Genomic DNA, 56,442 nt, shown 5'->3' on the forward strand with positions numbered 1-56,442 from the left:
CTCCGCTCCGGCGGGCGGTGGCTCGGAGCCGGGCCCAATCACCGGGCGATCGGGCACGGCTCCAAACCGTCTTCGACCTAGCTGCCGAACTTGTAGTTCAGCCCCACGCGGCCCAGCACGCCCTCGTTCTGGAAGCGCGTGACGTAGGCGCCCTGGCCGCGGCCGACCGCCGGCAGCAGCAGGGTGCTGCGGCCGAGATTGTAATATAGCGCCTCGGCCTTCACCGTCACGGCGTTGGAATGGAAGACGTTCAGGAACGAGTCGGTCGGCAGGGCGTACTCGACGCCACCGCCAGCCGCGTAGCCGGTATCGACGCGCGCGCGGCTTCCGAAGAAGACGGCATCGCCCTGCGGCGCCTGGAACGCGGCCTGATCCCTGACGGACGCATAGGCGAAGCCGCCGGTCCCGTAGACCAGGACGCGGTCGAAGGCGTAGCCGACGCGGCCGCGCACGGTGCCGAGGAAGTCGCCCGACTGCCGATAGGCGCTGATGCCGCCCTGCTGGCCGACGACGCGGCGGGTGCGGTTCAGATCGGTGTAGTTCGCGTTGATCTCGGCGCCGACCACGAAGCCGGAGCCCGGGGTGAACTGGTAGTTGTAGCCGAGCTGCCCGCCGCCGGTGAAACCATCCTGCGGCAGGGGCAGGGCCCCGGGGCGGTTCCCAGTCCGGACGCCGGTGTTGCCCGGGAAGACGCCCGCGGTCCGCACCGTGTCCTGGGTGGTCGTGATGTAGCCGGCGTTGATGCCGAAATACGCGCCCGTCCAGGTGAAGATCGGTACCGGGATCGGCGCGGGCGGGAGCGCGCGGCGGGGCAGATCGGCGGCCGAAGCCGCAACCGTCAAGCTCGCGAATGCCGCCGCAGAGAGGATAGCCTTAATCATGTGGACCGTTCCAGGGATGAGAACCTGGAACGGATGTAACAATGGGCCGGCTTCGACGCTGTGATTGAGCGGCAACAGTTTAGGTCAGAGCATATTGAACAAATATCTGCCAAGCACAAGAATGTATTGGCTCTATATCGCGATTAAATCTCGGTTTCTGCTTGCATTTCGAGGCATACGACCTGGCTTCAAAGAAAGGACGATTTCGAAATACGGCCTCGTTTTCGCAGGGGGGGCGAGCGGACGCCGAGCCCCACGGGCCACCCGAGACGCGAACGGCGCCCGATCGGGCGCCGTTCCGCATGCTGGATGTCCCTGCTTCGGCGCTACGCACCGCGTCGACCTGCTGTACGTCCCTTGGGAGCGCTCCCCGTTGAAGCCGATCCGGCTCGGCCAAGACCGCAGGTCACGACACAGGCTTAGGGGCGCGACCGGACCCGTTGCACGCGGGTACGGCCCTAATGACCGTGGCCGCAGCCCGGGCCATGCACGTGACCGTGGTCATGGCCGTGGTCATGGCCGTGATCGTGGTCGTGCGTGTGAGCGTGGTGATCGTGGCCATGATCGTGATCATGCCCATGACCGTGGTCGTGGGCTCCGTGGTCGTGGGCTCCGTGGTCGTGGGCTCCGTGGTCATGATCGTGATGCGCGTGTCCATGATCGTGGCCATGGTGATCGTGACCGTGGCCATGGCCGTGATCATGCCCGCAGGTGCTGTGATCGTGGGCCGTGCGCTCGGGCCGGAAGGGCCGCGAGACCGGGTTCGCGAGACAGCCCTGACCGCGCACCAGCTCGGCCGTGGCGGCGCTCGCCGGAACGAGGAGCCCGTCCGCGGCGATCTCGGCGGGCACGTGGCTGCTCCCGAGCTGCCAGGCGAGGCGCATCAGCCGGGCGGGGTTCTCGGCGCGCACCTCGAACAGGTCCTGCGCGGCGGCCCGCACCGCGACGAGCCGGCCATCGTCGAGGCGCAGCGCGTCGCCGTCGTCCAGGGGGGCGGCCTTGGTGAGCGCCACCGTGAATCCGAGCCCGCCCTCGGCCACCAGCGTCTCGGGCAGCGCGGACCGGCCTTCATGGTCGAGGCTCACCGTATCGGCGACGCGGTCGGCGCGCACCGCGGCCCGGCGGACGATCGTGGTGGCTTTCGGCATGGGCGTCGGCATGAGATCGGACCCTCGGACATGGCGCCGCAGCGCCCGGTTGGGGCGCCGCCGCAGGAGGCGAGGCATAGGGCGAGACGGGAACCGGGTGCAACTCCAGTCATGCCCGGATGGAACCTTAGCCGTAGGGTCGCTATTGCATCACTGCTAAGCTCGGGGCGATCCGCCACGACCACGGCTATCGGCCGGACGGATACACAGACCGGTTGCACAAGGGAGATCTGGGGACCATGAAAAAGCTGACTGCCGCCGCCCTCGCCACCATCGCCGCCCTGTCGCTCGGCGCCTGCAACACGCCTGAGGATCGGGCGCTCGGCGGAGCCGGCCTCGGTGCGCTCACCGGTGCGGCGATCGGCGCGGCCGCGACGGGCCGTGCGGGCGGCGCGCTCGCCGGCGCGGCGATCGGCGGCGCGGGCGGTGCCATCGTGGGCGCCTCGACCGCACCGCGCTGCCCCTACGGCACCTACCGCGACGCCTACGGCAACATCTACTGCCGCTAATCTCAAGGGTGGGCCGGGCGCGTCCCGGCCCTTCCGCGGCGGCTGAGGAGCGGGTATTTCCGCGCTCGGCCGGGGCGTCCCGGCGCCGGACCGACGCCGCTCCCGATGATCGCACCGCGCGCACGCTTCACCCCTGACCCGGATCGCCCATGACGTCGGCGGCCGAATCGCAGGGTGTCTGGGGCAAGATCGGCGGAGCCGGAATCGGCCTCGCGATCGGTGGCCCCCTCGGGGCGCTAATCGGCGGCGTGGCCGGTCATTTCCTGATGGACCGAGTCGGCGCGCCCTTCGGCCGGACGCCCCGCGACGTGGTGTTCACCACCGGCCTCGTGGCTCTGGCGGCCAAGATGGCCAAGTCCGACGGCGTCGTGCTGCCCTCCGAGGTTGAGGCGTTCGGCCGGGTCGTGCAGGTGGAGCCCGCCGCGCGGCCGGGCGTCGAGCGCCTGTTCGATCTCGCCAAGCGGACCACGAACGGGTTCGAGGCCTATGCGCGCCAGCTCGCCACGACCTTCGGCGACGAGCCGGCCCTCCTCGAGGACGTGCTCGACGGCCTGTTCCAGATCGCGGGGGCCGACGGGGCACTCCACGAGGCGGAGGAGCGCTACCTCCGGTCGGTCTCCAGCATCTTCGGCTTCGACGAGACCGCGTTCCAGCGGATCGCCGCCCGGCACGTGCGGCTGCCGGACGATCCCTACGCGGTCCTCGGCCTCGACCGGGACGCCGACGCGGCGACCTTGAAGGCCCGGCATCGGGAACTCGTGGCCGAGCATCATCCGGACCGGGCGCTGGCCCGCGGCCTGCCCACGGAGGCGGTGGCGATCGCGACCCGGCGCCTCGCCGCGATCAACGCCGCCTACGACCGGATCGTCGCGGAACGCGGGGTGTCGTGAGGCCGGATCCGGCCCGGGCGGCCGAATCCGGGCAGCCCGCGGTGCGGATTGGATCGTGGGCGGAGAGGCGTTCCGGCGATCTTCAAGTCTCCGGCATCGTGCGCCTTCGCCGGGGCAATCCGAAGGCTGTTGCGCGTCCTGCGATGAACCAAAGCAAAGGATGCGAATTGGTCCGCCGCGTCTCGCCGAGCCGGGAGAGGATCATGGCAACACAGTCTGCTCAGTGGATCGAGGGCATGGAGGCCAGGAAGGCCGGTCAACGTGCCGACAACAATCCCTATGAGGCCGGCTCCCAGCAGAGTGCCGATTGGCTGGATGGCTTCACCTACGACGAGCCGGAGCAGAACGTGGATCGTCCCGAGCCCGGCGAAGGCTAGTGCTCAGACGCACTCACTTCGTTCTTGCGAGTGAGTACTCGCTCATTGTTCCAGCATCAATCTTTCCAGACTCGGCTGAAGCCTCCGTCTTGATCGATGCACCAGCGTCCGTCCCTGTTCGAGCGGGGCCGCGGGTGTCGGCGGATGGTCCCCCCCCGCAGAACCGGTGGATTCTCCGGCGCGCCATCGTCGTGCGTGACCGGAACCACGATGCCGGCGCCGGGCGGGCCATGCGGCCGCCGGTCTACGGTTGCCGCTGACGGTCCGGTGCCTCTCGACGCGAACCGTGGCACAAGCGCGCCATGACGCTGACCCCCGACAGCCCCCTCGCCCGCCGCGTCGCCCCCTCGCCGAACCACGGCGAGCGCCGGGGCAGCCGGCCCGACATCCTGGTGCTGCACTACACCGGCATGGCCAGCGGGGCCGCCGCCCTGGCGCGGCTGCGCGATCCGCTGAGCGAGGTCTCGGCCCATTACCTCGTGTTCGAGGATGGCGGCATCGTCCAGATGGTGCCGGAGGCGCGCCGGGCGTGGCATGCGGGTGCGGGCATGTGGAAGGGCGAGACCGATATCAACGCCCGCTCCATCGGGGTCGAGATCGTCCATCCGGGCCATGCCGGCGGGCTACCGCCCTACCCGGCGGCGCAGGTCGATGCGGTGATCGTGCTGGCCCGGGACATCCTCGGCCGCTGGCCGATCCCGCCGGAACGGGTGCTCGCCCATTCCGACATCGCCCCCGAGCGCAAGGAGGATCCAGGGGAGACGTTTCCATGGGACCGCCTCGCGGCGGCGGGCATCGGCCACTGGGTGCCGCCCGCCACCCTGCGGGACGGGCGCTTCTTCGCCCAGGGCGATGCCGGCCAGCCCGTGGAGGCCCTTCAGGCGATGTTCGCCCTCTACGGTTACGACCTGCCGGTCACCGGGCTGTTCGACGCACGCACCCGGGCGGTGGTCACCGCGTTTCAGCGCCATTTCCGGCAGGCGCGGGTGGACGGCGTGGCCGACGCCTCGACCATCACCACCCTGCGGGACCTGATCGCGGCCCTGCCGGCGCAGGGCTGAGAGCCCCCGATACCAGGGCTCTCCCCCTGGACCCGCGAAAGGATCCAGTCCTTTCGGACCCGGACTTCAGGCCCTGTGGGCCCGCGCCGGGTGCGGGTGTTCGGACTCGTCCGGAACCGCGGGGGGGTCTTTCCGGGTGCGCCACAGGCTGTAGGCGACGCCCGCCGCCAGGAAGGTCAGCGTCACCACCAGGGAGACCCACGGCGGCACCGTGACGAGGCCGAACGTGTCGGCGACCACGATCTTGGTGCCGATGAAGATCAGGATGAAGGCGAGCGCCGTCTTGAGATAGGCGAAGCGATCCACCATCGCGGCGAGCGCGAAGTAGAGGGCGCGCAGCCCCAGGATCGCGAAGATGTTCGATGTGTAGACCACGAAGGTGTCGGTGGTGATCGCGAAGATCGCCGGCACGCTGTCGACCGCGAAGATCACGTCGGCGCCGTTGACCAGCACCAGGGCCAGCGCCAGCGGCGTGAACCACAGGGCGACCTTGCCGGTCTTCGGATCGGTCTTGCGGATGGCGAAGCGCTGGCCGTGCAGGTCCGGCGTGACCCGGAAGGTCTTCTTGAACCAGCGCACCACGGCACTGTTCTGGAAGTCGCCTTCGTCCTCCTCGCCCGAGATCAGGATCTTCAGGCCGGCATAGATCAGGAAGGCTGCGAACAGCGACAGCACCCAATGTACCTGATGCACCAGGGCGGCGCCGAGCCCGATCATCAGCCCGCGCAGCAGCACCGCCGCCAGGATGCCCCAGAGCAGGACCCGGTGCTGGGCGGCCCGCGGGATACCCAGAGCGGTCAGGATCATGGCGATGACGAAGACGTTGTCCATGGACAGCGACTTCTCGACCACGAGGCCGGTGACGTATTCCTCGCCGGCCTGGGGCCCGAGATACCACCAGATCCAGCCGCCGAAGGCGAGGCCGAGGGCTAGATAGAAGCCGGTGAGCAATAGGCTCTCCCGGACGCCGATCTCGTGCTCCTTGTCCCGGTGCAGGAGGCCGAGGTCGAAGGCGAGCAAACACGCGATCAGGACGTGGAAGCCGAGCCACATCCACAACGGCTTGCCGAGCCATTCGATGGTGAGAACGTCCATCATACGCGGGACCTGATGCTGATTCCGAATGGAAAGCATCGGCTCCGACATCACGGGCGCTGGGAAGCGCCCGCCAGAGGGGCCCGCAGCCGATGAGGCCGAGGTAAGCGGTGATCCGGGCGAATCAAGGGCAGACGCGCGGCCACGCTTCGCGCAGGGCGGCTTACGCCTCCGGCGCTTCCGGCGCGCCGCTCATCCGCGGCGTGCCCTGGCCACCCAGCGGCCGCTCCTCCATCAGCGCCAGGAACGCGAAGGCCGCCAGCAATCCTAAGCAGGCCGCCCCGAACACGTATCGGAAGGTCAGGGCGAGCTGCGCCGGGTCGGCGCCGCGGATCAGGCTCTCGACATCGTGCCCCCCGGCCCCGCCCGAGGCGCCACCCAGAACGATCGTGCCGAAGGCCGCCACGATCAGCGCCCCGCCCAGCGACCGGAAGAAATTCATGGAGGCCGTGGCGATGCCGAGCTGGTGGCGCGCCACCGCGTTCTGGATCGCGATGGTCGAGAGCGGCAGGATCGTCCCGATCCCCATGGAGAGCAGCGCGAACAGCACCTCCATCAGCCAGAACGGCAGCGCCCGTCCCTGCCACGCGATGACGGCGCAGCAGGCGATGCTGACGCTCATCATGATGAGCGGCACCCGCTTGTAGTGCCGGAAATAGATCATCGACCGGCCCGACAGGGTGGCGCCCGTCACGGTGCCGATCATGAGCGGCACCAACGCCACGCCGGACTCGCTCGCCGAGAGGCCGATCACCCCTTCGAGGAAGATCGGCACGTAGATGGTGAGCCCGATGAAGGTGCCCATGGCGAAGCAGGCCGCGAGCGTCGCGCTGTAGACCACTTGGTTGCGCAGCACCTCGGTGGGGATCAGCGGCTCGGGTGCCGTGGCGAGCCGGGCCGCGAAGCCGCCGCCGAGCACGAGGGCCAGGGCGAGGAGGCTCAGCACCGGCGCCGAGCCCCAGGGATAGCGCACGCCGCCCCAGCTCAGGGCGAGCAGCAGGGCGATCGAGCCCGAGACCATCAGAGCGGCCCCGGGCCAGTCGAGCCGATGGCGCCGCTCGTGGCGGGGCAGGCGCTTCAGGTTGGCGTTGGTCAGCGCGAAGGCGAGGATTCCGATCGGCAGGTTGATCCAGAAGATCAGCGACCAGTGCAGGTGCTGGGCGAAGAAGCCGCCGAGCAGCGGTCCGGCCACCGAGGCCGCCACGAACACCCCGGCGATCACCACCTGATAGCGCGCCCGCTCCTTGGGGGACATGATGTCGGCGAGGATCGTCTGCGACAGCGCGATCAGCCCGCCGCCGCCGATCCCCTGGAGGCCCCGGGCCAGCGCCAGCCCCACCATCGTGGGGGCGAGCGCGCAGGCGACCGAACCGAGCACGAAGGTCGTGATGGCGATCAGCAGCATGATCCGCCGGCCGTGGATGTCGGACAGCTTGCCGTAGAGCGGCGTCACCGCGGTGGAGGCGAGCAGGTAGGCGGTGACGATCCAGGGCAGGTTGGCGGCGTCGCCCAGAGCCAGCCCGATGGTCGGCATGGCGGTCGCCACGATGGTCTGGTCGAGGGCCGCGAGCAGCATCGCGGTCATCAGGCCGTAGACGATCGCGCGGATCTCAGCCTGGCCGAGCTGGGCCTGCGCGGCGGGAATGCTCGGACTCCCGGTGATGGCGACGGGGCTGGCCACGTGTCTGAGCCTCTGTGGTTTCGGGAAGCGCGGCCGAGCCAGGCGCGTCGAGTGCGGCAGCTTCGGGGATGAAGGAGAATTTTTTTCTGCCGGTCCGGGTTCCGCGGCTCGACCACGGCCCGCTCACCGCGGCCCCACCCTTGACAGGACCGGCCTGCCTGCCCCTCTCCCGGCGGATGCCGCAGGACAGGGACGAGATCGCCATCGTGGGCGGTGGGCCGGCCGGGCTCGCCGCGGCCGAGGTGCTGGGCGAGGCCGGCCGGGCGGTCACGGTCTACGAGCGCATGCCCTCGGTCGCCCGCAAGCTGCTGATCGCCGGGCGGGGCGGCCTCAACATCACCCACAGCGAGGTGCGACGGGACTTCCTCGCCCGCTACCATCCGCACGGCTACCTCGACGCCGCCATCGCGGCCTTCCCGCCCGAGACCCTGCGGGATTGGTGCGCGGAGCTCGGCGAGCCGACCTTCGTGGGATCGAGCGGGCGCGTCTTCCCGCGGAGCTTCAAGGCCTCGCCCCTGCTGCGGGGATGGCTCGCGCGGCTCGAAAGCCTCGGCGTCCGGATCCGGACCCGGCACCGGCTCACGGCCCTGGGCGCGGCGCTGGCCTTCGAGACCCCGGACGGCCCCATCGAGATCCGGCCCCGGGCGACCCTGCTGGCGCTCGGCGGGGCGAGCTGGCCGCGGCTCGGCTCGGACGGGCGCTGGGTGCCGCTCCTCGAAGGGCTCGGCGTCGCGGTCGCGCCCCTGCGGCCGGCCAATGTCGGCTTCGCGGTGGCGTGGTCCGATGTGTTCCGGCAGCGCTTCGCCGGCGCGCCGCTGAAGCGCATCGCCCTCGCCTGCGACGGCGCCATGGCGCGGGGCGAGGCCGTGGTCACGCAGGACGGCCTTGAGGGCGGTGCGGTCTACGCCCTGTCGCGGGTTCTCCGAGAGGCGATCGCCGCCCGGGGCAGCGCCGAGCTCGTCATTGACCTGCGGCCGGACCTCACCCGGGACGCCCTCGCCCGCCGCCTGTCCGGCGCCCGGCCCGGCGATTCCACCGCGACCCGGCTGCGCAAGGCCGCGGGTCTGCCGCCCGTGGCGGTGGGCCTCCTGCGCGAGACGGCCGCCACCCTCCCGGCCGATCCCGGGGCGCTCGCCGGGCTGATCAAGGCCGCACCGCTCACCCTCACCGCCCCGGCACCGATCGAGCGGGCGATCTCGACGGCGGGCGGTGTCCGGCTCGACGCCCTCGACGGGCGGTCGATGCTGCGGGGGCATCCCGGCCTGTTCGTGGCGGGCGAGATGCTCGACTGGGAGGCCCCGACCGGCGGCTACCTGCTCCAGGGCAGCATCGCGGGCGGCCGGGCGGCCGCCGCCGGGATGCGCGACTGGCTGGCCGAAACCGGCGGCTGAGGTCGGCGACCCGCTCCGACAATCGAGTTTTCGTTCTCAAGGCCGAGCCAGGATGGGATTCCCCTCGCCCCGCTTGCGGGGAGAGGGATGCGACGACCTCGTCGTCGGGGCATCGAGGCGGCAGCCGAAGGTGAGGGGGCGATCCCGGAAGAGACTCGCCCGGAATCGCCCCCTCACCGCCGCTCCGGCTTCGCCTCCGCTTCCCGCAGGCACGACAAGGTGCCTGCGGGCCGTTCCCCGCGCGCAGGGAGAGGGGGCTCACGTCCGGCTCTGCTGAAACCGGGCCCTCTGTCGGACTACGGCCGCGTGCAGAAGCCCACGATCCCGGCGGCCTCCCCCGGGCAGGTGGCGCCCTCCCCGTCATAGGTCGGCGTGCCGGCCTTGAGGCAATGGGCGGTGACCAGCGTCTCCCCGGCCTCGCAGGTCACGGTGCAGCCGCCCGCGCAGTCGGATTTCCGCACCGGCCGCAGGGCGGCGGAGGCGCCAGCCTCGCCGCGCGCACCCGCCCCGCCCGCCGGACCGGCCTGACCTCTCAAGCCCGGAGCCCCCTGGCTGCCCGAAGCCCCCTTCTCGCCCGGCTCGCCCTTCGGGCCGGGGGCGCCCTGGGGACCAACAGGACCCTGGGGGCCGGTATCGCCCTTCGGACCCGCTTCGCCCTTGGCACCCGTTTCGCCCTTCGGGCCCACTTCGCCCTTGGGGCCCGCATCGCCCTTGGGGCCCATCTCGCCCTGGGGACCCTGATCCCCCTTCGCCCCCGTCTCGCCGGGTGGTCCTGCGACCCCCTGCGGGCCGGGCGGGCCCGGAGGACCTTCGGGGGCGCAGTTCGCCACCACCGCCTCGCGCTCGTCCGGTTCGGATTTCAGCGTCACCACGCAGGTCGAAGGCCGATAGGGAAGGCGGAAGACGAACCGTCCGCGCCGGTCGGCCTGGATCGAGATGTCGTCGTCCAGCACCACGATGGCGCCGGGCTTGCGCACCGAGCCCGAGATCCGCAGGTCGCCGGCCTCGATGCGGGCGTCGTAGACCATGATCGGCTGGTTCGGCTGCTGCGCAGGCCGGGCCTTCGCCCGGTCCCGTGCCTGTGTCGGACGGCCCGGACTTCCAGGATCCGCCGGCTGCTGGGCCAGCGCCGCCCCCGACAGGGCGAGCAGGAGCGTGAGAGCGAGGCTTGAGCGCATGCGCAGTCCGTATCGACCGCGTCCGGCACGCGGCAGCCGACTTGTGGGCTCGCTCTGCGATTGCGGTCAACCGTGACCGTTGAAACCGGCGGCGAGGGCCGATTCCACAGGCGTCCACATCCGTCCACAGGCCAAGCTGCTGCGGGAGCGCAGGATTCCAAGGCCCCGCGGAAACCGTTTGAACGTGTTCCTGTTATGTTCCTATCGTCCGTCATGACCGGAGCCGACGGAGATGGGGCTGGACCCTTCGGACGAGACTGGGCGCGATCCTGGGCGCGATTGTGGGCGGACGCCCGCGCGCGGCGAGCCGCGGGCACGGCTGGCGGCCCTGCGGGCGCAGCTCGCGCCGCCGGACGAGGGACGGGTCCTGCGCCCGGTCCTGCCGCTCGGCCTGCCCGCCCTCGACGATCACCTGCCCGGCGGCGGCCTCGCCCTCGGGCCGCCGCACGAGATCGCGCCGGCCGGGCCCGCGGACGGGGTCGCGGCCCTCGGCTTCGCCCTCGCACTCTGTGGCCTTCACCTGTCCCGGGTGTCCGGGCAGGCGCTGATCGCCGCCGCCCCCGGCGAGCCCCTGCCCTACGGCCATGGGCTGATGGGTCTCGGCCTCGATCCCGGCCGCCTGCTCCTCCTGGAGGCCGGCAGCGACGGCGAGGTGTTTCGCGCCCTGGAGGCGGCCCTGCACGCCCGCGCCCTGGCGGCCCTGATCGGGCTCCTGCGGGACGGGCTGCCGCTGAAGCCGGGCCGGCGCCTGCAACTCGCCGCCGAAGGCCCCGACCCGCCGCTCCTGCTGCTGCTGCGGCCCGGGGAGGCCGAGCTGCCCAACGGGGCCGCCACCCGCTGGCGGATCGCCGCCGCCCCCGCGTCCCGGGACCGGTTCGGCACCCTCGACAGGCCGCGCTGGCGGGCGCGGCTCGAACGCTGCCGCAACGGGCGCGGCGGTGACTGGCTTCTGGAGTGGGACCATGCCGCGCATCGTCTGCATCTGCCTGAGCCACTGGCCGGTGACGCGGCTGCGTCGGGCCGGTCTCGCGCCTGAGGGCGGGCCAATGGCGGTGGCCGCCGAGGGGCCGGGCGGCCTGCGGCTCCTCGCCCTCGATCCGGCGGCCCAGGCTCTGGGCCTGCGGCCCGGCGAGCCCCTGGGGCGGGTCCGGGCGCGGATCGGCGTGCCGCTCCAGGTCTACCCCGCCGACCCGGCGGCCGATCGGGACGCCCTGCTGCGCCTCTGTCGCTGGGCTTGCCGCTACGCGCCCGTCGTGGCGCCGTTCGGCCCGGCCGAGGCGTCGGAAGGGCTCTATATCGACGTCGCCGGGGCGAGCCATCTGTGCGGCGGCGAGGCGCACCTCCTCGACGATCTGGCGGGCCGTCTCGCGCGGGCCGACATCCCGGCGCGGATCGCGCTCGCCGACACCCCCGGCGGCGCCTTCGCGCTGGCCCGCCACGGCGCGGCCGACCGGATCGTCGTGCCGCCGGGCGGGGCCGCCGGGGCGCTGCGAGGCTTGCCGGTGCAGGCCCTGCGCCTCGATCCCGGTACGGTGGCGGGCCTGAAGCGGCTCGGCCTGCGCCGGATCGGCGACCTCGACGCCCTGCCCCGCGGACCGCTGGCCCGCCGGTTCGGCGCGGCGCTGCTGCTGCGGCTCGATCAGGCCCTGGCGCGCCGGCCCGAGCCCCTGGCGCCGCTCACGGAGGCGGCCGACTATGCCGCCGCCCGCGGCTTCCTCGATCCGATCGGCCGCCAATCGGACATCGTCCGGACCGCCCACGACCTGATGGCGGAGCTCGCCCCCCGGTTGGAGCGGGACGGGCTCGGCGCCTGCGCGCTGCGTCTCGCCCTGCACCGGGTCGACGGGGCCGTGCGCGCCCTCGATCTCGGCCTGTCCCGGCCCGAGCGCGATCCGGAGCGGGTCGCCGCCCTGGTGTCGCTGCGCCTCGACCGGCTGGGGCGTGCCCTCGATGCCGGCTTCGGCTTCGAGACGGTGGACCTCGCCGTGACGGTGACGGGCGCCATGCCGGCCCGCCAGACGGATCTCGGCGCGGCATCCGCGGGCGATGGAATCGGGTTCCTGGCCGACGCCCTGGCGCAGCGGCTCGGTCGGGCGCTGCTCCGGCTCGAACCACGGGCGAGCCATCTGCCGGAGCGGGTTGAGCGGGGTGTTCTTTGGGTGGCCGGAGGGGGGGCGGGATCGTCAGTGGATAAGGGCATCCGCTGGACGCGGGCGCATCTCCCTCCCCCCTCTGCGGGGGAGGGTGGCCCGCGAAGCGGGTCGGGAGAGGGGAGCGACGGTGCAGAATACGGCGCGGCCTTCACGTCGGGCGAGCCCTTGCCTGAAGCGTTGCTCCCCTCTCCCCCCCTGCTTCGCAGGGTACCCTCCCCCGCAGAGGGGGGAGGGAGGGCGCGTGCCATGACATGCCCCCTCGCCTCCCCCTGGCCCGACCACCTCCCGCCCCGCCCCCTGGTGCTGTTCCCCCGGGGCGAGGCCGCTCTCGACGTGCTGTCCACCGTGCCCGAGGGGCCGCCCCGGCGCTTCCGCTGGCGGGCGCAGATCCACCGGGTCGCCCATGCCGAGGGGCCGGAGCGGATCGCATCCGAGTGGTGGCGCGAGCCCGGCGAGCCCCGCGACTATTACCGCGTCGAGTGCGAGGCCGGGCACCGGCTCTGGCTCTATCGCGACGGGCCGCACGCCCCCGACCGTCCGGCGGCGTGGTACGTCCACGGGCTGTTCGCGTGAGCGGCCTCGCTTACGCCGAACTCGCCGTCACCACGAACTTCTCCTTCCTGCACGGCGCCTCGCACCCGCAGGAATTCGTCGTGCAGGCGGCGGCCTACGGCCTCACGGCGATCGGCATCGCCGACCGCAACACCGTGGCCGGCGTGGTGCGCGCCCACGCGGCGGCCCGCGCTCTGGAGGGCAGCGCGATCCGGATCCTGCCGGGGGTGCGCCTCGTCACCGAGGAGGGATTCGAGGCCGTCACCTACCCGATGAACCGGGACGCCTGGGGGCGCCTGTGCCGGCTGCTCACCCTGGGCAACCGCCGGGTCCGCAAGGGCGAATGCCGCTTCGCCTTCGCCGAGATGCTGGAGGCCGCCGAGGGGCAGATCTTCATCGCCATGCCCCCCGCCCGGCGCTTGTCCGATGGGTTCCGGGCGCGGCTGGAGGCGCTGTCCGCCGCGGCGCCGGGCCGGACCTTCCTGGGGGCGAGCCATGCCCGCCGGGGCGACGAGCGGCGGCGCCTCGGGCTGCTCGCCGAGTTGGGTGCGGCCGCCGGCGCCCCGATGGTCGCGGTCTCGGACGCGCTCTATCACCATCCCGAACGGCGCCCGCTGCAGGACGTGGTCACCTGCATCCGCGAAGGCTGCCGGATCGGGGAGGCCGGCTACCGCCTGGAGGCCAATGCCGAGCGCCATCTGAAGCCCGGCGCCGAAATGGCCCGGCTGTTCGCCGACCACCCGGCGGCGCTCGCCCGCACCGTCGAGATCGCCGAGGCCTGCGACTTCAGCCTGTCGGAACTGCACTACGAGTATCCCGACGAGCCGGTGCCCCCGGGCCGCACGCCGCAGGCCTACCTGGAGGAGATCACCTGGGAGCGGGCCCGCTGGCGCTATGCCGGTGAGATTCCGTCCTCCGTCGCGGCGACGCTCCACGAGGAGCTCCGGCTCATCGCCAAGATGAACTACGCCCGCTACTTCCTGACCCTGTTCGACGTCGTCGAATTCGCCCGCAGCAAGGGCATCCTCTGCCAGGGCCGCGGCTCGGCGGCCAACTCCGCAGTGTGCTTCTGCCTGGGCATCACCGCGGTGGACCCGTCGAAGCACCGGCTGCTCTTCGCCCGCTTCATCTCGGAGAACCGGGGCGAGCCCCCCGACATCGACGTCGATTTCGAGCACGAGCGCCGGGAGGAGGTGATCCAGCACCTCTACGCCCGCTACGGCCGGGAGCGCGCCGCCCTCTGCGCCACCGTGATCCATTACCGCCCGCGCATGGCGATCCGCGAGGTCGGCAAGGTGCTGGGCCTGACCGAGGACGTGACCGCTTCGATCGCCGACACGGTCTGGGGCTCCTGGGGCACCGGCATGCCGGACCAGCACGTGCGCGAGGCCGGCCTCGACCCGGAGAATCCCGCGATCCGGCAGGCGCTGGATCTCGCCCACCAGCTGATCGGCTTCCCCCGCCACCTGTCGCAGCATGTCGGCGGCTTCGTGCTGACCCGGGGCCGCCTCGACGAGACCGTGCCGGTGGGCAACGGCGCCATGGCGGATCGCACCTTCATCGAGTGGGACAAGGACGACATCGACGCGATCGGCCTGATGAAGGTCGACGTGCTGGCGCTCGGCATGCTGACCTGCCTCAAGCGCGGCCTCGACTTCCTGGAGCGGGACCACGGCACCTTCTACGCGACGCTCGCCGATCTGCCGCAGGAGGATCCCGAGACTTACGCGATGCTGGCGCGTGCCGATTCCGTCGGCGTGTTCCAGGTCGAGAGCCGGGCGCAGATGTCGATGCTGCCGCGCCTCAAGCCGAAGGAGTTCTACGACCTCGTGGTGCAGGTCGCGATCGTGCGCCCCGGCCCGATCCAGGGCGACATGGTCCATCCCTACCTGCGCCGCCGCTCCGGGATCGACCCGGTGGAATACCCGGCCCCGCATCCGGACCACGGCCCGGCGGACGAGCTGGAGGAGGTCCTGAAAAAGACCTACGGCGTGCCCCTCTTCCAGGAGCACGCCATGCAGATCGCCATCACGGCGGCGGGCTTCACCCCGGCCGAGGCCGATGGGCTGCGCCGGGCGATGGCGACCTTCCGCCATGTCGGCTCGATCGGCGGGTTTGCGGACAAGTTCGTGGGCGGCATGACCCGCCGGGGCTATCCGCAGGACTTCGCCGAGCGCTGCTTCGCGCAGATCCGCGGCTTCTCCACCTACGGCTTCCCGGAGAGCCACGCGGCGAGCTTCGCGCTCCTCGTCTACGCCTCGGCCTGGATGAAGTGCCGGCACCCCGACGTCTTCCTGGCCGCGATCCTCAACGCCCAGCCCATGGGCTTCTATCAGCCGGCCCAGCTGGTGCGCGACGCCCGCGCCCATGGGGTCGAGGTGCGGGGCGTCTGCGTCAACGCCAGCGACTGGGACTGCACCCTGGAGCCGGCGGGCGACCCGACGCGGCACGCCGTGCGGATCGGCCTGCGCGTCGTGCGCGGCCTGCCGGAGGCCGCGATGCGCCGGCTCGTGCGGCTGCGGGCCAACGGCTATGCCAGCATCGAGGGGCTTCAGGCGTCCCTCGCCCTGCCCCGCAACGCCCTGGAGCGGCTGGCCGAGGCCGACGCGTTCCGGTCGCTCGGCCTCGACCGGCGCGCCGCCCTCTGGATGGTCCGCACCCTGGAGGGGACCTCATCCCGCAAGGCGGCTCAAGCTGATGGATCCGAGCGCCGCGCCCATCTCCTCGACGCGCCCCTGCCGCTCTTCGCGTGGCACGCCGATGACGGCCTGTTCCGCCACGAGCCGGCGGTGGAGCTTCCGGCCCTGGCCCAATCCGAGGCCGTGGCCGAGGATTATGCCGCCACCGGCCTGTCGCTCCAGGGTCATCCGGTCGCCTTCTTCCGGGGGCGGCTCGCCCGGATCGGCGCGATCCCGGCCCGGGCGCATTGCGATCCTGCCCTGGCCCAGGGCGCGCGGGTCACGGTGGCGGGGCTCGTGCTGATCCGCCAGCGGCCGGGCACCGCCAAGGGCGTGGTCTTCCTGACCCTGGAGGACGAGACCGGCATCGCCAACGTGATCGTCTGGAAGACGGTGTTCGAGGCCAACCGGCGCATCGCCATGCAGGCCCGGTTCCTGGCCGTGCGCGGCCGGATCCAGCGGGCGGACGGGGTGGTCCACCTCGTAGCCGAGGGGTTTCGCGATCTCACCGCATCGCTTCGCGATCTGCGCGAGGCCGGGATGAAGCTGCCGCCCGAGACTACGGATTTCGGCGTGGCACAGGACCGGCGGGTCTATCGAAGCCGGGATTTCCACTGAGGCCCGATGATAACCTGAAATTGCGGGTGGTGCGGCGTTCTGTCTAGCTAAGTTTGGAATGAAAGCATGTCAGTCCCGAACTCTTGCCGCACCTGATCCGTTAAGGTCGCAGGCCGCGGCAGCGCGGCCAGGATTCGATTGCCGGAGGTGACGAACGCTGGGCAGGAGAGAGCAGGTTCGATGGAACAGCCCGACGCTTGGCACCAGACAGACCGGCTCGACGCCGAACAGGGCAAGGGCGACCCGTTCGCCGCCGCGGTCCGCGCCACGCGGATGCCGATGATCATCACCAATCCGCGCCTGAACGACAATCCGATCGTCTACGCCAACGACGCCTTCCTGCGCATGACCGGCTACGGCCGGGACGAGGTGATGGGCCGCAACTGCCGGTTTCTCCAGGGCAAGGAGACCGACCGTGGCGCCATCGCGCTGATCCGCGAGGCGGTCGAGGCCAACACCGACATCGCGATCGACATCCTGAACTACCGCAAGGACGGGATGCCGTTCTGGAACGCGCTCTATCTGAGCCCGGTCGTCAACGAGGCCGGCCAGGTGCTGTTCTTCTTCGCCTCGCAGCTCGACGTCACCGACCGGGTGGACGCGCATCTGCGGGTCCAGCAGGAGAAGGACCGGTTCGAGGCCGAGGTCGCCCACCGGACCCGCGACCTGACCGAGGCGCTCGCCACGCAGACCATGCTGGTCCATGAGGTCGATCATCGGGTCAAGAATAACCTTCAGATGATCGCGGCGCTGCTCGCGATGCAGACGCGGGCGATCACCGACCCGGCGGCGCGCACCGCCATGGAGTCGATGCTGACCCGGGTCGAGGCCCTGGGCACGGTCCATCGCCGGCTCTACCAGTCCAACAACGTCGAACGGTTCGACGTGGCCGAGTTCGCCCGCGACCTCGCCACCGACCTCGTCCGCGGCTCCGGCGACCGGATCCGCCTGCATCTCGACCTGGAGGCCGTGGAGATCCCGGTCGCCAAGGCGCCCCCCGTGGCGCTGATGATGAACGAGCTGATCACCAACGCCCTGAAGCACGCCTTCCCGGACGACCGGCCCGGCCGGCTCTCCGTGACGGTGGCGCCGGATTCGGCCTACTTCACCATCAAGATCGCCGATGACGGCGTCGGCATGCCCGTCCAGGTGATGGAACAGCGCTCCTTCGGGAAGCGCCTGATCGGCACGCTCTGCCGCCAGCTCAGCGCCAGCATCGCCTGGATGACCAACGATCCCGGCACGATCGTCAGCATACGCCTGCCGCGCGAGATGGCCGGCGGTCTGGAGGCCTCGTGACCGAGCCGCTCAGGATTCTCGTCGTCGAGGATGAAGCCCTCATCCTGATGCAGATCGAGATGATGCTGGAGGAGGCCGGCCACTGCGTCGTGGGCACGGCCATGACCGCCCGGAAGGCCATCGCCCTCGTCCACGAGACCCGGCCGGAACTCGTGCTCATCGATCTGCGCCTCGGCGACGGCTCCTCGGGCCTCGACGTGGCGCAGGCCGTGCGCGACCTCGGCGGCATCACGGCCGCGTTCATGACCGCCAACGCCCAGGCCCTCAACGAGGATATGGCGGGGGCCACGGCGGTGATCGCCAAGCCGTTCACCGGCACGGTGCTCGAAGAGTCCCTGACCTATCTGGAGGATTGCGTGCGCCGGCCGCCGCCCGCCGAGTTCGTGCCGCCGGGGATGCGCGTCGCGCCGGCCTGGCTCGCGAGCTTCGCCCGGATGCGGGCTGCCTTGCCCCCTCGACAGGGGCCGCACTGAAGCTAGAGTGCCGCCATGCCGAGCTCGACCGTACCGCGCCTCCTCGCCGCCCTCGCCTGCCTGCCACTGCTGGGTGCGGCCGCCCGGGCCGATACGTGCGACGACCTCGCCCGCCAGATCGCCGGGGCGATCGGCGGCAAGGTCGGCAAGCGCGCGGGCCCCAGCATCGACATCCGCCTCGCCGGGCCGATCAAGTTCGACGTGACCTGCCGGGCCGAGCCGATCGTGCAGGCGACCTCCGCCGAGCCCGCCCCCTCGGCGACCTTCTTCCGCGACCTCTCGGTGGCCTCCGAGATCCTGGTCGGCGAAGCGGCCTCGACCGTCGAGCCGATCATCGCCAACGCCTACCGGACCTCGCTGTCGGAGCGGCGCAAGTCGTTCATCCAGCAGAACGGCTGGTCGGCTTCCTGCTACACCGATCCGGGCAGCACCACGATGCGCACCCTGTGCTCGGTGGGGCGCATCCCGCCGGGATGAGGCGCCCTTGACCGGGCGGAGCGCTGGCGGAATTTTTGTCCTCCGTCGACTCGGCCCGGGCTGCCCATGACGACTCTCGAAACACCGCCCGTCCACAGGACCGATCCCCATCGGGGATTCTGGGACTTCATCGAGACGCGCCCCGATGAGGAGAAGTGGGAGCTTATCGAGGGCCAGATCGTGATGCAGGCTCGGCCGAGCCTCATCCATCAGGTCATTGTCGTAAATCTCCAGCGCCTCCTGAACGAAGCTCTGGAACGGTCGGGCTCCCCGTGGATCGCCATCCACGATCCCGCCATTGACCTCAGACCGTTCATCACGGGCCATACCTATGTCCCGGACGTCGCGGTCATCGACGCGGCCGCCATCGAGCCTGACCGCAACGTCGTTGACGGCTGTTATCTGGCCGCCGAGATCCTCTCGCCGAGCGACCACCGGACGCTGCCCGGCACGCGCCAGACGAAGATCGACGTCAAGCGCGCCGGCTACGAAGCCTTGCCGCTCTGTCAGGCCGTGCTCCTGATCGAGCAGAAGAGTCGCGCGCTGGCCCTTTCGATACGCAGCGGCGAGACCTGGACCCGCACCCGCCTGACCGGGGACGACCGTCTGGCCCTCCCCGGCTTCGGCCTCGATTGCGCCGTGGCCGATCTCTACGCCCGCACGCCCGTGGCGCAGGCCTGATCAGTACTCGATCACGCCGTCCAGGGCGTAGTGCTTCACGGTCTTCCGGTTGGCAATCAGCTCGTCCACCGTCGGCTCGCCCTTGAGGGCGCGGGCGATGGCGAGCTTCGTCGCCTCATAGTTGGTCCGGTACAGGTCCTTCTGGTCGAGGTTGTCGTCCTCGGCGCAGCGCTGATCGAGCCAGATCATGATGATCATGCACAGCTCGTCGAGCCCGTCCTTCGGCAGGATGCCCTCGATGATGCAATCCACGATCGCGTCGCCGGTGGCCGCCTGGACCACGCCGCCGAGGAGCTCGGCATACTCGGCCGTGTGGATCGTGACCTTGGTGGTCATCATCGTGGCGGGGCGCACGAGCTGGTTGAGGTCGCGCACCACGAACATCCGGGTGTGGCCCTGCACCTGCCCCATCATCGACGCGAAGGCCTGGCCCACCGGCCCGCGGACGGAGCCGATCAGCACCTCCGGCATGGCGTCGGTGTACTGGCCCTCGGCCGCCAGCACCGTGGCCTCGCCCGTGCGGAACCAGATCTCTTGCATGTGTCGACTCCACCTGATGGAGCCCGCGGGAGACATCATCGCGCCGCCCGCGTCAATCGCCTCAGAGCAGTCCGACCGCGTCGAGCACGCCGACCAGCGCGAAGGCGATCGTGACGCCCGAGACCGCGTAGACCACCCATTTGTAGGCGCCGTCCACGCGCTTGCCCTCCGGCAGGGCCCGGGTGGCGAGCAGGATCAGCAGGCCGAGCGCCAGCGGCAGCAGCAGGGCGTTCATCACCTCGACCGCGATGTTGAGCGCCACCAGATTCGGAACCAGCTGCACGGCCACCGCGCCGGCCACCACTACCAGCGTGAAGGCGCCGTAGAAGGCCGGCGCCTCCCGGGGTGACTGCTCCAACGAGTGCGCCTTCCCGGTCACGTCGCCGAACCCCCAGGCCAGCGCCAGCGATACGACGTTCAGCGCCACGAAGGCGGCCGCGATGATCCCGACCCCGAACACCACCTGCCCGAGCCAGGACCCCAGAGCCGGCGTGAAGGCACCCGCGAGGTCGCCCACGGTCTGCAGGCCGTCCTTGGTCCCCTGCCCGGCCTTGCCGATCGTGGCGGCGGCCGCGATCAGGATCGCCCCCATCACGCATTGCGAGATCACGGCGCCCACGATGGTGTCGAGCCGCGAGTTCCGCGCGTGGTCCCAGCCGAGGCCTTTGTCGACGATCGCCGATTGCTGGTAGAAGATCATCCACGGCATGATGACCGCGCCGATATTGGCCGCGATCAGCACCCGGAACTGGCCGTCCCCGAGCGGCATGTGGGCGAAGGACGACATGATCTCGCCCACGTTCGGCCGCGCCGCGATGGCGAGGCCGATGAAGACCAGCTCGAACAGGCCGACCACGATCGCGACCCGCTCGACGCGCCGGTAGCTGCCCGTGAACACCAGACCGAGGAGCAGGAGCGCCGGCAGGCCGAGGCTGACGAGGCGCGGCACCCCGAACAGGTCGCCGATGCCGGCGATGCCGGAGAATTCCGTCACGATGGCGCCGATCCCGGCGACCACGAGGCCGCCATAGGAGATCCAGGCCCAGACCGCCCCGTACTGCTCCCGGATCAGCTCGCCATGGCCCCGGCCGGTGGCGGTGCCGAGCCGCACCGTCAGCTCCTGGACGACGTAGAGGATCGGGATCAGCAGGATCTGCAGGAGCAGCAGCGAATAGCCCCAGCGGGCGCCGCTCTGGGCCGCCGTGATCAGGCTGCCGACATCCGTGTCGGCCAGCATGACGACGAGCCCGGGGCCCGCGGTCTTGAGGAACGTCGCGAGGCGAGGCAGGGAGGCGCTGGGCACGGCTCGGGAACAGTCCCCGACTCGGGTAGTTCCGGCGGAAGCCTGCGGCGTTTTCCCGGGCGCGGAAGGGGTTGAGCGATGGCGGAGAGCGCGGAGCGGGGGCCTGGCTGGAGCCTCCAGGCGAGCGCGGTGCCCGAGGGGGTGCGGCTGGAACTCGCCCTGTCCGACCTCGGCGGCGGGCCGGTCACCGCCGCGATCGTGCTGGACCGGGCGGAGGCCCGCGCCTTCGCCCGCGCCCTCCTGGCGGCGGCCGGGGACGCCGCCGAGCGCACCTTCCCGAAGCCGAGCGCCTGAGGCGGCTCAGCGCTGGGCCGGGCCCGGGTTGCGGCCCGGCAGGCGCGGCACCACCGTCCCGCGCCTCTCGACCGGCGCGTCGCAGGCGTAGGCGAACTCGGACTTCAGCGGATCGAACACGGTCTCGCCGGTGATCCGGCAATCCTCCCGCACGGTCTCGTCGAGATAGGCGCGGGCGGCCGTGCGGAAGCGCGTCACCCGGGTCGCCGCCGGCTCCGGATCGATCCGGACCTCGCTGAGATTGCAGCCGGCATATTCCCGCAGGGCGTTAGAGACGATCAGCATCCGCCGCAATTGCCGGTTGTCGTAGACCTCGTAGGGCTCCTTGCAGCCGATCGTCACCACCTGCGGCGTGAGCGCCACGTAGTTGCGCGAGATATAGGCGAATCCGGTCGTGCAGCCGGCGAGCGCCGAGCCCAGGATCAGGGCGCCGAGGGCGAGCCGTAGGGACCCTGGAGCCGCGCGCGTTCGCATCCTCGTCATCCCAAGCCCGATCTCGCCCCGCCGCGCTCCCCGGCGGGGCACGGCATGCATTGAAACGGCTCCGCTTGTGCCGTCAATCCGTTTGTGATCGGGGCCGCCCGCGCTCGGACAGGTCGCCGCAGGCCGATATCGGCGCATCGATCCGCGAGCCGATGGTGATCTGCAAGCATCGTGCGCCGATCGATTGTGCGATCTGCAATGACGATCCGCAGCGCCGCCCGTTGTGCAGCCTGTTTGTTTGTCGACATCGGCGATCAACACTTCCATTCGAGCCGAGCGGGCAGAGATTTTCCGGTCGGTTCGTGCGGCGACGCTTCCCAAGCCCCGGGTCATCTTCTAACCTCGCAACGTTGGCGCCGAATCGGGACGATGACCTCGATCGCATGACTTTGTCCGCAGATCAGATCCTCGCCCTCGCCCCGGACGCGGCCAGCCGCAGGGCCGGCCAGGATCAGGCGAAGCCGGCGCAGTGGCAGGGGCTCGGGCGCGCCGGCACCGTGATCTGGGGCGAGATCAAGGGCAGCGCCGCCACCCCCTACCGAACGGTGGCGGATCCGTCCGGGCCGGCGGCAAAATGCACATGCCCGAGCCGGAAATTTCCGTGCAAGCACGCGATCGGTTTGATGCTGGTCGCGGCCGCCGGGGCGCCGCCCGAGGCCGAGCCGCCCGATTGGGTCGCCGCCTGGATCCGCGGACGGGAGAGCCGGACCGCGCCGCCGGCCAAGGCGGGCGCCAAGCCGCTCGACGCCCGCGCCCAGGACCGGCGCCGGCAGGCCCGCGACGCCAAGGTCGCCGGAGCCCTGGACGAGCTCGACCTGTGGCTGCGCGACCTGATGCGGCGCGGCCTCGCGGCGGCCCGGGCCGAGCCTTATGCCTACTGGGACGGCATGGCCGGGCGCCTCGTGGACGGGCAGGCCCCCGGCCTCGCCCGGCGGGTGCGGGCCCTGCCGGGCCTCGCCGCCGCGGGCGCCCGGCCCGGCGCCGCCGCCCCCGAGGCGGCCCTGGCGCTCGGCGTGGGCCGGCTCGCGCTGCTGGTCCGGGCCGCCCGCCGCCTCGACGCCCTGGCGCCGGAGCAGGCCGCCGGCGTGCGCGCCGCGATCGGCTTTCCCGTGAGCGCCGAGGAACTGGCCGCCCGCCCGGGCATGTCCGACGAATGGGCCGTCCTCGCCCATACCGTCGCGGAGCAGGACAGGCTGATGGTCCGCACCGTCTGGTTCGTGGGCCGCAGGACCGGCCAGCCCGCCCAGGTGATCGACTTCGCCGCCGCCGGGGCCACCCTGCCGCTCGCGCCGTCCCCGGGCCAGGATCATGCCGGGAGCCTCGCCTTCCATCCGGGGGATCCGCCTCTCCGGGCGGCCTTTCGCGAGGGCACGGTCGTGGCCAGTGCCGCCGCCCTGCCGGCGGGCGGCACGGTCGCGCAGGCGCACGACACCTTTTCGGGTGTTCTCGCCCGGGCTCCATGGATCGAGACGTGGCCGGTCTGCGTGGCCGGCGTGCGGCTCGGGCATCTCGCGGGTGAAGTCGGTCTGGCGGCGGGGGATGCCACCGGCTGCCTGCCCCTGCGGGCCGATCCGCATCTCCCGGCGGTGCTGGCGGTGTCGGCCGGGCATCCGGTCGACCTGTTCGGCCTCTATGACGGCTTCGGCCTCCAGGTCCTGGCCGTGGCGGCGGCCGGGCGGCGCTTCGCGGTCCCGGCGCAGGATCCGCGCCCGATCCTGCTGCGGGCGGCCTGATGGACGCCGTCACACCCGGACCGGCCGTGGATGCCTGGGAGCCGACCCTGGCGGCCGCCCTGCTCGGCGCCGACCGGGCCGGGCCGGGCCGCGTCGGCGACGCGCCCGTCGAAATCGATCCGGGCGCCGATGCCGGTGGTGCCCTGCTGGCGCGGCTCGCCGCCCATGGCATCCACCACCTCGCCGGAGCCGGCTTCGGCCCGGAGGCGCTGGTGCCGGTGGCTGAACGGCCGCCCGCGGGCCCCGAATGCCCGCCCGCGGCGGCCTCGCGCCTCGCCGTGCTCCTATCCACGGGGAACCGCGAGCGCTTGGCGGAATGGTGCGATCTCGCGGGCGCGGCGGGGCTGCGGGCCCCAGCCTGGCTGCTGCCGGCGCTGGCGGCCCGCCGCAGCGATCTGCCGGAGCCGATCGGGCGGGTCGCGGGTGCCGAACTCGCCTGGCTCGACCGGGCCGCAGCGGGCGGGACCGGGCCGGAAGCCGCCGCGGGGGAGCCAGACTGGACCGACGGCACCCCGGCCGAGCGCGAGGCCGCCTTCCGCGCCTTCCGCGCCCGCGATGCTGCCGCTTCCCGCGCGGCCCTCGAAGCCGGCTGGCGCGCCGAGAAGGCCGAGTTGCGCGCGCGCTTCGTGGCGGCCCTGGCGGTCGGCCTGTCGGAGGCGGACGGCCCGTTCCTCGAAGCCTGCCTGGACGACCGCGCCGTCGGGGTCCGCACGGAGGCGCAGCGCCTGCTGCCCCGCCTGACCGGCTCGGAATTCGCGGCCCGCATGGCGGCCCGGGCAAGGGCGGCGCTGCGGATCGAGGGCCGGCGCAAGCTGTTCCGCACCACCTACACCCTGGTGGTCACCCTGCCGGAGGAGGATCCGGCCCTGGCCCGGGACGGGATCGCGCCGAGCGCCTACGCATCGCAGGGGAGCGGGGTCCGCGGCGGCCTGCTGCGGGATGTCCTGGCGGCGGCCCCCCTCGACGCCTTCGCCGAGCACCCGCCGCGCCGCTGGATCGAATTGGCCCTGCGCAGCGACTGGTCGGGCGAGATCCGCGCCGGACTCCTCGCCGCCGCGCGCCGCGCGGGCGATCCCGCCTGGAGCGAGGCCCTGACCACGGTGCTGGGCGAGGCCTGCCTCGGCCGCCTCCCGGGGGTCGAGCCCTCCGAACCCCTCGTGACCGCCTGGGCGGTGGCGGCGGCCCTGCTGCCGGCGGCGGATTGGGAAACGCTGGTGGCGATCCTCATCCGCGGCGGCTCGGTCACCTCCGTGATCGCGCATCTCGGACAGGCACCGGCGCGGTTCTCCGAGTCGTTCACACGCGCCCTGCTCGGCTGGTTGGCCGGCCTGATCCAGCACGGCGCGGTTCCGGATCCGCCCTGGAAGCTCGCCCACCCGATCGACAGCCTCGCCGAGCGGGCTTGGCCGAGCCAGGAAACCGCCGCCGCGGCCGGTGCGCTGCGTGACCGGTTCCCGCAGGACGGCAACCGATATCTGGCCAGCGCCCTCGCCCGGCTCGCCGAGACCCTGGACTTGCGTGCCGCCCTACGGCGCGACTTCGCACCCGATCAGACCGCTTCGGAGACCGCCCCACGATGAGCTCGACCGACACGTCCGCCACGGCCCGGCTGCGCCTGCCCGCCGAGGAGGCCTACGCGGCGGAGATCGAGGCCCTGCGCACCGCCGACGACCGGCCCCGACCGCCGAACTGGCAGATGTCGCCCCAGGCGGTCGTCACCTACCTGATGGGCGGGCCGCTTCCCTCAGGCGTCGCGATCAGCCCGAAATACATCGGCGACCGGCGGCTGATGGAGATCGCCGTGGCGACGCTCGCCACCGACCGGGCACTCCTCCTGCTCGGCGTCCCCGGCACCGCCAAGAGCTGGGTCAGCGAGCATCTGGCGGCCGCGATCTGCGGCACCTCGCGGCTCACCGTCCAGGGCACCGCCGGGACCAGCGAGGAGGCGATCCGCTACGGCTGGAACTACGCCCTATTGCTCGCCAAGGGGCCAAGCCCCGAGGCCGTGGTCGCCTCGCCGGTGATGCGGGCGATGGAACGGGGCCAGATCGCCCGGGTCGAGGAACTGACCCGCATCCCCTCGGAGACCCAGGACAGCTTCATCACCATCCTGTCCGAGAAGACGCTGCCGATCCCCGAACTCAACGACGAGGTGCCGGCGGCCAAGGGCTTCAACCTCATCGCCACCGCCAACAACCGCGACCGGGGCGTCAACGAGCTGTCGAGCGCGTTGAAGCGCCGGTTCAACACCGTGGTGCTGCCGCCGCCCGCCACGATCGAGACCGAGATCGCCATCGTGGAATCGCGGGTCGCCGCCCTCAGGCGCGCCTTCGAGATCCCCGCCGAGCCCCCGGGCGCCGCCGAGATCCGCCGGGTGGTGACGATCTTCCGGGAGCTGCGCGAGGGCGTGACCGCGGACGGGAAGGCCAAGGTCAAGCAGCCCTCCGGCACCCTCTCGACCGCCGAGGCGATCAGCGTGGTCGGCAACGGGCTGGCGCTCGCCGCCCATTTCGGCGACGGGCGGCTGACCGCGCGGGACCTCGTCTCGGGGATCGGCGGCGCCGTGGTGAAGGACCCGGTGCAGGACGCCATCGTGTGGCGGGAATACCTGGAGACCGTGGTCAAGGAGCGGCCGGACTGGAAAGATTTCTACCGCGCCGCCCGCGAGATCGGCTGACCATCCGCGATGGCCGACATCCGGATCTTCGGCATCCGCCACCACGGCCCGGGCTCGGCCAAGTCCCTGCGGGTGGCGCTCGACGGGTTCGCGCCGGATTGCCTGCTGATCGAGGGCCCGCCGGAGGCCGAGCCGCTGCTTCCGCGCGCCGCCGATCCCGGCATGAAGCCGCCGGTGGCGCTCTTGGTCTATCGGCCGGACCGGTCGCGGTCCTGCGCGTTCTTCCCGTTCGCGGATTTCTCGCCGGAATGGGTCGCCCTGCGCTACGGCCTCGCCGCCGGGATCCCGATCCGGTTCGTCGATCTGCCGCATGCCGTGCGGCTCGCCGACGGGTTCCCGCCCGAGCCGACGCCCCCGGAGGCGGCGGAAGCGGCCGGCGACCCGGCCGGGACGGATGCCGCTGCGGAGCCCGAGGGCACAGATAAGACCAATCGGCCGGACCCGGTTGCCGCGATCCGGCGCGATCCGCTGGGCGAGCTGGCGCAGGCCGCCGGCCATGCAGACGGCGAGCGCTGGTGGGACGCCCTGGTGGAGAGCCGGGGCGGCGCGGACGGCGACGTGTTCGCGGCGATCGCGGAGGCGATGACGGCCCTGCGCGAGGCCGAGCCGCAGGATTCGGAACCCGAGGAGGCGGCCCGCGAGGCGCAGATGCGCGCCGGCATCCGGCGCGCCGCCCGGGACGGGTTCGCGCGGATCGCCGTGATCTGCGGTGCATGGCACGTCCCGGCGCTGCTGCGCCACGACGCCCGCGGTCAGGCGGCGGCCGACACCGCGACCCTGAAGCGTCTGCCCAAGGCCAAGGTCGCGGCCGCCTGGGCGCCGTGGTCCTATCCGCGGCTGGCCGCGGCGAGCGGCTACCGGGCCGGCGTGCTCTCGCCCGAATGGTACGACACCCTGTGGCACCACGAGGGCCGGGTCGCGGCCTACTGGCTCGCCCGGGCGGCGGCTTTGCTGCGGAGTGAGGATCTCGATGCCTCGCCGGCCTCCGTGATCGAGGCGGCGCGCCTCGCCGAGGCCCTTGCGGCCTTCCGCGGCCGCGCGCAGCCCGCCCTGGAGGATCTGGACGAGGCGGCGCTCGCCACCCTGTGCTTCGCCGATCCGGCCCCGATGGCGCTGATCCGGCGCAAGCTCGTGATCGGCGAGCGGCTCGGCGCGACCCCGCCGGGCAGCGCCGGCACCCCCGTGGAGGCGGATTTCGAGGCCCAGTGTCGGCGCCTGCGGCTCAAGCCCGGCGCGGAGACGGCCGAGATCACCCTCGACCTGCGCAAGGAGACCGACCTCGCCCGCAGCCAGTTCCTCAACCGGCTCCGGCTGATCGACATCTCCTGGGGGACGCCGCGCCATGCGCGCGGACGCGGCACCTTCAAGGAGGCGTGGGCCCTCGCCTGGCAGCCCGACTGGGTTGTCGAGCTGGTGGCGGCCTCGGCCGACGGCGGCACGGTCGCGGAGGCCGCCGCCGAGCGGGTGCGCGCCAGGGCCCGGGAGGCGACCCGCGTCGCCGAGCTCGCGGCCCTGATCGGCACGCTGCTCGACGCTAACCTCGGGGCGGCGAGCGGCGACGTGATCCGGGCCCTCGACGCCCGCGCCGCGGTCTCGGCGGACGTGTTCGACCTGATGGAGGCGCTGCCGCCGCTCGCGGACCTCGCCCGCTACGGCTCCGTGCGCGCCTCCGACACCGCGCCGGTCCTGGCCCTGGTGCGCGGGCTGCTGCCGCGGGCGGCGGCCGGCCTCGTCGCCGCCTGCCAGAGCCTCGACGACGCGGCCGCCGCCGCCGCTAAGGCGCGGATCGTCGCGGTCTCCGGCGCGGTCGCGCTCCTGGAGGATCCGGAGCTGACCGCACTCTGGCGGGACGCCCTGCGGGCGCTCGCCGATCAGGAGCACGTCCACGGCCGGGTGGTCGGACGGGCCGTGCGCCTCCTCCACGAGGGCGGCGCCCTGACGGATGAAGAGGCGGGCGAGCGCCTGCACCGCGCTCTGTCGCGGGCGACCGAGGCCCTGGCGGCGGCGGCCTGGATCGAGGGCTTTCTGGAGGACAGCGGCACGACGCTGATCCACGGCCGGGGCCTGCTCGCCGTGGTGGATTCCTGGCTCGGCGGCCTCGCGCCCGAGATCTTTTCGGAGTTGCTGCCGCTGGTGCGCCGGACTTTTGCGACCCTCGCGCCGGCCGAGCGCCGGGCCATCGGCGAGACTTTAGCCCGGCCGGCGGGGGCACGTGCCGGCGATGGGATCCCGGGGGCCACGTTCGACGCGGAGCGGGCCGCGCGGGTGCTGCCGATCCTGAGCCTGCTCCTCGGGCCGGAGCCCGTCGCCAAGAAAACGACCTCGGAGGAGACCGCGTGAGCGAGACCGAGCGCCTGCGCCGCTGGCGCCTCGTCCTGGGCGGCGGCCCGGCCGACGGCACCGGCTGCGCCCTGTCCGAGCGCGACCTGCGGATCGACGGGGCGCTCGGCGCCCTCTACGATTCCGACCGGAAGGCTGGGCTCGGCGCCTCCGCGCCCTCGGTGCCGCGCTGGCTCGGCGACATCCGCGACTACTTCCCGGCCTCCGTGGTGCAGGTGATGCAGCGCGATGCGTTCGAGCGGCTCGATCTCAAGCGCATGCTGACCGAGCCCGGGATGCTGGAGGCCGTGGTGCCCGACGTGGCCCTGGTCTCGACGCTGATCGCGATGCGCAGCCTCCTCGGCGGCCGGACCAGGGAGACCGCCCGGCTGGTGGTGCGCCGGGTGGTCGAGGATCTGATGCACAAGCTCGAGGAGCCGGTGCGGCAGGCGGTGAACGGCGCGATCGACCGGTCCCGGGTGAACCGGCGCCCGCGCCACGCGGAGATCGACTGGAACCGCACCATCCGGGCGAACCTGCGCCACTATCAAGCCGACTACAACACGATCATCCCCGAGACCCGGCTCGGCCACGGGCGCCGGAGCCGCGGCTCCCTGAAGGACGTGGTGCTGTGCATCGATCAGTCGGGCTCGATGGCGGCCTCGGTGGTCTATGCCAGCATCTTCGGTGCGGTGATGGCCTCGCTCCCGGCGGTCTCGACCCGGCTCGTGGTGTTCGACACCGCGGTGGTCGACCTGTCCGACACCCTCGACGATCCCGTCGAGGTGCTGTTCTCGGTGCAGCTCGGCGGCGGCACCGACATCAACCGGGCGGTGGGCTACTGCGCGTCGCGCATCACCCGGCCCGAGGACACGATCCTGGTGCTGATCTCCGACCTCTACGAGGGCGGCGTGACGGAGGGGCTGCTGGGCCACGCGCAGCGCCTCGTGGCCGCCGGGGTGCAGTTCGTGGCTTTGCTCGCTTTGTCGGATTCCGGCGCCCCGGCTTACGACCGGGCGCTGGCGGCCCGGCTGGCGGCCCTGGGCGTCCCGGCCTTCGCCTGCACGCCGGACCTGTTCCCCGACATGATGGCGGCGGCGATCCGCAAGGCCGACCTCGAAGCCTGGGCGGCCGGCGCCGGCATCGCGGCGGTGCGGGCCGATCCGGGGCCGGCGGGGTGATGGGCCGCCGCGCGGCGCGCCTGTCCCGACCGCTCAGCGCGCCCCGAGGCAGCCGGTCCCGGGCGCCGGCAGGACCAGCCACGCGCCCCCGGCATAGAGGCGCCGGACCGCCCCCGGCGCGGCGGGGCGCAGCACCAGATAGGCGCGGCCGGCCGAGACCAGGGCGCCGTCCCCGGACGACGCGAGCGCCATGGGCGACCCGAACGCCACGACGGTCTCCGGCTGGATGGCCAGGGTGGTCAGGGCCGTGACGCCGACCCACCCGCCGAGCGCCCCCGCGATGGCGGCGACCGGCAGGCCCCGCCGCGGATGCCGATCAGTAATCGTAGGCATGCTCGAAGCGGCCCCCTTGAGCCTCCACGGCGTGGATCTGCGCCGCGAGTTCCTCGACCGCGGTGTCGTAGCCGACGCGCCGCCAACCCGGCTCGGACTGGATCGGCATCGCGAACAGCGGCTCGGCCCCGTCGAGGACAACCGGACGGTCCGCCGGCAGGCGTACGGTCGTGAGGATCCGGCGGTTGCCGGCGATCTCCAGCACGGTCCGGCCGCGGGCGCCGAGGCCCCGGACGACCTCCGTGAAGGCCCGGTAGCGCGGCGTCTCCATCAGGGCGGCCGAGCCGCCCGTGCCGTTCGGGACCGGTCCGAGGAGCGTGATGCGCGGATCGGCGGCCACGTCGGTCGCGTCGAGTCCCGCCACAACGCTGCGGATCGTGAGCACCGCCGGGTCCATCCCGGCGAGCCACGCCATTCCCTGCGCGTAGAGCCACGTCACCCCGTATTGCAGCGTGAGCACCCCGCGCCGCTCGACCGCCCGCACCGACGGCACGAACGGCACCTCGTGCCAGAGCCGGGACAGTTCCCGGTCGAACGGGTAGCGGAACCACGGGGTCTGGCGCAGGAACACGGCGTAGTCGGCGAGCAGCCGCGCGTTGAATCGGTCCTCCTCCGTGGGTTCGGGGCCCCGCCACCACGCGGTCACCGCTCCGATGGTGCGCTCGTAGGCGCCTCGGATCAGCATCTCGGCGGTGAAGCTGAGGCCGATGATGTAATCGGTGACCGTCTGGCCCGCCGTGACGTCGCCGGTGCGGGAGGCCGCCCGGGTCGCCCCGCACAGGCTGGTCCAGAAGCCCGCGGTGGCCGCCCAATAGTCGAAGGCCGATTCCGATGAGGCCTGCGTCACCCCGGCGAGATCCGCGTAGGCGTAGACGATGTGCCATTCGGGGAAGGTCAGGTAGCTGTCGCCGGCCGCACGCTTGTAGCCCGCGGCGGCGATCCCGAACCGCGAGCCGCCCTGCAGCGCAGGATCGGGCTGGACCGTGCAGCCCCCCTCGATCGCCGCGACCGGCAGGAGGCAGGCGAGCGCGAGGAGGGCCAGCCCGGCACCCGCCCGGCGGATCGCCATGCGCCAGCGGCGGGCGCTCATGCGGCGACCCGCGCGGCGCCGCGCCACGGCCACCAGCCGAGCACCACGCCGGCGAGGCCGAGGCTCAGATGCGGGCCGTTCGAGAGCAGCGGGCTGTCCTGAAAACCCTTCAGGACCAGCGACAGGTCGAGGACACTCGACCCGGTGAACACCCCGACCACGCCGTCGAGGAGGTAGATCGCCCCGAAGGCGCGCAGGAAGGTCACGGCGGCGTCCCGCGACCACAGGGCGGCGGCGAGCGCCCACAGGCCGGAGGCGAGGTGGAGGGCGTCCTTGTAGACGTCGAGCCGGAACAGGCCGAACACGCGGCCCTCCGCGTCCCGGAAGGCCGGGATGAAGTCGGTGGCGGCGGCGAACAGCAGGATGGCCGCGAAGGCGAGGGCTGCCGCCTGGGGAGGCGTGAGTCTCACGGGCGGATCCTTGCTCAGTCGAGGTAGGTCGACCACAGGGCGTTCCGGAACAGCAGCCCCGGATCGTACCGGCGCTTGGCCGCCACGAAGGCGTCGAGCCGCGGATAGGCCCGGGCCATCTGGTCGCGCCGGGCATGCAGGCGGTAGGGCAGGTAATGGGCCCCACCGAGCGCCACGACGCGCTCGATCAGCGCCTCGGTCATGCGCATCATCGCGGCCTCGTCCTGCGGGGTGAGCCCCTGCGAGAACGACATCACCGCGCCGATGCGCGGGGTCGGCGCGTAGGCGAGCGTCGAGTCGGGGTCCGCCGCCACGTAGCGCAGGGTGACGTTCAGGCAGTCGCAGCCCGAGCCCGGGATGATCTGCCGGCAGGCGGCAAGGAACCCCGCGAACCGGTCGGGCGGCACGAAATACTCGTGCAGGATGTCGGTGCGGCTGCGGTCGCGCGCCGCGAGGTTGGCGACCGGCTCGTTCATCAGGCTGTTGCGGGTGGCGAGGCCCGGATCCAGCGTCGGGTTGAGCCGGGTCTCGGCGATCCAGCGGGCGCGCTTGCCGAATTCGCTGCCGACCTGGGCGCGGTAGATCTCGCGCGAGACCGCCGTGAATGCGCCCTGGCTGGCCGCCGCGGGCAGGACCTTTGGCGGGTGCTCCGCCTCCGCGTAGGTGACCAGGATCGCCTCGTCGAAGAACCCGGCCCGCGCCACCGAGAGCCGGCCATAGGCCATGCGCAGCCGCGGGTCGTGCGCCAGAGCGGCCACGAAGGCGGGGGCGAAGTCGGCCGACGGCATCACCGCGTAGGTCGGCGTCAGGAGGGCATTCGGCACCATCTCGACCACGAGGTCGACCACGATCCCGAACAGGCCGTAGCCGCCCATCGCCAGCCCGAACAGCTCGGCGTTCTCGGTGCGGGAGCAGGTCACGAGGCTGCCATCCGCCAGGACGAGGCGGAGGCTGCGGACCGTGGAGCCGAACGGCCCGCGCGGCGCCGGCCAGCCATGGGCGTTCACGCTGAAGGTCGAGCCGATTCCGAAATCGCTGTTCGACTGCATCACCGCCGGCGAGAAGCCGATCCGGTCGAGTTCCCGGATGACCTGCGACCAGCGCGCCCCGGCCCCGACCCGATAGAGGCCGGCGGCCGTATCGGGCTCGATCGGGCCACCCTCCAGGGTCAGTGCCGTCCCGTCGCGGGCGAGGCTCTGGCGGCCCATCGAGTGGCGCGCGACGCCGACCGCGACCGGGCGGCCCGCCGTGGCGGCGTCCCGGATCTCGGCGCGCACGGCTTCGATCAGGGCTTCGGTCGATCCCGTCGGGAGCTTGGCGTGACGCACCACCGGAGTCGGGTTGAGGCCGCTCGCATCGTTCAGGATGGTCCGCGGCGCGGCCTGGGCGGCCCGCGGCAGCAGTGCGGCGGCCGCCAGGACGCCGCCACCCGCGAGGAGTCCACGTCTGCTCGGTCGAACTCCGCCCATGCCGCGCCCCGTCCCGATTCGCTCACGGGGTGATCGAATCGCCCCGCCACGTATCCTGCGCCGGGGGCCTGTCCGGCGGCGTGAGCTTGCGCACCGGCCCGCAAGACCGATACGACGGGCGCATCCCGATCGCGGCTGACGGGCCTCGACAACCATCCCGCCGGACGGCACAGAGCGTAGCCATAACGCTCTTGCAGAACACTTGCGGAACGTTTAACCTGTTCGCGATTTGTTTCAGCGGCCGTCCCCGGGGCGGTCCCAAAGCCGCGAGGCCCCCGTCGATGCTCACGCGCAAGCAGCTGGACCTCCTGCGGTTCATCCAGAGCCGCATGCAGGAATGCGGCGTTCCCCCCTCCTTCGACGAGATGAAGGATGCGCTCGACCTCAAGTCGAAATCGGGTATCCACCGGCTGATCACGGCCCTGGAGGAGCGCGGCTTCCTGCGCCGCCTGCCGAATCGGGCGCGCGCCATCGAGGTGATCCGTATTCCGGAAAGCCTCTCGCAGGCGGCTTCGCCGGCCCCCGAGCCGCGCCGCTTCACCCCGAGCGTGGTGGAGGGCGGCAAGTCCCGGCAGCCGGCGGCCTCGCCGATGCCGGCGAGCGCGCGGATGATCGACGAATCCGGCCGGGCGGTCTCGATCCCGGTCATGGGCCGGATCGCGGCCGGCACGCCGGTCTCGGCGATCCAGAACCAGAGCCACGCCATCACGCTCTCGCCGGACTTCCTCGCGGGCGGCGAGCATTATGCTCTCGAGGTGCGGGGCGATTCGATGGTCGAGGCCGGGATCCTCGACGGCGACCTCGTGGTGATCCGCAAGCAGGACACCGCCAATACCGGCGACATCATCGTGGCGCTGATCGACGACGAGGAGGCGACGCTCAAGCGCCTGCGCCGCCGTGGCTCCTCGATCGCCCTGGAAGCCGCCAACCCGGCTTACGAGACCCGCGTTCTGGGTCCCGACAGGGTCCAGATCCAGGGCCGGCTCGTCAGCCTCGTGCGCCGCTACTGAAGCGGCTCGGCCGGGGCTTCGGCGCCGGCCTCCACCGGGGCCTGAGGCGCCTCGGTCGCGGCCATGCCGCCGGCCGTTTCGGCGGGGGGATCGGCTTTGGGTGCGGGCCGGGGGCGCCAGGGGACGGACCGGCCGTCGCCATGGGCGGTCTGCATCGTGAATCCGGCCCCGTCGGCCCGAAGGGCCACGGCCCCGTGTGCGGCCAGGACCCGGCGGTCGATCACCAGCGGCCCCATACAGGTCGGCGGTGCCGTGAGGCTCGTGATCAGCACGGCCGCCCGGGCGCAATCCTCCGGGAAGGCCCGGCGGTCGCGGACCAGGGTGACCGGCCTCCCGTCCCGCAGGAGGGCGGTGCAGCCGAGCCGGTCGCAGCGCCCCCCGGCGCGCGCGCCGGACCCGCGATCGAGCCGCCGCCCGTCGCCATCCGCCTTCAGCCATTGCTCCAGCACGAAATTTGAGGGGCTGCCGAGGACCGAGAGGCTTCCGTCAGGGCCGCGCACGGCGGCGCCCCAGCCCTGGCGGTCGACGTAGAGGTCGTGGCGCTCCGGCCGGGCCAGCAGGCCGAGGCCCAGCAGGATGGGTGGCAGGGCGAGCCAGCGCAGCCGCGAGGCCGGCAGCGTCGCCAGCAGCAGGGCCGCCGTCAGGGCGGCGAGCGCGCCTGTGCCGAAGGCCGGTACCACGAGGCTCGCCCGCTCGAACCCGGCGATCCAGTTCGAGATCGCCAGCATGCCGCCCACCGCCTGCCCCATCAGCCACCAGACCGGCCGGTCGAGGGCGAAGGGATAGGCGAGGCACCCGATCACGGCCGCGGGCATCACCACCAGCGACACCAGGGGCAGGGTCAGCGCGTTGCCGATGAGGCCGAAGGGCTGGATCGTCTGGAAGTGGTAGGTGGCGAAGGGCGCGGTCGCGATCTGCGCCACCAGCGTCGTCGCCAGCGTCCCGGTGACCGCCGACAGGCCGGTCCCGACGAGGCGGCCGATCCGCCCCGCCCCGGGCCGCACGAACAGGCGCCCGTCGATCAGCCGGGCGCAGGCGATTAGCCCGGCGACCGCGCCGAACGACATCTGGAAGCTCGGGCCGAGCAGCCCCTCCGGCTCGCGGGCGAGCGCGATCAGGGCGGCGAGCGCGAGGTTGCGCATCGACAGGGCCGGCCGGTCGGCCAGGATCGCCCCCAGCATGATCAGCGTCATGATCAGCGAGCGCTCGGCGGCGATGTCCCAGCCCGAGAAGGCGCAGTAGGCGCTCACCCCCACCATGGCGAAGCTGGCCGCGATCTTCTTGATCGGCCAGAACAGGGCGCAAAACGGCACGAGGGCGAGGGCGGCCCGCACCAGCCAGAACACGACGCCGGCGGCCAGCACCATGTGAAGGCCCGAGATCGAGACCACGTGGTAGATGCCGGCGGCGCGCAGGGCGTCGTTGGTGGCCGGGCCGATCAGCCCCCGCTTGCCGGTCACCAGGGCGGCCGCCACCGCCCCCGCCTGCCCGCCCTCGGACTCCGCGATCCGGCGGGTCAGGGCGTTGCGGGCCTCGTCCAGCAACGCGGCGAGGCGTAGGCCCAGGGGCGGCGGTTCCGTGGGTGCCCGCACCGTCACTGCCCCGAGGAGCGAGCCGACCGCGCCGATCCCCTGGAAATACGCGTCCCGGGCGAAGTCGTAGCCGCCGGGCCGGGCCGCCTCCGGGGGCGGCAGCAGGCGGGCGGTCGCCGCGATGGTCTCGCCGGGCCGCGGGATCGGCGTCTTGCGGAACGAGACCCGCACCCGCACCGGCCGCGCTTCGGGTCCGAGCCCGGCAAAGCTCTCCACCCGGATCACCAGCCGCGCGCCGACCTCGCGCTCGTCGAGGGCCTCGACCGTCCCGGTGAGCGGTCCGATCGTGGTCCGGGCCAGGATCGGCGCGGCCACCTGCGCGACCCGCCAGGTCGCCGCCGCGAAGCCGAGGAAGGCGAAGCCCGCTGCCAGCGCCAGCGCCATCGCCACCGGCCGCGCCCCCAGGAACGGCACCGGCGCCAGCGCCAGGGCGGCCCCGATGAGCGGCGCGGCCAGGATCGGCGTTCCGTCAGCGGCGCCGAAGTAAACGAGAATCCCGGCCCCGAACGCCACCGCCAGCCAGGGGAACAGGCGGCGCTGCTCCGCCTCCCGGGTGAGGCCATCGGCCACCCAGTGGCGGAACGCCGGGAGCGCAGGCACGCGCGGGCCGGTGAGCGCCAGGGCGCCCCCCGTCAGCCTCGCGCCGATCCGCCGCATTGCCCCTGCCCCGATCCGCGCGACCTGTCGTCGGCGGCCGGGCGATTCCCCGGCTGATTCTTAACGCATCCGCGGCCCCGTGCTACAGGCGGCGCTTCGTGCTACGTGCGCCCTGTCGAGCCCGCTCCAGTCGCGCTCACCCTTTCGCGCTCCCCGCCCCGCCCCGAACATACCGGACCGATGTCCTCAGCCGTCGTCACGCGCTTCGCCCCCTCGCCCACCGGCTACCTGCATATCGGCGGGGCCCGGACGGCCCTGTTCAACTGGCTCTACGCCCGCCACACGGGCGGCAAGATGCTGCTGCGCATCGAGGATACCGACCGGGAGCGCTCCACCAAGGGCGCGATCGACGCGATCCTCGACGGACTCACCTGGCTCGGCCTCGACTGGGACGGCGACGTGGTGTTCCAGTTCGCCCGGGCCGAGCGCCACCGGGCCGTGGCCGAGGAACTGCTGGCCGCAGGCCGCGCCTATCATTGCTACGCCACCGCCGAGGAACTCACGCAGATGCGTGAGACCGCCCGCGCCGAGGGCCGGGCTCCGCGCTACGACGGCCGCTGGCGCGACCGTGACCCCTCCGAGGCGCCGGCCGGCGTCAAGCCGGTCATCCGCCTGCGGGCGCCCACCGAGGGCGAGACCGTGGTGGAGGACGCCGTCCAGGGTCGCGTGACCTGGGCCAACAAGGATCTCGACGACCTCGTCCTGCTGCGCTCGGACGGGACGCCGACCTACATGCTCGCCGTCGTCGTCGACGACCACGACATGGGCGTCACGCAGGTGATCCGCGGCGACGACCACCTGACCAACGCGGCGCGCCAGACCCAGATCTTCTCCGCGCTGGGCTGGGACGTGCCGAAGATGGCCCACATCCCGCTGATCCACGGGGCCGACGGGGCCAAGCTTTCGAAGCGCCATGGGGCCCTCGGCGTCGAGGCCTATCGCGATCTCGGCTACCTGCCGGCCGCGCTCCGCAACTACCTCGTGCGGCTGGGCTGGAGCCATGGCGACCAGGAGGTGTTCTCCACCGAGGAGATGATCGCGGCCTTCGATCTCGGCTCGGTCGGGCGCTCGGCGGCGCGGTTCGACTTCGCCAAGCTCGCCAACCTCAACGGCCTCTACATCCGCGGCAGCGCCGATGCCGACCTCGTGGCGGCGATCGAGACCATCCTGCCGCAGGTCGGGCCGGAGCGCGGCCTGTCGGCGCCGCTGCCGCCGGACCTGAAGGCCAAGCTCACCCAGGCCATGCCGGGTCTGAAGGAGCGGGCCAAGACCCTGATCGAGCTCCTCGACAGCGCCTATTACCTCTATGCGCAGCGCCCGTTGAGCCTCGACGACAAGGCCCGCGCCCTCCTCTCCGACGAGGGCCGCGCGCGCCTCGCCGGGGTGAAGCCCGCCCTGGAGGCTCTGCCTGAATGGAGCGCGGCCTCGACCGAGGGTGCCGTGCGCCAGTACGCGGAGGAGGCGGGCTGCAAGCTCGGGCAGGTGGCCCAGCCCCTGCGGGCGGCGCTCACCGGCCGGACCACCTCCCCGCCCCTGTTCGACGTGATGGCGGTGCTCGGCCGGGACGAGACCCTGGCCCGGATCGGCGATCAGGCGCCGCAGGGCTGAGGCCGCCTGTCCGGCCGGGAACCGCCGGTTGCGGCCCGGATTTCGCTTGGTGGGATTCGTTTAACGAATTCGCTTGGCGTCGGGGTCCGGTTGTCACCGACCCCGTTGCTGCTGCAGTGCCGTTTGGGTAACCCATGCCTGTGAGCACCCGCAGCATAACGCGGGTGCTTGAGGCCCCCGGGGCCGATTCGGCACAGCCCGAGTTCGGCATCCGCCACGTCGCCAGAGAAGGGTCCACGATCCATGAGCGCACCCAGCACCATCACCGTGGACGGCAAGACGATCGAATTGCCGGTCAAATCCGGCACGATCGGGCCGGACGTCATCGACATCGGCAAGCTCTACGCCCAGACCGGCGCCTTCACCTTCGATCCGGGCTTCACCTCGACGGCGAGCTGCGAATCGAAGATCACCTACATCGACGGCGACGAGGGCGTGCTGCTCTACCGCGGCTACCCGATCGAGCAGCTCGCCGAGAAGGGCGACTTCCTCGAGACCTGCTACCTGATGCTGTTCGGCGCCCTGCCGACCGCCGCCCAGAAGGCCGATTTCGACTACCGGGTCACGCGCCACACCATGGTGCACGACCAGATGAACCGGTTCTTCACCGGCTTCCGCCGCGATGCGCACCCGATGGCCGTCATGGTCGCCTCGGTCGGCGCGCTCTCGGCCTTCTACCACGACTCGACCGACATCACGGACGAGAGCCAGCGGATGATCGCCTCGATCCGCATGATCGCCAAGATGCCGACGCTGGCGGCGATGGCCTACAAGTACTCGATCGGCCAGCCCTTCGTGTATCCGAAGAACGATCTCGACTACACCTCGAACTTCCTGCGGATGTGTTACGCTGTTCCGTGCGAGGAGTATGAGGTCAACCCGGTCTTCGCCAAGGCCCTCGACAAGATCTTCATCCTGCACGCCGACCACGAGCAGAACGCCTCGACCTCGACCGTGAGGCTCGCCGGTTCCTCGGGCGCCAACCCGTTCGCCTGTATCGCCGCCGGCGTCGCCTGCCTCTGGGGGCCGGCCCATGGTGGCGCCAACGAGGCGGCGCTGAAGATGCTGATGGAGATCGGCACGCCGGAGAACGTCGGCAAGTACGTCGCCAAGGCCAAGGACAAGAACGATCCGTTCCGCCTCATGGGCTTCGGCCACCGGGTCTACAAGAACTACGATCCCCGCGCCCGGATCATGCAGAGCACCACCCACCAGGTGCTGAAGGAACTCGGCAAGACCGACGATCCGCTGCTCCACGTCGCCATGGAGCTGGAGCAGATCGCCCTCAAGGACGACTACTTCATCGAGAAGAAGCTCTACCCGAACATCGATTTCTACTCGGGCATCACCCTCAAGGCGATGGGCTTCCCGACCGACATGTTCACGGTGCTGTTCGCCGTGGCGCGCACGGTCGGCTGGATCGCCCAGTGGGCCGAGATGATCGAGGATCCCTCGCAGAAGATCGGCCGCCCGCGCCAGCTCTATGTCGGCCCGGCCCAGCGCGACTACGTGCCGGTGGACCAGCGCGGCTGAGGCGGGACCTGTCCCGAAACACGATCAGCGGGGCGGCCGAGAGGCCGCCCTTCGCGTTTGCGGAGGTGATCGAACGCCGCCTGCCCTACCGCCCACCCTACGACTGGGCGGCGATCCGCGCCTTCCTGGCCAAGCGGGCGATTCCCGGCGTCGAGACGACGGACCCCGCGGCGGCCTACGCCCGCACGATCAGCGTCGCGGGACGGCACGGCCTCGTGACGGTCGAGCCGGGCGGCGACGGCCTGCGGGCGACGCTCCACGGTGTCCAAGCCGACGACGCGCCGGCCGTCGCGGGCCGCCTGCGCCGCCTGTTCGACTGCGACGCGAATCCCGCCGCGATCGCGGATTGCCTCGCCGGGGACCCGGTTCTTGCGCCCCTCGTGACGGCCCGGCCGGGCTTGCGCCTGCCCGGCGCCTGGGACCCGTTCGAGACCGGCTGCCGGGCGATCCTCGGCCAGCAGGTCTCGGTGGCCGCCGCGATCGGGCTGGCGGGGAAATTGGTGGCGGCCTTCGGGACGCCGCTCGCCGCACCGGTCGGCGGCCTGACCCATGTCTTCCCCGCGCCGGCCGATCTCGTCGAGGCGGATGTCGCCCTCGCCCTGAACATGCCGCGCGCCCGCGGTGCGGCGATCCGGGCATTGGCGGCGGCGGCGCTCGCCGATCCCGACCTGTTCGCCCCGGCCGAGTCGCTGGAGGACGCGGTGCTGCGCTTCACGGCGATCCGCGGGATCGGGCCGTGGACCGCGCAGTACATCGCCATACGGGCGCTCAAGCTGCCCGACGCCCTGCCGGTGGGTGATGTCGGCCTGCTGCGGGCGCTGGAGACCGGCACCGGGCGGCCGAGTTCGGCGACGCTCCTGGCGCGGGCCGAGGCGTGGCGGCCGTACCGGGCCTACGCGGCGCAGCACCTCTGGGCGGCGGACGAGGCGGCTGTGAAGGGGCGGTGAAGCGAGCGGCCCCGTCCTTCACCGTATCGCCAGGGTGGGCTAACTCCATGACCGGCCGAGGGCTTGGATTCGATGTCGGACGAGGACGAGGACGCGCGCGAGAAGCTCGTCGCGAACGAGCGCATCAAATTCACGTCGACCTACGCCAATGGTCTCGCTGTCGCGATCTTCGCTGTGGTTTCGCGCCGTTCATCTCGACTGCGCTATCGGATAGCCCTCACTTCGCGCCCGTACTCGTCGCGATGGCGATTTGCTGGATCATGAGTGGCGTCATACATTGGGTTGTGAGGCACGCCTTGCGGAACCTTCGCCCATGACGACAGCCCAGCTTCTCCTTTTGCTCGCTGTCCCGATCGGTGGGGGCGTGCTGGCCCTGGGTGCGCTCTGGTTGGATCAGCGTTCGCACCGACACAGGACACATCGCACCCGCCCTTGATCCCGAGGCGCCGGAGGATGGCATATGCGTCCTTCGAGGCCCGCAGACGCGGTCGCCTCAGGATGAGGGCGCGGGTCGGCAGCCCGTCACCCTCTCTCTGCCTCACCGCCCGAACCGCTCGAATTTCGGGAAGCTGCGCGCCATCATCAGCCCGACCTCGGCGCGGTGCCCGAGCCACTTCTCCAGCACCGCCGCGTTGGCGAGCCGGCCCTCCGGCGAGCCGTCCTGCCAGGGCAGGCCGTCGGCCAGCTTGAACACGTGCGCGTCCAAGAGCCCGCCGCTGCGGCAGCGCTGGAGCCGCACGCCCTTGCCGCGGGCGAGTTCCGCCACCTCGGAGATCGGGAAGATCAACAGCAGCTTCTCGGTGTTCACCACCGCCACGTGGTCGCCGTCCGCCGGCACCAGCACCGCGGCCGTGGCGTCGCCGTCGAGGCCGAGCACGCTCTTGCCCTTGCGGGTGTTGGCCACCAGCGCGTCGGCGGGCGCCACGAAGCCGCGCCCATCGGAACCCGCGATCAGCAGCTTGGTCTCCGGCCGGTAGGGCAGCGCTGCCACGATCTCGGTGCCGTCGTCGAGGTCGGCCATCAGCCGCACCGGGTCGCCGAAGCCGCGCCCACCCGGCAGTTTGGACGCTTCGAGCGTGAACACCTTGCCGTTGGTGGCGAGCAGCAGGATCTTCTGGGTCGTCTCGGTCGGGAAGGCGATCTTCAGGGTGTCGTCGCCCTTGAACGCCACACCCGAGAGGTCGGCCACGTGACCCTTCAACGCCCGGATCCAGCCCTTGGTGGAGACGATCACGGTGATCGGCTCGCGCTCGACCAGCGCCGCCGTGAAGTCGATCCCGCCGACATCCGGCGGGCTCGCCAGCTCCGTGCGGCGCTTGCCGAGCTTGGTCTCGGGCCCGAAGGTCTTCTTCACGGCGCGGATCTGTGCCTGGATCGCCTTCCACTGCGCCGGCTCGGAGGCCAGCAGGGCGTCGATCTCGGCCTTCTCGGCGGTGAGCGCGTCGAACTCGCGCTTCAGCTCCATCTCCTCGAGCTTGCGCAGGGAGCGCAGGCGGGTGTCGAGGATGGCGTTGGCCTGAAGCTCGGTCAGCTCGAATCGCGCCATGAGGGCGGCCTTGGGCTCGTCCTCCTCCCGGATGATGCGGATCACCTCGTCGAGGTCGAGATAGACGATCAGCAACCCGCCGAGGATCTCCAGGCGCCGGTCGATCTGCCCGAGCCGGTAGCGCGAGCGGCGCTGCAGCACCACCCGGCGGTGGTCGACCCATTCCCGCAGGCACTCGGCGAGCCCGATCACCTTCGGCACGAGGCCGCCGACCAGGACGTTGAGGTTGAGCGGGATCCGCGCCTCCAGCTCGGTGAGCCGGAACAGGGATTCCATCAGGATCACCGGGTCGACCGTGCGCGAGCGCGGCTCCAGCACGACGCGCACGTCCTCGGCCGATTCGTCGCGCACGTCGGCCAGCAGCGGCAGCTTCTTCTCCTGCAGCAGCTCGGCCATCTTCTCGATCAGCCGGCCCTTCGGGATCCCGTAGGGGATCTCGGTGACCACGATGTTCCACGTGCCGCGGCCGAGATCCTCCTTGTGCCAGCGGGCGCGGACCCGGAAGGCGCCGCGGCCGGTCCGGTAGGCCTCGGCGACCGATTCGGGCGAGTCGATCAGGATGCCGCCGGTCGGGAAATCCGGCCCCTGCACGAACTTGGCGAGCTGACCCGAGGTCGCTTCGGGGTGGTTGATCAGGTAGAGCGCCGCGTCGCACAGCTCGGCGGCGTTGTGCGGCGGGATCGAGGTCGCCATGCCGACCGCGATGCCCTGGCTGCCGTTGGCGAGCAGGTTCGGGAAGGCCGCCGGCAGGACGATCGGCTCCTCCTTCTCGCCGTTGTAGGAGGGGCGGAAATCGACCGTGTCCTCGTCGATCCCGTCGAGGAGCAGGCGCGCGACCTCGGTCAGCCGCGCCTCGGTGTAGCGGTAGGCGGCCGGGCCATCGCCGTCGATGTTGCCGAAATTGCCCTGGCCATCGACCAGCGGGTAGCGCTGGGCGAAATCCTGGCTGAGCCGCACCAGCGCGTCGTAGATCGCCTGGTCACCGTGCGGGTGGAAATCGCCCATCACGTCGCCGACGATCTTGGCGCACTTTTTGTGCGCGGTGTTCGGGTCGAGCCGGAGCAGCCGCATGCCGTACAGGATGCGCCGGTGCACGGGCTTCAGCCCGTCGCGGGCATCCGGCAGCGCCCGGTGCATGATCGTGGAGAGCGCGTAGGCGAGGTAGCGCTCCTCCAGCGCGGATTTCAGCTCGACGCTCTCGATCCCGTCGCCGGACGGCGGCTCGAAGGGCTGGCCCATGACGGCTCCTCAACTTCTTATCGACAGTGCCGACCGGGCTACCGGTCCGGAGCGCGGCGGAGCGTGGAATTCCGACGCGCCGCCCGCCGCCTTACGCATCGGGCGGCGCGAGGGATCGGGATTCCGGGCTTCGCCTGCGGCCCCGGTCCGACAGCCGGCGGTGATCAGAACAGAACGCGAACATTAACCGGCCTCGCGGCCGAGCGCAACGAATCGCGTCCGCTCCTCGGGCATTCCGAGGCCACGCGGACCCCAGACGTGCCGGTCGAGGAAGTATCCCGTCAAGGTAAACCCTTGCGCAACGCCGTCCGGACCGGGCGACCCCCCCGCATGGAGGAAGGTCGGCAGCGCCAGCAGGCGGTCGCGATACGGCTCCCCCGCCGAGGCGCTGACCGCCCGGCCGCTCTTCGGCGAGACATACGCCAGGGCGTCGTTGCCGCCGGTGGCCGCGCAGGCGGTGAGGTCGAGGCCGAAGCCGAGTTCCGACAGGATCGCCAATTCGAACCGCACCATCAGGGGCGGCGCGATGGCCGGATCGTCGAGGTGTTCGACGAGGATTCCCGCCGCCGCGTAGAGTTCCGGATGCGGGTCGCGCTCGGGGAGCAGCCGCAGAAGAGCCGCGAGGTGGCCGATGCCGTAGAGCGCGAGGCTCGAACCGATCAGCCGCGAGACCTGCGATTCGAGGGGCTCGACCGCGAAGGCGCCGAGGCCCTCGTCGAGGCGCGCGCGCCACGTCAGGCGGACCCGGTTGCCGGGCTGGAGCACCGGCTGCATCCGGCGCGAGCGCCCGCCATGCACGAGGCCGAGATGGCGCCCGTGGGACTCGGTCATCGCCTCCAGGATGACGCTGCTCTCCCCGTGCCGGCGCAGGCCGAGCACCAGGGCGTCGTCGGTCCATTGCATCGAAAGTCGCGTCGCGGGGGTGAGAGGGGCGCGGCGGGCGCGGTTCGCTGGATCCCCTCATATAGGCATTCGCGCCGTCCGGCGCCGCCCGCGCGCTCCAGCCCCGGGCAGCCTTGTGCGGGTAGCGTCGGCGCATGCCGCCCCGCGTCGCCCTCGCCGCTCTGCTTCTCCTTGCCGCCGCCGGGGCACAGGCCGCCCCGCGCAAGACGGCCTCGGACGATGCGCCCGCCCCGGCTCTCCTTCAGCGGATCGCCGCTTTGGCGTTGAAGCAGGTCGATTTCGGTTCGGTGTCGCTGCTGCCGGTGCGGTTCGCGGGCAGCCGGATCGCCGGGCCGATCGAGGAGAGCGGCAAGGTGATCTACTGTGTGACGGGCCACATGTACGGCCGCACCTTCGGCAAGCCCGAGAAGCCCAAGGTGGTTTTGCGCTACGAGGCCGACCGGCTCACGGTGCTCGACGACGACGAGGTCTGCACCGGGCATCGCACCCGCCCCTTCCCTGAGCTCGACGCCCTGGGCAACGCCCGGTGAGGACGCTGCGTTGAGGGGCATGCCCCCTGACCGCCCCCTGGCCCGCACCCTCGATCTCAGCCTCGACCTGATCGCCCGCGCCCATTCCGTCCCGGTGCCCGACGACCCGAGCGCCCTCGCCGTGCTGTCGGACACGGAACTGCGTCCGGGCCTTGAGGAGATCGTGGCCGGGCGCGAGGGCAGCGCCGTCTGGGTCTTCGCCTACGGCTCGCTGATGTGGAATCCGGAATTCCCGGTGGCCGAGCGTCGGCTCGGGACGGTGCGCGGCTTCCACCGCCGGTTCTGCCTGCTCCAGCGGCGGTTTCGCGGGACGCCGGAGCGGCCGGGCTTCGTCCTGGCGCTCGACCGCGGCGGCCTGTGCCGGGGCGTGGCCTTCCGCCTGCCGGACGCCGAGATTCGCGAAGCGCTGATGCCGGTCTGGCGGCGGGAGATGCGCGGCCGGGGCTACGTCGCCCGCTGGCTGCCGGTCGCCACGGAGGCCGGGACCGTCTCCGCGCTCACCTTCCTGGCCAACCGCGCCAGCGACCGCTACGCCGGCCGCCTCTCGGATGCCGAGATCGCGGACAAGATCGCGGCCGCCTGCGGCCATAAGGGACCGAGCGCCGAGTACCTGTTCCGGACCGTGGAGGCCTGCGAACGCCTCGGCATCCACGACCGGCACCTTTGGAATCTCCAGGCCCTCGTGGCGGCGCGGCTCAGGGCCGGCGTGCCGAGGGGGTGAGCTCAGGCCCAGGCGCGCTTCATCACGAGGGCGACGCGCCCGCCCGCGTGCTCCGCATCCGGGTTGCGCGGCTCCCGGATGCCGGGGGCACGGCCGGTCGTGACGTAGACGACCAGGGTGAGGACGAGCAGGATCTTCGTGCGCATCGCGACGCTCAAGCTTGAGCGAGCGTGCATAGGATCGATCGGTTTTTACGGAGTTGCTGCAACGCACACGGGTGCCGCCGCGGCGCAGTTCGCGCGAACAGGGTAAATGAAGGGTTGCGGCGGAGCCGCGATCGTCTATGCCGCCGGCCCGGGATTTCCACAGGCGAGGACAGGATGCGGCTTCGGATCGGCGTGGGCTTGGGCGTCGTGATCATCGCCGCCGTGGCCCTCCTCGCGGGCCCGCTGAGCCGCGGCGACAGGCTGTCCGACATCCTCACGGGACAGACGCCGCTGTTCGGCGGCAACCGAGCGCCCGGCGGCAGCGCGGACCTCACCGGCGCCGCCGATCTGGGGACGGATCAGAGGCGTGCGACCCTGCATCTCGCCTGCGAACCGGGCGGCGCCGGCCTGTCGGCGGCGCTGACCGTGCCGCGTTTCGCCGAGCTGGCGCCGCGGTTCGATTTCGCGGGGCTCGAAGGCTCTGCCGGCGAGACGCCGCTCACCGGCATTCTGGTGTCGAGTGCCGGCAGCGTGCGCTCGGTGCGCATGCCGGTGCAGGGCGCCGCAACCGGGCCGGATGCGGGCTTCACCCTGACGGTGACCGGGGCCCGCCGGGGCGAGGATCCGCTGCGCGGGGTCGCGTCGGCGCTGACGCAGCCCGGTACCAAGCTCACTTGGACCCAGGCGAGCCCGCGCAGCGGCGACCCGGCCCTGACGGCGGTGTTCGCGCCGTCGGAGGGCGAGGCCGCCGCGCTGAAGACGGCGCTCGGCGGGTGCCTCGCGACGCCGTTCTGACGTGCCTGCCGGGGCGACGCCGCGTCAGGCGGTCGGGCTGACGCCTTCGACGGCGCGGATGCGTGCCGACCATCGCCCGCAAGGCGAATGGCCGCGCCGGACGCCGACCCCCGCGATGATCAAGCGCGAGCCCGAGCGCTACGGGCCCTATGCCGGCGGCCTGCCGGGCGGGGCCGGCAACCCGCTCGGCCCGCGGGCGCTCTACCTCTACCGGGACGGGCGCGACACGCTCTATCGCCTGCACGGCACCACGGAGCCGCAGACCATCGGCACGATGGTGGCGTCGGGCTGCATGCGGTTCTTGAACCAGGACATCATCGATTTGTACCGGCGGGTGCCGGTGAAGATGCGGGCGGTGGTGCTGGGGGCTAAGGATTCTGCGCCGCTGGTGTTGTGAACCACGCCCTTTGCCCGGACGCCTGGAACGCCGTGGAAGGTGATCCGGGATCCAGCACGGGAAGCGCCGCGAAAGCGGCACCGTTAGCTCCAGATAGACGCTTCGCGGAGTCCTGCGCTGGATCCCGGGTCGCATTCCGCTGACGCTCCATGCGCCCGGGAGAGGGCAAGTGCGTCGCCCCTCAGCTCACCTCCACCTGCACCACCCCCGGCACGGTCCGAAGCTGGCCGGCCAGCGCCGGGGTCGCCTGGAACTTGCCGGGCAGCCGGATCTCCACCTCGCGCTCGCCACCGTCGAGCTTGAGGATCAGCGAGACCTCGCTCTCGCCGCGCATCGACAACCGCTGCTGCACGGGGGCCACGCCCCGCGGATCGCTGAGATGGATCCGGATCCCCTTCTGGTGGCGCGCCACCGCCTGATCGAGCGGTTCGGCGGTGAGGATCCGGGCGCGCACGTCCTCGCCCTCCAGGTTCGCCTGGAGCTGGAGCACGAGCGGCTTGCCCGGTTCGAGGATGTCCCGGTACTGGCCGAGCCCCTCGGAGAAGATGATCGCCTCGAAATGCGCGGTCCGGTCCGACAGGGTGACGATGCCCATCTTGTTGCCGGTCTTGGTCCGCCGCTCCGCCCGGTCGAGCACCGAAGCCGCCACCCGGCCGACGCTCGACGTCCCGGCCCGTACGGCGCGGCAGAAATCCGTCCAGCTTTGCACCCGCAGCTTGTCGAGGAGGTCGCCGTACTCGTCGAGCGGATGGCCCGAGATGAAGAACCCGATCGCCGCGTATTCGCGCTTGAGCGTGTCGGCCATCGGCCAGATCTCGTGGGGCGGGATGCGCAGGCTCACGTCGTCCGCTACCACGCCGCCGAACATGTCGGTGACGCCGGCCGATTCCGCCTCCGCGGCGCTGGCGGCGAGCTTCATCATCGGCTCCACCGCCGCGAAGGCGCGCGCCCGGTCCGGCTCGATGCAGTCGAGCGCACCGGCCTGCACGAGGCTTTCGAGGGTCCGCTTGTTGATCATCCGCGGGTTCAGCCGGCGGGCGAGGCAGGCGAGGTCCTTGAACGGCCGGTCGCCCCGGGCCTCCACCAGCGCCCGCACCGCCTCGCGGCCGACGCCCTTGATGGCCGCCAGCGCGTAGAAGATCTTGCCGTCGCGCACCGCGAACACCTCCCCCGAGGTGTTGATCGAGGGCGGCTCGACCACGATCTTCAGGCGCTGCGCGTCCTGGCGGAATTCGGCGAGCTTGTCGGTGTTGTCGATGTCGAGCGTCATAGCGGCGGCCAGGAACTCGACCGGGTAGTTCGCCTTCAGGTAAGCGGTCTGGTAGGTCAGCAGCGCGTAGGCCGCCGCGTGGCTCTTGTTGAAGCCGTAATCGGCGAACTTGGCGAGCAGGTCGAAGATCTCGTTGGCCTTGGCCTTGGTCAGCCCGCGCTCGGTGCAGCCCTTGAGGAACCGGTCGCGCTGCGCGTCCATCTCGGCGCGGATCTTCTTGCCCATCGCGCGCCGGAGCATGTCGGCCTCGCCGAGCGAGTAGCCGGCGAGCACCTTGGCGATCTCCATCACCTGTTCCTGGTAGACGATGATGCCGAAGGTCTCCTTCAGCATCGGCTCCAGCTTGGGATCCGGGTACCACGTCGCCTCGTTGCCGGCGTCGCGGCCGAGCTTGCGCTCGCAATAGACCGGGATGTTGGCCATCGGGCCCGGCCGGTAGAGCGCCACCAGGGCGATGATGTCCTCCAGCCGGTCGGCCTGCATCTCGCAGAGCGCCTTGCGCATGCCGGCCGATTCCACCTGGAACACGCCGACTGTCTCGCCCCGGCCCATTGGCCCGTAGGTCTTCTCGTCATCCAGCGGCAGGGCGGCGAGGTCGATGTGGATGCCGCGCTGCATCAGCAGATCCGTGCAGCACCGCAGCATCGTGAGGGTCTTGAGGCCCAGGAAGTCGAACTTCACCAAGCCGGCCTGCTCGACCCACTTCATGTTGAACTGGGTCACCCGCATCCCGGTCTTCGGGTCCCGGTAGAGCGGGACCAGCTCTTCGAGTGGCCGGTCGCCGATCACCACGCCGGCCGCGTGGGTCGAGGCGTGGCGGTGCAGGCCTTCCAGCTTCTTGGAGATGTCGATGAGGCGGCCGACGACCGGTTCCTCCTCCATGGCCTGCTGGAGCTTGGGCTCGCCCTCGATCGCCTGGGCCAGCGTCACGGGGTTGGCCGGGTTCTGCGGCACGAGCTTGGTCAGCTTGTCGACCTGCCCGTAGGGCATCTCCAGCACGCGGCCGACATCGCGCAGCACGCCGCGGGCGAGCAGCGTGCCGAAGGTGATGATCTGACCGACCTGCCCCTCGCCGTAGCGCTGCTGCACGTAGCGGATCACCCGCTCGCGGCCCTCGACGCAGAAGTCGATGTCGAAATCCGGCATCGAGACGCGCTCGGGGTTGAGGAAGCGCTCGAACAGCAGGCCGAACCGGAGCGGGTCGAGGTCGGTGATCAGCAGCGACCACGCCACCAGCGAGCCCGCGCCGGAGCCGCGGCCCGGCCCGACGGGGATGTCGTGGTCCTTGGCCCACTTGATGAAGTCCGAGACGATCAGGAAGTAGCCCGGGAATTTCATCTTGACGATGACGTCGAGCTCGAATTCCAGACGCTTGCGGTAATCGTCCTCCGAGAAGCCCGGCGCGGTGCCGTGCTGCTTCAGGCGCAGCTCCAGGCCGGCCGCTGCTTGCCGGCGCAGCTCGGTCGGCTCGTCGGCCGAGACCGCCTGCGCGCCCGCGTCCGAGGCCTCCGCGAGGGCATCGGCCATGGGGGGCTTCTCGCCCGCCGCGACCTTGGAAAAGTTCGGCAGGATCGGCTTGCGGGTCCGCGCCCGGACGGCACAGCGCATGGCGATCTCCACGCTGGCCTGGAGCGCGTCCGGCAGATCGCGGAACAGCTCGGCCATCTCGGCGCGGGTCTTGAAGGCGTGGCTCGGCGTCACCCGGCGGCGGCGCTCGTCCGAGACGATGCGGCCCTCCGCGATGGCGAGCAGGGCGTCGTGAGCGTCGTAATCGTCGGGCTTGGCGAAATAGGGCTCGTTCGCCGCCACGAGGCCGAGGCCGTGGCGGCCGGCGAGATCGAGGAGCGCGGTCTCGATCCGGCCCTCCTCGGGCAGGCCGTGACGCTGCAGCTCGACATAGAGCCGGTCTTCGCCGAACGCCGCCTTGAGACGCTCCAGGCGGGCCAGCGCCAGTTCGGGCCGGCCGGCCCGGAAGGCGGCATCGAGGGGGCCGGAGGGACCGCCCGTGAGCGCGATCAGCCCGTCCGACGCCCCCACGAGGGCGGCGGCATCGAGCCGGGGCGACTCACCCAGCGCCGTGTCGAAATAGGCACGGCTCGCCAGCCGCAGCAGGTTGGCGTAGCCGGTCTCGTCCTGCGCCAGCAGCACGATGCCGTGGCTCGTCGGCGCCTGCCGCTGGTGCGGATCCGCCGCCTCGAACCCCACCGAGAGCTGAACGCCGGCGATCGGCTGCACCCCCTCCCCCGCCGCCTTCTCGGAGAATTCGAGCGCCCCGAACAGGTTGTTGGTGTCGGTGAGCGCCAGCGCCGGCTGCCGGTCGGCCACCGCGGCCTTGATCAGGGAGCCGACCTTCAGGGCCCCTTCGAGCAGGGAATAGGACGAGTGGACGTGGAGGTGGACGAATCCGACCTCCTTGAGCTGGCGTGGCATGGCCGACCTTGTTCCGGGGACGGGCAGCATCCCCGCTCGGCCGGTCCGAGTCGACGGACCCGAGGCCTCCTCCGAACGATATCCACCGGTCGTGCCCCGAAAGCACCAGTTCGGGCCGCCTCTGTGGACAATCGGCTCCAGCGCGCCGATCGGCTGTGCATAACTCCCTCACGACGGGAACCGGCACGGAATCCGCAGCCGCAAGCTAACGAACCGGTGCCAAGGCTATCGCCCAGGCGCCCACTGCCGCGAACAGCATCCCGAACGCCATGAACTCGACCAACCCGGTCAGGACCAACCGCTTCAGCATCGTCGCGCCTCCGTGTTCCTGGCCCAGTATGTTCATGTTTTGTTCTATGGGAAGGGGTGGGCGCGCACCGGCAGCGACATCTTTTCTAGTACAGTAAAAAGTGTCTTGATACGGGTCGAGCGGGCTGGCATGCCCCGCGGATAGACGCACTCGTCATCGGATCGGGGGGGTCGAAGGAGCAGGCCATTCCCGCGCAACGGCAGGTCGATCGGCAGCACGTCGCCCTCGTGGCTGTCGGCACGCACGGTGACGTGCTGCCGTTCATCGCGCTGGGCCACGAGCTCCTGGAGCGCGGGCACTGGGTCTCGCTGGCCGCGCCGGCCCCGTTCGAGGCGATGGCCCGCCGGGCCGGCCTCGACTTCCAGCCCCTCGGCACGGTGGCGGATTACGAGGCGGTGATCCGCAGGCCGGACCTGTGGCATCCGCAGCAGGGCTTCCGGCCGATGTTCGACTACGCCCTGCAGGTGGCCGAGCCCACCTGCCTGTGGCTCGGGGCGAGCTGGGCGCGGGGGCTCGACGTGCTGGTCGTCGCCTCACCCCTGGCCTGGGGGGCGCGGCTCGCGCAGGATCTCTACGATCTCCCGACGGCGACGCTGCACGTGATGCCGTTCCTGATCGAGAGCCGGTTCGATCCGCCCGAACTGCCGGGCCTGCCGCTGCCACGGTTCCTGCCCGCGGGGTTGCGGGCCTATCTCAACCTCGGCGTCGACGCGGTCGCGGTGGGGCCGTTCGCGCTGCCGCCGCTCAACGCCCTGCGCGCGCGCCTCGGCCTCGATCCGGTGCGCCGGCTCCGGCACTGGTGGAACAGCCCGACGCGCCTGCTGCTGATGTTCCCGGACTGGTATGCCGCGCCGCAGCCGGACTGGCCGGCCCAGGCGATCCAGCTCGGCTTCCCGCTGGTCGACCGGTTCGGCGACGTGGCGGCGATGCCGCCGGAGCTTGAGGCGTTCCTGGCCGAAGGCGAGCCGCCGCTGGTGTTCACCTACGGCTCGGCCATGCGCCAGGGGGCGGATTTCTTCGCGACCGCGGTGCAGGTGTGCCGCCGGATGGGGCGGCGCGGGGTGCTGCTCGCGCCGCAGGGCGGACAGATCCCGAAGCCGCTTCCGCCCGGGATCATCCATCTGCCCTACGCGCCCTTGAGTGCGCTGCTGCCCCGGAGCGCCGCCCTGATCCACCACGGCGGCGTCGGCACGGTGGCTCAGGCGCTGGCGGCCGGGATCCCGCAGCTCGTGGTGCCGGTGGCGTTCGACCATTTCGACGAGGGGCGGCGGCTCAGGGACCGGACGCTCGGCACCACCTTGAGCCGCCGCGCCTTCCGGCCCGCCCGGGCGACCCGCGCCCTCCGGCGCCTGCTCGCGGATCCCGCGGTGGTTCGCGCCTGCGCTGAGGCCAGGACCCGCATGGCCGAAGCGCCGGCCGCCATCACGCAGGCCTGCGATCATGTCGAGGCGCTGGCCCGCGGCGAAGCGGGTGGCACGCGTCGGGCGACGGCCGCACGCCGGCCGGGGCATTGATCCCCGGCCGGGCGCTGCGCCGTCAGTGGTTCAGCAACACGCCGGCCGAGCCGACCAGGGTCATGAGGATGCCGCTCACGAAAGCGCCGATCATGACATAGGAGAGGGGCTTGAGCTTCATCCGTGCCGGCGCCGGATCAGCAGCGGTAACCGCCGGCGGTCTGGCCGTACTGCTTGACCGGCCGGGTCTGCTGATTGGCGTTGCCCTCAGCGGCCGAGCTCATCGGGCAGCCCTCGTAGAAGGGCGCGTCGTGGACACCGAGGCCGAGCGAACCGGTGGTCTCCGGGGCGTAGGTGTTGAAGCCGCTCCAGCGGCCTTCCTGGGTCGCGAAGTTGCCCGCGAAGGCGGACGAGAGCGGCGCGGCACCGAGAACGAGGGCGGTCAGGGCAATGGCGATGGGCTTCTTCATAGTCGGGCTCCAAGATTTTTGCCGTACAGTCCGGCTATTCGGCTCTGTTTCGTCTTGCGTGATTGCAATATAGAGCGACGATGACTTGAGCGACGTGCTAGTCCGCACGTGGTGGGATGGATTAAAAATCGTGGGCTCTCAGGGGGGGCGGGAGCCTGTGGGTCGTGTTCCGACGGTGCCCTGGAGGGGGCGCTCGTGGTAATGGGGAAACGCCAGCGCGGCTTGCGGTGAGATGTTCGGGATGTCTGGGCGCATGAAACCCGGCGACCGGGAAGCCCGTCGGGCTGCCGCTGTGCAGCTCTTTGTCCGCCGCTATGGGCGTGTCGCCGGGACGGGTGGCCGCGACGCGAATGACCGCACCTACGATCGGCGCGTGGCGCGGGCAGTTAGGCGGATGAGCCCGGAGCGGTTCGACGCCCTGCTCCGCTTCGGCGACGCGGATGAGCCGGGTTCAGCGGGAGGCCGGTGATCGTCTCAAGCACGGTCCGCGTGAGGCCTTCGGTTCAGGGGGCAGCCGTGCCGAAGCTCACGAACGGACCCGGTCTCAGTCGAGCTGCGTGATCAGCCCGTCCTGGATGGTCACCCGCCGGTCCATGCGGGCGGCCAGCTCGAGGTTGTGGGTCGCCACCAGGGCGGCGAGGCCCGAGGCCCGCACCAGGGCCATCAGCACCGAGAAGACGCGGCCGGCCGTGCCCGGATCGAGGTTGCCGGTGGGCTCATCGGCGAGCAGCAGGCGCGGGCCGTTGGCCACCGCCCGGGCGATGGCGACGCGCTGCTGCTCGCCCCCCGACAGTTCCGCCGGGCGGTGCGGCAGCCGGTCCTTGAGGCCGAGGAAGCTCAGGAGCTCCGTGGCGCGGGCCTTCGCCTCCGGGGCCTTCAGACCGCGGATGAGCTGGGGCATCACCACGTTCTCCAGCGCCGAGAACTCCGGCAGGAGGTGGTGGAACTGGTAGACGAAGCCCATCTCCTCGCGCCGCAGGCGGGTGCGCTCGGCATCCGCCATCGCGGCGGTGGGCTGGCCGCCGATATAGATCTCGCCCCCGTCCGGCCGCTCCAGGAGGCCGGCGAGATGCAGCAGGGTCGACTTGCCGGCGCCCGACGGGGCGACCAGCGCGACCAGCTCGCCCGGCCAGATCGCGAAGTCGGCGCCGCGCAGGATTTCCAGCGCGCCCTCGGCTTGGGCGTAGCGCCGCTCGACCCGGGAGAAGAACAGGGCCGGCACCGGCTGGTCGCCGGCTGTCTCGCTTGAATCGGTCATCGATGCGCGGCCCGTCAGCCGTAGCGGAGGGCCTGCACCGGATCGAGCCGGGCGGCGCGCCAGGAGGGATAGAGCGTCGCCGCGAGCGACAGCAGAAGCGAGGTGATCACCACGGCGGTGATCTCCTTCGGGTTCATCTGGGCCGGGATCTCGGCGAGGAAGCGCACGGTCGGGTCCCAGGCGCCGGGAAACAGCACGTGCTGGATCGGCTTGATGTTGAGCGTGATCAGGATGCCGAGCAGCAATCCGCCGAGCGTGCCGACCACGCCGATCAGCGCGCCGTTGATCAGGAACACCCGCATGATCGTGCCGGGCGTCGCCCCCATGGTGCGCAAGATCGCGATGTCGCTCGACTTGTCGCGCACCAGCAGGATCAGGCCGGAGACGATGTTGAGCGTCGCCACCACGACGATCAGGCTGAGGATCAGGAACATCACGTTCCGCTCGACCTCCAGCGCCCCGAAGAAGGTCCGGTTGCGCTGGCGCCAATCGGTCAGCAGGATCGGGCGCTCGGCCGCCATTTCCAGGGGCTCGCGCATGTCGCCGACGTGATCGGGATCGTCGACGTAGATCTCGATCATGCTGACGTCGCCGTCCTTGTTGAAGAAGGCCTGGGCCTCGGCGAGCGGCATGAACACGAAGGTCTGGTCGAACTCGGTCATGCCGACCTCGAAGACCGCCTTGACGGTGTAGCTCTTGGTGCGCGGCGCCGTGCCGAAGGGCGTCGACGAGCCCTTGGGCGTCACCAGGGTGATGGTGTCGCCGGCCTGCAGCCCCAGCGTGTCGGCCAGTCGCCGCCCGATCAGCACGCCGGTGCCGTCGTCAAAACCCTCCAGCGTGCCGCCGCGGATCGAGGACGAGACCGCCGCGAGCGCATCGAGGTCGGCGGCCCGCACGCCGCGGATGATCACGCCCGAGCCGCCGTACTGGGACGACGCGAAGGCCTGGCCCTCCACCAGCGGCACCGCGGCGCGCACGCCCGCCACCTTCGACAGGCGGTCCGACAGGTCGGTCCAGTCGTTGAACGGCCGGTCGATCGGCGTCGCGAACAGGTGGCCGTTGATGCCCACGATCTTCGACAGCAGTTCCGCCCGGAAGCCGTTCATCACCGACAGCACGATGATCAGGGTGGCGACGCCCAGCGCGATGCCCAGCACCGAGAAGAACGCCACCACCGAGACGCCCCCGCCCCGGCGCCGCGCCCTCAGGTAGCGGCCGGCGAGGATCCACTCGAAGGGCGCGAAGGGCGCGGTACCCTGGCGGAACGAGGCCGCGAAGCCCCTTACCCGGTCGATCGCCGCGGATGCCGCCATTGGGGGTCTCAGACGCGCTTGATGCGCGCGAGCAGGTCGACGATCGCGAGGCTCTCGCGCTCGCCCCCGGCGCGCCGCTTCAGCTCGACCTTGCCGTCGGCCAGCCCCTTGGGGCCGACCACCACCTGCCAAGGCAGCCCGATCAGGTCCGCGGTGGCGAACTTGGCGCCCGGACGCTCGTCCCGGTCGTCATAGAGGACCGACAGGCCGGCGGTTTCCAGATCCGACTGGATCTGCGCGCAGGCGCCGTCGGTGGCGGCATCGCCGGTCTTCAGGTTGATCAGTGCCACGTCGAAGGGTGCGACGGAATCCGGCCAGATGATCCCGGCCTCGTCGTGGCTCGCCTCGATGATGGCCGCCACCAGCCGGCTCGGGCCGATGCCGTAGGAGCCCATATGGACCGGCCGCTCGATCCCGTCCGGCCCGGCGACCTTGGCGCCCATGGGCTCGGAATACTTCGTGCCGAAGTAGAAAATGTGCCCGACCTCGATGCCGCGCGCCGCCAGACGGCTCTCCTCCGGCACCTCGGCGAAGGCCTCCTTCTCGTGCATGTCCTCGGTGGCGGCGTAGTGCGAGGTCCAGGAATCGACGATGCCCTGGAGGCCGGCCACGTCCTCGAAATCGACCGTCTCCGCCGGGATGTCGAAATCGAGATAGGCCTTGTCGCAGAAGACCTCGCTCTCGCCGGTCTTCGCCAGGATGATGAACTCGTGGGACAGGTCGCCGCCGATCGGGCCGGTCTCGGCGCGCATCGGGATCGCCTTCAGGCCGAGGCTCGCGAAGGTGCGCAGGTAGGCCACGAACATGCGGTTGTAGGCGTGGCGGGCGCCGGCCTGGTCGAAGTCGAACGAATACGCGTCCTTCATCAGGAACTCGCGCGAGCGCATCGTGCCGAAGCGCGGCCGCACCTCGTCGCGGAACTTCCACGAGATCTGGTACAGGTTCTTCGGGAGATCTTTGTACGACCGGACGCTCGCGCGAAAAATCTCGGTGACCATCTCCTCGGCGGTGGGGCCGTAGAGCATGTCGCGGTCGTGCCGGTCCTTCAGGCGCAGCATCTCCTTGCCGTAGGCGTCGTAGCGGCCGGATTCCCGCCACAGCTCGGCCGACTGCACCGTCGGCATCAGGATCTCGATCGCGCCGGCGCGATCCTGCTCCCGCCGGACCACCGCGCAGACGCGCTCCAGCACCCGCAGGCCGAGCGGCAGCCACGCGTAGATGCCGGCGGCCTCCTGGCGGATCAGGCCGGCACGCAGCATCAGCCGGTGCGAGACGATCTCGGCTTCCTTGGGCGTCTCGCGCAAGGTCGGCATGAAGTAGCGGGAGAGACGCATGTCGT

Annotated in this window: 48 protein-coding genes and 1 pseudogene; 28 read left to right on the plus strand and 21 right to left on the minus strand. The window is 71.6% G+C overall.

Annotated elements, in window-relative coordinates:
* Positions 1–77: 77 nt before the first annotated feature.
* Both AAHG09_RS18145 and AAHG09_RS18150 read right to left on the minus strand, forming a co-directional pair.
* A complete protein-coding gene (locus AAHG09_RS18145; protein WP_342108853.1) occupies positions 78–881 on the minus strand; it encodes an outer membrane protein in 804 nt (267 codons plus the stop codon).
* 458 nt (positions 882–1,339) lie between these two features.
* Positions 1,340–2,029: an urease accessory protein UreE gene (locus AAHG09_RS18150; protein ID WP_342108956.1), complete on the minus strand. Its 690-nt coding sequence runs from the start codon at positions 2,027–2,029 to the stop codon at positions 1,340–1,342.
* Positions 2,030–2,268: 239 nt separating this feature from the next.
* Between AAHG09_RS18150 and AAHG09_RS18155 the strand changes: the two genes are divergently transcribed.
* From AAHG09_RS18155 to AAHG09_RS18170, 4 genes are all read left to right on the plus strand, one after another.
* Positions 2,269–2,538: a hypothetical protein gene (locus AAHG09_RS18155; protein WP_007560631.1), complete on the plus strand. Its 270-nt coding sequence runs from the start codon at positions 2,269–2,271 to the stop codon at positions 2,536–2,538.
* 149 nt (positions 2,539–2,687) lie between these two features.
* Positions 2,688–3,428, plus strand: a complete 741-nt coding sequence (locus AAHG09_RS18160) for a DnaJ family molecular chaperone (RefSeq protein ID WP_342108854.1) — start codon at positions 2,688–2,690, stop codon at positions 3,426–3,428.
* 203 nt (positions 3,429–3,631) lie between these two features.
* Positions 3,632–3,805, plus strand: a complete 174-nt coding sequence (locus AAHG09_RS18165; RefSeq protein WP_342108855.1) for a hypothetical protein — start codon at positions 3,632–3,634, stop codon at positions 3,803–3,805.
* A 302-nt stretch (positions 3,806–4,107) separates the two neighbouring features.
* A complete protein-coding gene (locus AAHG09_RS18170; protein WP_342108856.1) occupies positions 4,108–4,866 on the plus strand; it encodes an N-acetylmuramoyl-L-alanine amidase in 759 nt (252 codons plus the stop codon).
* A 66-nt stretch (positions 4,867–4,932) separates the two neighbouring features.
* On the opposite strand, the gene AAHG09_RS18175 is transcribed toward AAHG09_RS18170, so the two are convergent.
* Positions 4,933–5,964, minus strand: coding sequence for a TerC family protein (locus AAHG09_RS18175; protein ID WP_342108857.1), 1,032 nt, complete (start codon positions 5,962–5,964; stop codon positions 4,933–4,935).
* A 160-nt stretch (positions 5,965–6,124) separates the two neighbouring features.
* Positions 6,125–7,642, minus strand: coding sequence for an MDR family MFS transporter (locus AAHG09_RS18180; RefSeq protein WP_342108858.1), 1,518 nt, complete (start codon positions 7,640–7,642; stop codon positions 6,125–6,127).
* A gap of 176 nt (positions 7,643–7,818) precedes the next feature.
* On the opposite strand from AAHG09_RS18180, the gene AAHG09_RS18185 reads away from it, so the two are divergent.
* On the plus strand, positions 7,819–9,033 hold the full coding sequence (locus tag AAHG09_RS18185) for a TIGR03862 family flavoprotein (protein ID WP_342108957.1): 1,215 nt from the start codon (positions 7,819–7,821) through the stop codon (positions 9,031–9,033).
* Between the two features lie 296 nt (positions 9,034–9,329).
* Here the strand turns inward: AAHG09_RS18185 and AAHG09_RS18190 are convergent, their stop codons facing one another.
* On the minus strand, positions 9,330–10,211 hold the full coding sequence (locus AAHG09_RS18190) for a collagen-like protein (protein WP_342108859.1): 882 nt from the start codon (positions 10,209–10,211) through the stop codon (positions 9,330–9,332).
* Positions 10,212–10,443: 232 nt separating this feature from the next.
* Here AAHG09_RS18190 and AAHG09_RS18195 point away from each other — a divergent pair, with 232 nt between their 5' ends.
* The 7 genes from AAHG09_RS18195 to AAHG09_RS18225 all read left to right on the plus strand — a co-directional run bounded on the left by AAHG09_RS18195 (position 10,444) and on the right by AAHG09_RS18225 (position 19,142).
* Positions 10,444–11,247, plus strand: a complete 804-nt coding sequence (locus AAHG09_RS18195) for an ImuA family protein (protein WP_342108860.1) — start codon at positions 10,444–10,446, stop codon at positions 11,245–11,247.
* Entirely contained in the window at positions 11,174–12,937 is a 1,764-nt protein-coding gene (locus AAHG09_RS18200; RefSeq protein ID WP_342108861.1) for a DUF6504 family protein, read from the plus strand. Before AAHG09_RS18195 ends, AAHG09_RS18200 begins: the two co-directional genes overlap by 74 nt.
* The gene (locus tag AAHG09_RS18205) at positions 12,934–16,212 is read left to right on the plus strand and encodes an error-prone DNA polymerase (protein WP_342108862.1); all 3,279 of its coding nucleotides are present in this window, start codon (positions 12,934–12,936) and stop codon (positions 16,210–16,212) included. Before AAHG09_RS18200 ends, AAHG09_RS18205 begins: the two co-directional genes overlap by 4 nt.
* A 180-nt stretch (positions 16,213–16,392) precedes the next feature.
* The gene (locus tag AAHG09_RS18210; RefSeq protein WP_342108863.1) at positions 16,393–17,511 is read left to right on the plus strand and encodes a histidine kinase dimerization/phosphoacceptor domain -containing protein; all 1,119 of its coding nucleotides are present in this window, start codon (positions 16,393–16,395) and stop codon (positions 17,509–17,511) included.
* Positions 17,508–17,984, plus strand: a complete 477-nt coding sequence (locus AAHG09_RS18215; RefSeq protein WP_342108864.1) for a response regulator — start codon at positions 17,508–17,510, stop codon at positions 17,982–17,984. Before AAHG09_RS18210 ends, AAHG09_RS18215 begins: the two co-directional genes overlap by 4 nt.
* 15 nt (positions 17,985–17,999) lie before the next feature.
* Positions 18,000–18,461: a hypothetical protein gene (locus AAHG09_RS18220; RefSeq protein WP_342108865.1), complete on the plus strand. Its 462-nt coding sequence runs from the start codon at positions 18,000–18,002 to the stop codon at positions 18,459–18,461.
* Between the two features lie 66 nt (positions 18,462–18,527).
* Positions 18,528–19,142 carry a Uma2 family endonuclease gene (locus tag AAHG09_RS18225; RefSeq protein ID WP_342108866.1) on the plus strand — a complete coding sequence of 205 codons (615 nt, stop codon included), beginning with the start codon at positions 18,528–18,530 and terminating at the stop codon, positions 19,140–19,142.
* Here the strand turns inward: AAHG09_RS18225 and fae are convergent, their stop codons facing one another.
* Together fae and AAHG09_RS18235 are read right to left on the minus strand one after the other, a co-directional pair.
* Positions 19,143–19,682 (minus strand): formaldehyde-activating enzyme, encoded by a 540-nt coding sequence (gene fae, locus AAHG09_RS18230; protein WP_020092273.1) that lies wholly within the window; start codon positions 19,680–19,682, stop codon positions 19,143–19,145. It abuts the gene before it with no gap.
* Between the two features lie 61 nt (positions 19,683–19,743).
* Entirely contained in the window at positions 19,744–20,985 is a 1,242-nt protein-coding gene (locus tag AAHG09_RS18235; protein WP_342108867.1) for an NRAMP family divalent metal transporter, read from the minus strand.
* Positions 20,986–21,063: 78 nt separating this feature from the next.
* On the opposite strand from AAHG09_RS18235, the gene AAHG09_RS18240 reads away from it, so the two are divergent.
* Entirely contained in the window at positions 21,064–21,279 is a 216-nt protein-coding gene (locus AAHG09_RS18240) for a hypothetical protein (RefSeq protein ID WP_342108868.1), read from the plus strand.
* Positions 21,280–21,285: 6 nt separating this feature from the next.
* On the opposite strand, the gene AAHG09_RS18245 is transcribed toward AAHG09_RS18240, so the two are convergent.
* Positions 21,286–21,753 (minus strand): hypothetical protein, encoded by a 468-nt coding sequence (locus tag AAHG09_RS18245; RefSeq protein WP_342108869.1) that lies wholly within the window; start codon positions 21,751–21,753, stop codon positions 21,286–21,288.
* 392 nt (positions 21,754–22,145) lie between these two features.
* Here AAHG09_RS18245 and AAHG09_RS18250 point away from each other — a divergent pair, with 392 nt between their 5' ends.
* The 5 genes from AAHG09_RS18250 to AAHG09_RS18270 are packed head-to-tail and all read left to right on the plus strand — an operon-like array spanning position 22,146 to position 29,672.
* The gene (locus tag AAHG09_RS18250) at positions 22,146–23,495 is read left to right on the plus strand and encodes an SWIM zinc finger family protein (RefSeq protein WP_342108870.1); all 1,350 of its coding nucleotides are present in this window, start codon (positions 22,146–22,148) and stop codon (positions 23,493–23,495) included.
* On the plus strand, positions 23,495–25,075 hold the full coding sequence (locus tag AAHG09_RS18255) for a DUF5691 domain-containing protein (protein WP_342108871.1): 1,581 nt from the start codon (positions 23,495–23,497) through the stop codon (positions 25,073–25,075). The genes AAHG09_RS18250 and AAHG09_RS18255 overlap by 1 nt, the downstream gene beginning before the upstream one ends.
* Entirely contained in the window at positions 25,072–26,172 is a 1,101-nt protein-coding gene (locus tag AAHG09_RS18260; protein WP_342108872.1) for an ATP-binding protein, read from the plus strand. Before AAHG09_RS18255 ends, AAHG09_RS18260 begins: the two co-directional genes overlap by 4 nt.
* Positions 26,173–26,181: 9 nt before the next feature.
* The gene (locus AAHG09_RS18265; RefSeq protein WP_342108873.1) at positions 26,182–28,512 is read left to right on the plus strand and encodes a DUF5682 family protein; all 2,331 of its coding nucleotides are present in this window, start codon (positions 26,182–26,184) and stop codon (positions 28,510–28,512) included.
* Positions 28,509–29,672, plus strand: coding sequence for a VWA domain-containing protein (locus tag AAHG09_RS18270; protein WP_342108874.1), 1,164 nt, complete (start codon positions 28,509–28,511; stop codon positions 29,670–29,672). The genes AAHG09_RS18265 and AAHG09_RS18270 overlap by 4 nt, the downstream gene beginning before the upstream one ends.
* 33 nt (positions 29,673–29,705) lie before the next feature.
* Here the strand turns inward: AAHG09_RS18270 and AAHG09_RS18275 are convergent, their stop codons facing one another.
* The 4 genes from AAHG09_RS18275 to AAHG09_RS18290 are packed head-to-tail and all read right to left on the minus strand — an operon-like array spanning position 29,706 to position 32,974.
* A complete protein-coding gene (locus tag AAHG09_RS18275; RefSeq protein WP_342108875.1) occupies positions 29,706–30,005 on the minus strand; it encodes a hypothetical protein in 300 nt (99 codons plus the stop codon).
* Positions 29,989–31,095 carry a hypothetical protein gene (locus AAHG09_RS18280; protein WP_342108876.1) on the minus strand — a complete coding sequence of 369 codons (1,107 nt, stop codon included), beginning with the start codon at positions 31,093–31,095 and terminating at the stop codon, positions 29,989–29,991. Before AAHG09_RS18280 ends, AAHG09_RS18275 begins: the two co-directional genes overlap by 17 nt.
* Positions 31,092–31,505, minus strand: coding sequence for a DUF4383 domain-containing protein (locus AAHG09_RS18285; RefSeq protein WP_342108877.1), 414 nt, complete (start codon positions 31,503–31,505; stop codon positions 31,092–31,094). The genes AAHG09_RS18280 and AAHG09_RS18285 overlap by 4 nt, the downstream gene beginning before the upstream one ends.
* 14 nt (positions 31,506–31,519) lie before the next feature.
* Complete coding sequence (locus AAHG09_RS18290) at positions 31,520–32,974, minus strand: FAD-binding oxidoreductase (RefSeq protein WP_342108878.1); 1,455 nt, start codon at positions 32,972–32,974, stop codon at positions 31,520–31,522.
* Between the two features lie 281 nt (positions 32,975–33,255).
* Between AAHG09_RS18290 and lexA the strand changes: the two genes are divergently transcribed.
* Entirely contained in the window at positions 33,256–33,984 is a 729-nt protein-coding gene (gene lexA / locus AAHG09_RS18295) for a transcriptional repressor LexA (protein WP_342108879.1), read from the plus strand.
* On the opposite strand, the gene AAHG09_RS18300 is transcribed toward lexA, so the two are convergent.
* Complete coding sequence (locus tag AAHG09_RS18300; protein ID WP_342108880.1) at positions 33,978–36,233, minus strand: ComEC/Rec2 family competence protein; 2,256 nt, start codon at positions 36,231–36,233, stop codon at positions 33,978–33,980. The genes lexA and AAHG09_RS18300 overlap by 7 nt on opposite strands.
* Before the next feature lie 180 nt (positions 36,234–36,413).
* Here AAHG09_RS18300 and gltX point away from each other — a divergent pair, with 180 nt between their 5' ends.
* From gltX to AAHG09_RS18320, 4 genes are all read left to right on the plus strand, one after another.
* A complete protein-coding gene (gltX, locus tag AAHG09_RS18305; RefSeq protein ID WP_342108881.1) occupies positions 36,414–37,841 on the plus strand; it encodes a glutamate--tRNA ligase in 1,428 nt (475 codons plus the stop codon).
* Positions 37,842–38,084: 243 nt separating this feature from the next.
* The gene (gltA, locus tag AAHG09_RS18310) at positions 38,085–39,374 is read left to right on the plus strand and encodes a citrate synthase (protein ID WP_342108882.1); all 1,290 of its coding nucleotides are present in this window, start codon (positions 38,085–38,087) and stop codon (positions 39,372–39,374) included.
* Between the two features lie 65 nt (positions 39,375–39,439).
* Entirely contained in the window at positions 39,440–40,321 is an 882-nt protein-coding gene (locus AAHG09_RS18315) for a DNA-3-methyladenine glycosylase family protein (protein WP_342108883.1), read from the plus strand.
* A 72-nt stretch (positions 40,322–40,393) separates the two neighbouring features.
* Entirely contained in the window at positions 40,394–40,585 is a 192-nt protein-coding gene (locus AAHG09_RS18320; RefSeq protein WP_342108884.1) for a hypothetical protein, read from the plus strand.
* A gap of 274 nt (positions 40,586–40,859) precedes the next feature.
* On the opposite strand, the gene parC is transcribed toward AAHG09_RS18320, so the two are convergent.
* Together parC and recO are read right to left on the minus strand one after the other, a co-directional pair.
* The gene (gene parC, locus AAHG09_RS18325; RefSeq protein WP_342108885.1) at positions 40,860–43,106 is read right to left on the minus strand and encodes a DNA topoisomerase IV subunit A; all 2,247 of its coding nucleotides are present in this window, start codon (positions 43,104–43,106) and stop codon (positions 40,860–40,862) included.
* A 183-nt stretch (positions 43,107–43,289) separates the two neighbouring features.
* The gene (gene recO, locus AAHG09_RS18330; protein ID WP_342108886.1) at positions 43,290–44,009 is read right to left on the minus strand and encodes a DNA repair protein RecO; all 720 of its coding nucleotides are present in this window, start codon (positions 44,007–44,009) and stop codon (positions 43,290–43,292) included.
* A gap of 134 nt (positions 44,010–44,143) precedes the next feature.
* Between recO and AAHG09_RS18335 the strand changes: the two genes are divergently transcribed.
* Both AAHG09_RS18335 and AAHG09_RS18340 read left to right on the plus strand, forming a co-directional pair.
* Positions 44,144–44,539: a hypothetical protein gene (locus AAHG09_RS18335; RefSeq protein ID WP_342108887.1), complete on the plus strand. Its 396-nt coding sequence runs from the start codon at positions 44,144–44,146 to the stop codon at positions 44,537–44,539.
* Between the two features lie 19 nt (positions 44,540–44,558).
* A complete protein-coding gene (locus AAHG09_RS18340; RefSeq protein WP_342108888.1) occupies positions 44,559–45,260 on the plus strand; it encodes a gamma-glutamylcyclotransferase in 702 nt (233 codons plus the stop codon).
* A 2-nt stretch (positions 45,261–45,262) separates the two neighbouring features.
* On the opposite strand, the gene AAHG09_RS18345 is transcribed toward AAHG09_RS18340, so the two are convergent.
* Positions 45,263–45,406 carry a hypothetical protein gene (locus AAHG09_RS18345; protein WP_342108889.1) on the minus strand — a complete coding sequence of 48 codons (144 nt, stop codon included), beginning with the start codon at positions 45,404–45,406 and terminating at the stop codon, positions 45,263–45,265.
* A gap of 174 nt (positions 45,407–45,580) precedes the next feature.
* On the opposite strand from AAHG09_RS18345, the gene AAHG09_RS18350 reads away from it, so the two are divergent.
* On the plus strand, positions 45,581–46,201 hold the full coding sequence (locus AAHG09_RS18350; RefSeq protein ID WP_342108890.1) for a hypothetical protein: 621 nt from the start codon (positions 45,581–45,583) through the stop codon (positions 46,199–46,201).
* A gap of 79 nt (positions 46,202–46,280) precedes the next feature.
* Positions 46,281–46,598: pseudogene (locus AAHG09_RS18355) on the plus strand (L,D-transpeptidase); the annotation flags it as partial.
* A 181-nt stretch (positions 46,599–46,779) separates the two neighbouring features.
* Here the strand turns inward: AAHG09_RS18355 and dnaE are convergent.
* A complete protein-coding gene (dnaE, locus tag AAHG09_RS18360; RefSeq protein ID WP_342108891.1) occupies positions 46,780–50,298 on the minus strand; it encodes a DNA polymerase III subunit alpha in 3,519 nt (1,172 codons plus the stop codon).
* A gap of 537 nt (positions 50,299–50,835) precedes the next feature.
* Here dnaE and AAHG09_RS18365 point away from each other — a divergent pair.
* Complete coding sequence (locus tag AAHG09_RS18365; protein WP_342108892.1) at positions 50,836–52,122, plus strand: glycosyltransferase; 1,287 nt, start codon at positions 50,836–50,838, stop codon at positions 52,120–52,122.
* Between the two features lie 137 nt (positions 52,123–52,259).
* Here the strand turns inward: AAHG09_RS18365 and AAHG09_RS18370 are convergent, their stop codons facing one another.
* The 4 genes from AAHG09_RS18370 to proS all read right to left on the minus strand — a co-directional run bounded on the left by AAHG09_RS18370 (position 52,260) and on the right by proS (position 56,437).
* Positions 52,260–52,532 carry a hypothetical protein gene (locus tag AAHG09_RS18370; protein ID WP_342108893.1) on the minus strand — a complete coding sequence of 91 codons (273 nt, stop codon included), beginning with the start codon at positions 52,530–52,532 and terminating at the stop codon, positions 52,260–52,262.
* Between the two features lie 544 nt (positions 52,533–53,076).
* Positions 53,077–53,790: an ABC transporter ATP-binding protein gene (locus tag AAHG09_RS18375; protein ID WP_342108894.1), complete on the minus strand. Its 714-nt coding sequence runs from the start codon at positions 53,788–53,790 to the stop codon at positions 53,077–53,079.
* 14 nt (positions 53,791–53,804) lie between these two features.
* Positions 53,805–55,103, minus strand: a complete 1,299-nt coding sequence (locus tag AAHG09_RS18380) for a lipoprotein-releasing ABC transporter permease subunit (RefSeq protein ID WP_342108895.1) — start codon at positions 55,101–55,103, stop codon at positions 53,805–53,807.
* An 8-nt stretch (positions 55,104–55,111) separates the two neighbouring features.
* A complete protein-coding gene (proS, locus tag AAHG09_RS18385; protein ID WP_342108896.1) occupies positions 55,112–56,437 on the minus strand; it encodes a proline--tRNA ligase in 1,326 nt (441 codons plus the stop codon).
* Positions 56,438–56,442 lie beyond the last annotated feature (5 nt).

Origin of the sequence: Methylobacterium guangdongense (genome assembly GCF_038442355.1) — a bacterium.
GTDB classification, from domain to species: domain Bacteria; phylum Pseudomonadota; class Alphaproteobacteria; order Rhizobiales; family Beijerinckiaceae; genus Methylobacterium; species Methylobacterium guangdongense.

Excerpts from the sequence above, each read along its gene's own strand:
- AAHG09_RS18145 (WP_342108853.1), bottom strand. The coding sequence starts at position 881 with ATGATTAAGGCTATCCTCTCTGCGGCGGCATTCGCGAGCTTGACGGTT.
- AAHG09_RS18150 (WP_342108956.1), bottom strand. The coding sequence starts at position 2,029 with ATGCCGAAAGCCACCACGATCGTCCGCCGGGCCGCGGTGCGCGCCGAC.
- AAHG09_RS18155 (WP_007560631.1), top strand. The coding sequence starts at position 2,269 with ATGAAAAAGCTGACTGCCGCCGCCCTCGCCACCATCGCCGCCCTGTCG.
- AAHG09_RS18160 (WP_342108854.1), top strand. The coding sequence starts at position 2,688 with ATGACGTCGGCGGCCGAATCGCAGGGTGTCTGGGGCAAGATCGGCGGA.
- AAHG09_RS18165 (WP_342108855.1), top strand. The coding sequence starts at position 3,632 with ATGGCAACACAGTCTGCTCAGTGGATCGAGGGCATGGAGGCCAGGAAG.
- AAHG09_RS18170 (WP_342108856.1), top strand. The coding sequence starts at position 4,108 with ATGACGCTGACCCCCGACAGCCCCCTCGCCCGCCGCGTCGCCCCCTCG.
- AAHG09_RS18175 (WP_342108857.1), bottom strand. The coding sequence starts at position 5,964 with ATGATGGACGTTCTCACCATCGAATGGCTCGGCAAGCCGTTGTGGATG.
- AAHG09_RS18185 (WP_342108957.1), top strand. The coding sequence starts at position 7,819 with ATGCCGCAGGACAGGGACGAGATCGCCATCGTGGGCGGTGGGCCGGCC.
- AAHG09_RS18190 (WP_342108859.1), bottom strand. The coding sequence starts at position 10,211 with ATGCGCTCAAGCCTCGCTCTCACGCTCCTGCTCGCCCTGTCGGGGGCG.
- AAHG09_RS18195 (WP_342108860.1), top strand. The coding sequence starts at position 10,444 with ATGGGGCTGGACCCTTCGGACGAGACTGGGCGCGATCCTGGGCGCGAT.
- AAHG09_RS18200 (WP_342108861.1), top strand. The coding sequence starts at position 11,174 with ATGCCGCGCATCGTCTGCATCTGCCTGAGCCACTGGCCGGTGACGCGG.
- AAHG09_RS18210 (WP_342108863.1), top strand. The coding sequence starts at position 16,393 with ATGGAACAGCCCGACGCTTGGCACCAGACAGACCGGCTCGACGCCGAA.
- AAHG09_RS18220 (WP_342108865.1), top strand. The coding sequence starts at position 18,000 with ATGCCGAGCTCGACCGTACCGCGCCTCCTCGCCGCCCTCGCCTGCCTG.
- AAHG09_RS18225 (WP_342108866.1), top strand. The coding sequence starts at position 18,528 with ATGACGACTCTCGAAACACCGCCCGTCCACAGGACCGATCCCCATCGG.
- fae (WP_020092273.1), bottom strand. The coding sequence starts at position 19,682 with ATGCAAGAGATCTGGTTCCGCACGGGCGAGGCCACGGTGCTGGCGGCC.
- AAHG09_RS18240 (WP_342108868.1), top strand. The coding sequence starts at position 21,064 with ATGGCGGAGAGCGCGGAGCGGGGGCCTGGCTGGAGCCTCCAGGCGAGC.
- AAHG09_RS18245 (WP_342108869.1), bottom strand. The coding sequence starts at position 21,753 with ATGCGAACGCGCGCGGCTCCAGGGTCCCTACGGCTCGCCCTCGGCGCC.
- AAHG09_RS18250 (WP_342108870.1), top strand. The coding sequence starts at position 22,146 with ATGACTTTGTCCGCAGATCAGATCCTCGCCCTCGCCCCGGACGCGGCC.
- AAHG09_RS18255 (WP_342108871.1), top strand. The coding sequence starts at position 23,495 with ATGGACGCCGTCACACCCGGACCGGCCGTGGATGCCTGGGAGCCGACC.
- AAHG09_RS18260 (WP_342108872.1), top strand. The coding sequence starts at position 25,072 with ATGAGCTCGACCGACACGTCCGCCACGGCCCGGCTGCGCCTGCCCGCC.
- AAHG09_RS18265 (WP_342108873.1), top strand. The coding sequence starts at position 26,182 with ATGGCCGACATCCGGATCTTCGGCATCCGCCACCACGGCCCGGGCTCG.
- AAHG09_RS18275 (WP_342108875.1), bottom strand. The coding sequence starts at position 30,005 with ATGCCTACGATTACTGATCGGCATCCGCGGCGGGGCCTGCCGGTCGCC.
- AAHG09_RS18280 (WP_342108876.1), bottom strand. The coding sequence starts at position 31,095 with ATGAGCGCCCGCCGCTGGCGCATGGCGATCCGCCGGGCGGGTGCCGGG.
- AAHG09_RS18290 (WP_342108878.1), bottom strand. The coding sequence starts at position 32,974 with ATGGGCGGAGTTCGACCGAGCAGACGTGGACTCCTCGCGGGTGGCGGC.
- lexA (WP_342108879.1), top strand. The coding sequence starts at position 33,256 with ATGCTCACGCGCAAGCAGCTGGACCTCCTGCGGTTCATCCAGAGCCGC.
- AAHG09_RS18300 (WP_342108880.1), bottom strand. The coding sequence starts at position 36,233 with ATGCGGCGGATCGGCGCGAGGCTGACGGGGGGCGCCCTGGCGCTCACC.
- gltX (WP_342108881.1), top strand. The coding sequence starts at position 36,414 with ATGTCCTCAGCCGTCGTCACGCGCTTCGCCCCCTCGCCCACCGGCTAC.
- gltA (WP_342108882.1), top strand. The coding sequence starts at position 38,085 with ATGAGCGCACCCAGCACCATCACCGTGGACGGCAAGACGATCGAATTG.
- AAHG09_RS18320 (WP_342108884.1), top strand. The coding sequence starts at position 40,394 with ATGTCGGACGAGGACGAGGACGCGCGCGAGAAGCTCGTCGCGAACGAG.
- parC (WP_342108885.1), bottom strand. The coding sequence starts at position 43,106 with ATGGGCCAGCCCTTCGAGCCGCCGTCCGGCGACGGGATCGAGAGCGTC.
- recO (WP_342108886.1), bottom strand. The coding sequence starts at position 44,009 with ATGCAATGGACCGACGACGCCCTGGTGCTCGGCCTGCGCCGGCACGGG.
- AAHG09_RS18335 (WP_342108887.1), top strand. The coding sequence starts at position 44,144 with ATGCCGCCCCGCGTCGCCCTCGCCGCTCTGCTTCTCCTTGCCGCCGCC.
- AAHG09_RS18340 (WP_342108888.1), top strand. The coding sequence starts at position 44,559 with ATGCCCCCTGACCGCCCCCTGGCCCGCACCCTCGATCTCAGCCTCGAC.
- AAHG09_RS18345 (WP_342108889.1), bottom strand. The coding sequence starts at position 45,406 with ATGCGCACGAAGATCCTGCTCGTCCTCACCCTGGTCGTCTACGTCACG.
- AAHG09_RS18350 (WP_342108890.1), top strand. The coding sequence starts at position 45,581 with ATGCGGCTTCGGATCGGCGTGGGCTTGGGCGTCGTGATCATCGCCGCC.
- dnaE (WP_342108891.1), bottom strand. The coding sequence starts at position 50,298 with ATGCCACGCCAGCTCAAGGAGGTCGGATTCGTCCACCTCCACGTCCAC.
- AAHG09_RS18370 (WP_342108893.1), bottom strand. The coding sequence starts at position 52,532 with ATGAAGAAGCCCATCGCCATTGCCCTGACCGCCCTCGTTCTCGGTGCC.
- AAHG09_RS18375 (WP_342108894.1), bottom strand. The coding sequence starts at position 53,790 with ATGACCGATTCAAGCGAGACAGCCGGCGACCAGCCGGTGCCGGCCCTG.
- AAHG09_RS18380 (WP_342108895.1), bottom strand. The coding sequence starts at position 55,103 with ATGGCGGCATCCGCGGCGATCGACCGGGTAAGGGGCTTCGCGGCCTCG.
- proS (WP_342108896.1), bottom strand. The coding sequence starts at position 56,437 with ATGCGTCTCTCCCGCTACTTCATGCCGACCTTGCGCGAGACGCCCAAG.